Raw genomic sequence first — 57671 nt, forward strand, 5'->3', positions numbered from 1 at the left:
ATCGTTGCGTAATGAATCGATCATGTCATGATCACAATTAGAGCCCGGAAAGGTGACAACGCCAAATTTCATGTTTAATTTGTTGAATGTTACGGTCTAAAATATTATTCAAGCTTTTATCCGGCAGATAGCAGGCTGGTGACCATTTATCGAAATTACCGGAAAAGGCACAAAATTACTACGCCGTCCGCACATTTCCATAGCCGTTCGTCCGGTTTTAACAATTACCCGCGAAGTCGGTTAGTTTTTGCTGAAATACTGCATTATAATGACATAGGCTAATGTCAGGATGTGAATGATATTGGCTACCGTATTGTTGACAATAGACCAATAGGCATTGGCTACAAACAGGGAAAGCGGCAAAATAGCGAGTACCCAATAGGCTGGAGAGAAATGTACATTGAAAAAAGGCACTATCATGGCTACAAACACGTATACTACCAATACACTCCAGATCTTACGGCCCTGGATCAGCATCTTCTTGAGGGTACGCTGCAGTAATAACCAGCCCAGTATGAAGAAGAACAGGCTTATCGCCATAGCTCCCCATACCTTGTAATGCTGAATAAAAGGTATTTCAAGCCCCATTCTTGGGATTTTTGCAAACAAGGCCCACTGGTCTGTCAGGAAAAGGTAGGTTCCCAGCAGGTATATCGGACAGATCAGGCCCAGCAAAGCAATAATCCATTCCGCCAGACGGAAGGGACGCATGATGAGCAGGCTTAACCATAACAAAAGGCAGAATATAGTAGCCGGGAAGTAAAACAGGCCACATATACCCAGGGCAAAACCGATATTAAATACCACATCCCTGGCTGAGGTACGGGTATACAAGAGGGTAATATTGGAAAATACCCACAACATCACCAGGTTAACCAGTAAAGCCGGGGAAAATACGTTCCAGCCCTCATACAGCGAGGTAAAGAGCATATAGCTCATAGCGGGCAGGTAAGTAGCCTTGGCAAATAAGCGCTGGTGGTTCACGATCTTTGTTACCAGCAGGGCCTGCAATAACAGCAGTATGACCGCCAGCGAGGTAAACAGGAAAGGACTCTTTCCAAACGCCATTTCCATCCATTTCACAAACAGGCCGTATAACAAACCTTCGTTGCCGTCTACCAGGAAGGAAGACGGATGGATCAGGTAATAGAACTTTACCAGGAGTGTATATATCAACAGCAACAGTACCGTTAGCGGGTTGCCTGAGCGGAAAAACTTTACCACAATATGAATTCTCTTTTCAACTTTTGAAAGCGTTCCAAAGGTATTTTAAAGCGGGAGAAAATCAAAATATTATGAAAACCATGAATAATTAATGTGTTTTGGGGGTATTGGGTTTGGGGAACCGTTTCGTTTTCCCGGGGTTGCACCCCGCGCTACAAACACAAAGACCCCTACCGGGGTCTATTGCCGCGAATGATTTCGTTAGGTTTTCCGGGGGGTGAAACCCAATTTCGTCCACGGGGTTGAATCCTACCGTTTTCCCGGGGTTGCACCCCGCGCTACAAACACAAAGACCCCTACCGGGGTCTATTGCCGCGAATGATTTCGTTAGGTTTTCCGGGGGGTGAAACCCAATTTCGTCCACGGGGTTGAATCCTACCGTTTTCCCGGGGTTGCACCCCGCGCTACAAACACAAAGACCCCTACCGGGGTCTATTGCCGCAATTGATTTCGTTATGTTTTCCGGGGGTGGTGAAACCCAATTTCGTCCACGAGGTTGAATCCTACCGTTTCCCCGGGGGTTGCACCCCGCGCTACAAACACTAAGACCCCTACCGGGGTCTATTGCCGCGAATGATTTCGTTATGTTTCCCGGGGGTGGTGAAACCCAATTTCGTCCACGGGGTTGAATTCTACCGTTTCCCCGGGGTTGCACCCCGCGCTACAAACACTAAGACCCCTACCGGGGTCTATTGCCGCGAATGATTTCGTTAGGTTTCCAGAGGTGGTGAAACCCCCATTTCGTCCACGGGGTTGAATCCTACCGTTTCCCAGGGTTGCACCCGCGCTACAAACACTAAGCCCCCTACCGGGTCTATTGCCGCGATTGATTTCGTTATGTTTCCAAGGGTGGTGATACCCCCATTTCATCCACGGGGGTGAAACCCCATTTCGTCCCCGGGGTTGAAACGCATTTCGTTTTCCCGAGGTTGCACTCCGGGGTACCGTTATATAGTACGCGTTATACCCGACGCACACCCGACGTATACCAGACGCATACCCGACGCATAGTTGGACTTGAACTCCCGAACCCCTTTTATGTTCCCTCCTCCGTCTGCCCTTCCGGTGTTACCACGTCAATCTTATCTATCAGCAACCGGTCCCCCTGGATCACAAAATCGATCCGCAGGGTATAGACAATAGTTACATCTATAGATGCCCCATTCTCAGTTTCGGTATAATTTCCAAAGGTAGCCTGGCTGAAATTGGAGATGTCCTCCTCATATTCCTGGCTCAGCAGGATAAGATCGGCATCAAATCCGTAGGGCGTAGGCGTTCGTACACTGTCCTGGCTAATCCTGCCGGCACAAAGCTGGAAATAAGCGTTCTTATCGGCTATGTAATCCTGGGTAAATATGCCCGAATGGGATAAAATGCGGAGATAGGCGGCCGTGCTGTCAAAATTGACGGCATACCGGCCGGTGTCTTCCACTCCGGAGTTATCCACCAGCTGGATATCCACCAGAGAGTCTACCCGGGTGCTGTACCAGTCAAAGAAGTCACGCACCCTTTCTTCCAGTACCTGCTGGCTGATCTCAGGACTGACCGTGCCCTTGAAGTATGCCCTGGCTGAAGGGGTTTCCCGATCCTTATGAAAACCGAAAAGACCACATGCGCTGATGGTCATGGTAATCCCAAGCAGGAAGAGGTTTCGTTCTCTTTTCATTATCAGATATGGTATAAATAGCTGTTACTTACCCCAGGATCCGCTTCCGGATACAGCTTAATGAGAACAGCTGAATACCTTCGATGTTGTCATTTCGCTGCTTTCTTTATAGCATCCGCCAGGATAATCTGTGTTCGTATGAAAGTATTTTCTTCTGTAATCTTTATCCTGTTCTCCTTAAACCATTTCATAAAGTCGTTCCATTGCTGTTCATGTTCGCTCCTCCATTCTCCGAATACCTTTTCATCTCCCAGTCCCAGTATCCAGTAGTTATAGGCCTCCAGGTGTCCCGCCTCTTTCACTTTCCGCTGGAAATCGAAAAGCACAACGGGATAAGTTGTATCCCGCCCCTCCTGTGTATAGATGTCCAGAAATTTTGTCCTTATACGGTTCAAAGATGCCAGATTGATCATCTTCTCCCCTATTATTGATTTCACCAGGGTCATTTCGTAGGCTCCATTTGCAAAAGATTTTCCCATCGACGCCATCACCTGCTCGGCCAGGGCACTGGCCAGAGAACTAACCTGTGCTTTTTTACTCTGGCTGGCATCCAGCACGATCGTATTGTTCTGCTTCGCAAAACTTACGGACACGGTAGTATCAGACTCAAATTTAATCTCTCCTTTGTAAGTATAATATAAAAGTTTGCTGATCTCTTCTGTGCGTTTGGATCCACGTTCGATGTTCATAAAGATCTCTCCGTAGATCATTCCCCATATCTCCTGATCGGAATCAAGGAAAATCTTTGCGGCCCTGTAGTAGTTGGACGGATACATAGGCGCTGCCTTTATTCCTTTTTCAAAGAATCCGAGAGCAGCGTTGTACTCACTTCTCCTCAGTTCCATTACGCCACGCTCCAGGTACAGATTACCTTCTCCCGGGAATTTTTTAATGCCTTCATCATAAGCATCAATGGCTTTCTCCGGTTTTCCCATTTCATCAAGCGCATTGCCCATCATAGCATACACCCTGCCTGTTGCCTGTTTCTTCTTCACCAGTTCTTTTAACAGCTTCATGGCTTCGTCAAAGCTCTTTTGCTGATATTTGGCTAAGGCCATTTCATAAACTATTTCCGGTTCGGCCGGGTCAAGTTTACGGGCTTCTTCGAGTAAGGTAATGGACTCTGCCAGTTTACCGTTATCCATCAGTTCAATGGCTTCATTCTTTTTGGCGAGGGCCTTTTCTTTGTCAGTCGTCTGGGCTTGCGCTACAGATACAGCAAAACAACTGATCACCAGCAGGGTTCGTGGTATTCGCATAAATAGGTATTGAGATTGTCCCTTAAAATGTAATAAAGATAAATATTTATTATCTGAAGAGTTCTGGTCCGGCGAAATGATTAGGAATACTTTAACGAAGGTTATTTTTTGACTGGCTTTCCGCTTACATACTTATTGTTACGGATAATGAAGCGGTAAGGCAGCAAGGCATCTGCCCCTGCATAGTCCACCCCTATACGGGGAGTTGTAAGGATATCTTCTTTCGCGGGCACAAAGCCATCTGAGGCAAGATAAAATGCATCTTCCAGCAGTGATTCACCCGTATGCCCGACAGTGATCCCAAGTGCTTTTGATACATTTCCCGGTCCCCTGGTTAACGTGAAATCTGCCACTTTCTTTCCGGTACGTCGCAGCATAACGGGTACGCCTGTTATTGGTTCTGCCCCCCTGATGAGTATTGCATGTGGAACATCCACTTTATTGGTCACAATATTGAATAACTGATGGATACCATAACATAGATATACATACGCCCGGCCGGCTTCATGGTACATGACTTCCGTACGGGCAGTACGCCGGCCGCCATAAGCATGGGAAGCTTTGTCGGTAACCCCGGCATAGGCTTCCGTTTCTACTATACGCGCAGCCGTTAGCTCACCGTCGAATTTCGTGACGATGATCTTTCCCAGCAATTCACGGGCTATAGTTAAAACATCTGGACGGTTGTAAAAACCGGATGACAATTTCTGATAAGCGGTGGTCGGCAAAATATTAGTATAACGGCTTCCGTTAAACAATCTTTAAATGGGGCTCCAGCAATGCATAGATCTTATTCAGCACAGGCACAAGACTTTCAAAATCAAAGTCTTCTCTAAAGGAATCTGTATCTGATGACCACAGGAAAAGATCGGCACAGATCTCCATATATTCCTCTACAATGTCGCTGTTCAGAAGAGACAACAGTTCTGTCACGTTTTCCTGCAGCGCATAGTCCTTCACCACTCCCAGGGCACCGTAGATCTCGTACAATAGCGGATCATCGTCTGCCTCCAGGATTTCTGCCTTCAGGGAAGAAAAATCGAAGCCTGTATAAGCAGTATCGGTTTCATTGATCTCCTTACCCCATGCCTGTAAATTGGGGGTATCGAAAGTAATAATGCCTTCTTCAATGCCTTTCCTTAACGCAGGAAGGTCGGCATATAAACAGATCTTACCGTCCTTATCTGTCAGCAATCTGTCAGTATCATTATCTGACATATCGGTGCCAGAAACAGTATAATAAGTCTCGTCTTTGTAAATTACCTGCAATAAATACTTCTTGTATTTTTCGGAGGCTGCATCATAAAATTCTTCCATATTAACATTGGTTATTCTTCTAAGGTACTAAAATAAAAAAACCGCCGCATATAACATGAGGCGGTCTTTTTGATCGTATCGTTTATCACCTATTTAATTCCATATAAACCATTGAACAATAGCTTAAAAGTGCCGTGCGACTGTGCCCTGAAGGTTATTTCCGGACCGAAGGCATATAACCTGCCTTTGCCAACCGTAGCCTCGAATGCGGCCACTCCATCTTTAAGATAAGATTGTCCCCATGCCCAGCCGCTGCGTAAGGGCTTGTCTGTGGCAAACCAGGCAACCGGACGTACACCTTTCGCTTCAGCATCGCTGTCCAGTTTAAAGACAGGGCTGTTATCGAAATTAACATCCCCGTAGGAAGGCATTCCCCAGGCGGCCGTCCGGGTGCTGTCAAAGGCCACCTGCAGGATGCTGCCGGGCACAAAATATTTAGTACCGGGTAATGATTGCTCCTTGCCGTCTTTTCCCTTTTCCACCAGGGCATTGTGTACCGGGAGGCCCAGGTGATAAGCGAGGTTGGTACTCGTACCGATAGTGATAATGGTACCGCCCGCTTCCAGGAATTCCTTCAGTTTAGGAACGGAAGTATCTTTTGTGATCCTTCCCAATGTATGACGATACTGTTCAGGAATCTCGTCAGGGCTTGGTGGCGTCTGCCTGGAACCATACCGGTTAGGCTCTTCGCCAGAAACAGGAGGAATAGCCCTGGTCACGAACACGATCACATCGTATTGTTTCTTCAGGTCGCCGGCATCAATATCCTGCGGGTATACCAGTTTGAAAGGGAAGTGATATTGCTCCATCATCCAGCGGATCCAGCCGGAAGGCATAGAACCGCCATAATTATCCCACAGGGCAATACGCAACGGCGTTGTTTCCACCGCCCCTTTAGGACGCTTACCTACAGGTTTGCTTACTACACCTAATTGAGTGGCTGCCGCTTTTAAGATACTGTTGGCCTGTACTCCTGCAGGTATAAAAAAAGTACCTGGAGCTTCGCTTCCTACGCTTTCCGGCAACCGGTATACCTTTACTCCTGCTTTCATCAGGTCATTCACCGCAATGAACGCATTATTCACATAGGGGCTCAAGAGGTAACCGCCGCTCGCTGCAGGTGTAAATGGCCCGGCCATCGGGGACTGCAGTTCGCCGTAAGGGATTTGCTGAAAAGGCCCGCTGAAATCATCCAGTACGCGGTCAAACTTTACACCCATCTGGAAAGCCAGCGTCCATCCTGCCGCATCATAAGGACGGACAGGAGGACCACCGGGATATTGGAAGTCATTAGGATGATCCTGTGGTTCAAACATGTCCAGCACATGCGGACGGAAGGCTTGATTCGTGCGTACTATATAAGAGTTGGCCGGATACTGTTTTCCTCCTACTGTGAATGGCGCTGTTGCCTTCTGTACAGCAATACCTGCCTTGATCAGCGCGTTGATAAATTTTACTGCCGTAGCGAAATCCGGCTGGTTGGCCGGTAGGATATATCCACGAGGATCTCTTTCTGCGGGATTCTTATATATGGCGTCGTAATACGACATAGAGATGTTACTCCCCCTTTTCATCCATCCGTAAGGATCGCTGCCATCGTCTTTGGTAGTGTCATTCTTATCTTTCTTATAGGCTGCTGTAATGGCTTCTGCACGTTTTGGAGATAAGGTCCAGGAATCTGTATTGCCTTTGTCTATTGCATTCTTACCCATCTTATAAATGTTGTACAGGACCTCATCCCGCTGACGGGCAGCATAATCGAGTACGGCATAGTTCAATGATACTGAGTAATCAATAGATGTCCTGAAACGCCAGTCACCTGTTGGCTTTACAGGATTGGGCGTGGCCCCGTTCGGAATCAGGCGTTGCGGTACTACAGGTATCTTTTCAGGGGTAGGATTACCAATAATCTCTGTCAGCAATCCAATCATGTTATGATACTGGGTTGTTGTACGCAGGCCACCGTTGTACCAGGTAGAAAAACTGGAACCGTTCAGACGTGTATAACCGGGTTTATCTTCTGCATTCAGTCTATTGTACATTGCTGCACCCAGTGCATCAATACCGGTGATCATTAGTGGATCGAAGAAGTAATTGAATGGGTCGCGGTACGGAGGTCCCGCCAATACAGAACCTTCCGGACCACGTTGGTGATGATTGTACATGATCTGCGGCATCCATTCTAGGAACAACTGTTTTCCCATATTGACGCTTTCCTTCATGTTCATGATATAGAAGTCACGATTATTGTCGTGTCCTATATATTTCTGGTACAGCACCGGCAATTGTTCTGTTGAACGTTTCAGGGTGTCTGCATTGCGCATGTACCAGTTACTGGTGAGTTCCTGTCCATCGGGGTTAGCATGTGTCATCAATACGATCACGTTATCCAGTATCCGACTTGTTTCTGCGTCATTGCGACTGGTGAGCTGCCAGGCTGTTTCTATCAGCTGATGTGCCCCCACTACTTCGGTGGCATGCAATCCGCCGTCTATCCATACCACTGCTTTTCCTTTATCAGCCATATCGCGTGCCTGCTGTAGCGTAATGCCTTCGGCCCTTGCCAGCTGCCGGGAGATCTGCTTGTAATAATCCAGTTGTTTAAGGTTGGCAGGTGAGGAGATGATCAGCATATACTGATGACGCCCTTCTTCTGTCAGGCCGATATCTGTGAGTTTCACTCTATCGGAAGTGGCGGCCAGCTTTTCAAAATAGGCAGCTGTCTGTGTATAGGTTGCCAGCCTATAGTCGTCTCCGATATTAAATCCGAAGTGTTCTTTAGGTGATGGCACAGTCTGGGCCTGTAACTGTGATGTGCAGCAAATACCTGCCATCAGCAGCCAGCCCGATAAGGTGTGTTTCATAAGCATTTATTTTTTACGGTAGTCCAATGCCGGGGCGCGGTTGCCCAGCATCGCCTCATATTTGAAAGAGGGGCCCTGACGTTTTTTGAGTTCAGCTTTTGCGGTTTCTAAAGCAAGCGGATTATTAAACAGGTCATAGGCAGTGAATGCCATTGTTTTTGCAGCCACCATCATTCCTTTCGCGCCAATGCTGCTACCTGCAGCAGCCACATTCTGCCAGCTATGACCCGAAGAACCAGGTACAAAAGTAGCGGTGGTAATGCCGGCGGTAGGCGTTACCCAGCTTACATCTGCCACATCAGAAGAGCCGATGGCATCGTGTTTATCTGATATGAAAGGCTGTATGGTGGCAGTCGCTGTATCTAGGTTGGGCAGCTTCGATGTGTCGATCAGTGTGGACTGGATCTTTTTGGCGAACTCTCTTTCTGCAGATGTATAGGTAAATCCTCCTACCTGGCGCAGATTGCTATCCATTATCTTTGACAATGTTTCATTAGGCAACATATTGTACACACCCCCTATCACTTCATAATTCATTCTTGTACCTGTACCCAGGGCTGCGCCTTCTGCAGCTTTTACCAGTCTTGCCCATACATCTTTTACCACCTGCATATCCGGGTGACGCACGTAATAATACACTTCTGCAAAAGCAGGCACCACATTGGGTGCATCGCCTCCTTTTGTGATCACATAATGAATACGCGTTTCCTGCGGAATATGCTCACGCATCATGTTCACCATATAATCCATGGCTTCCACACCATCCAGTGCAGAACGTCCTTTGTCAGGCGAGCCTGCGGCATGTGCTGCCACACCATAAAAGCGGAACTTCGCATTCTTGTTGGACAACCAGGGATAGATCGTCGCAGCGTTATCATTACCCGGATGCCAGTGTAACACAGCGCTTACATCATCAAACATCCCTTCTCTTACCATATATACTTTGCCGGAGCCGCCTTCTTCTGCCGGACATCCGTACACGCGGATAGTACCTTTCCCGTTATGATCTTTCAACCAGTTCTTCACACTGATGGCTGCAGCAACTGAAGCTGTACCAAACAGGTTATGACCACAACCATGACCTGCGCCCCCTTCCTGTATTGCCTTTTGTTGCGGTTCTGCTACCTGCGACAACCCCGGTAATGCGTCATACTCCGCCAGGATACCGATAACAGGTTGCCCGCTGCCATAACTGGCAACGAAAGCTGTAGGAATACCAGCGATACCTGCTTTCACCGTAAATCCCTCCTGCTGCAATGTAGATTGTAACAGCGCGGAACTCTTTTCTTCCTGGTACCCCACTTCTGCATATCCCCAGATCTTCTTTGCAATGTTTGTATATGCAGGCGTCTGTTGATCTAAGTATGCTGCAATTGCTTTCTTGTCCTTATTCTGCGCCCCAGCTAATGCCGGCAGGAAACAAAGGAATGATATAATCAGTCTTCTCATTTGTACAATTGATTGAATAATAGTTTAAAAGTGCTGTGTGACTGACCACGGAATGTGATCTCTGGTCCGAAGGCATATAATTTACCCGCACCTACCGGTGCCACGAATGCTGCTACACCATCTTTCAGGTATTTCTGTCCCCAGGCCCAGCCACTATGTAATGGCGTTGCTGTAGAGAACCAGATCAGCTTCTTTAGACCGGCACTTTCTGCGCCTGCCGTAAATTTAAATACCGGGCTTCTATCGAAATATACGTCATTCTTCGCCGGCATTCCCCGGTTTTCCTCTGCTGTAGTATCCAGGTCAGCGGTCAGTAAACTACCGGGGATATAATATTTCGTACCTGGTATTGGTTTCCATTCACCTTTTGCATTCTTTTCTACCAACGCATTTTCCACCGGTAAATGCAGGTGGTATGCCAGGTTTGTACTTGTACCAATAGTAACAATTTTACCACCTGCTTCCAGGAACTTCCTCAGCTGCGGAACAGAAGTATCTTTAGTGATGCGTCCCAGCCAGGGCTTAAACTCGTCAGACAATTCTTCCGGCTTAGGCGGTTTATTATAACTGTTGTCATTCTTTTTAGGCTTACCTGTATCAGGGATAGCGCCTGATACAAAGATGAGCATATCGTATTTCTTACGCAGATCGCCTGCATCTACTTCCTGTGAATAGAGCATCTTATAATCATAATGATATTGTTCCATCAACCAGCTTATCCATCCGGCGGGAATAGAACCGCCGTAGGTGTTCCAGATGCCTATGCGTAAGGGTGCGACCGGCTTCAGCCCTGCGGGTGTAATATCTGCTGCGGTAACACGAATGCCCAGTTCCGCCGTTGCTTTCGTGAGTATGTTCTGTGCCTTTACTCCTATAGGAATATAGAATCCACCATTAACAGTACGGGATACTTTCACGCCCGCCTTCAGCAGATCATTCGCAGCGATGAACGCATTGTTGGAGGAAGCATCTATCAGGTAGCCTTTTTTAGCGGCGGGTAAAGTAGTGGCTAATGGTGCTTCGATCTGACCATAGGGCAACTGTGTGAAAGGTCCGTCAAATCCTTCCATGATACGGTCAAACTGTACGCCCATCTGGTAAGCCAGCGTCCATCCTGCCGCATCATAAGGACGGATAGGAGGCCCTCCGGCATATTGGAAATCATTTGGATGATCTTGTGGTTCAAACATGTCAATGACATGCGGACGAAAAGCCTGCGCTGTTTTTACAATATAGGAACCGGCCGGATATTGTTTACCTTCTACAGTAAAAGCGGCTGTTGCTTTATGAATGGTAACACCCGAACGGCTTAATGCATTGATGAATTTCACAGCTGTGGGGAAGTCTGCCTGGTCTGCAGGAATAATATAACCGCGTGCGTCCCGGTAGTCAGGGTTTTTCAGTATACCTGCATAATATTTTGCAGCAATAGTATCTTCCCTGCCAAAAGCAAACTCACCACCTGTTTCACCTTCAGTGGTGGTATCTCTTTTCCTTTCCACTTTATATGCAACACGGATGGAGTCTATATATCTCGGATAAAATGTCCAGTGATCGCCGTTGCCGCGGTCAATTGCATTTTTACCCATCCTGTAAATATTAAACAGCAACTCACTTCTGTAGCGGGCCGCATAATCCAATACTGCATAGTTCAGCGAAACAGAATAATCTATCGACTGACGGAAATGCCATTCCTGTGGTGCTACCGGATTGGGCGTAGCGCCATTGGGCACCAGCCTGTCTGGCACCAGTGGCACGGTTTCAGGCGTTGGGCCGCCGATGATCTCTGTAAGCAATCCTACCATATTATGGAAGTAAGGCGTAGTACGTAATCCGCCATTCCACCAGGTAGAAAATGTAGATCCATTACGCTGGGTATAACCGGGTTTGTTTTCAACATTCAGCCTGTTGTTCATAGCGGCGCCCACTGCATCAATGCTGGTCACAATTAGTGGATCATAAATATGATTGAAAGGATCACGGTAAGGAGGGCCAGCCAATACAGAGCCCGCGGGCCCGCGCTGATGGTGGTTGTACATGATCTGAGGGATCCACTCTACAAACAGCTGACGACTGATGTTCTGGCTTTCCTTCATATTCATCATATAAAAATCCCTGTTGTTATCATGGCCTACATACTTTTCATACAGACGGGGAATATTCAATGCACGTTTCTTCGGATCAGCCATACGCATGTACCAGTCAGACACCAGCTCCTGCCCGTCAGGATTGGCATGTGCCAGCAGGATGATATCATTCTGTAAGATGTTCATTGTTTCAGCGTCGGTACGCGTTACCAGCTGATACATTGTTTCGATCAGCTGATGCGCTCCTACTGTTTCAGTAGCGTGCAATCCGCCATCTATCCATACGACTGCTTTACCTTCTGCTGCCAGCTTACGGGCGCTTTCATCTGTCAGTCCTGCCGCATGCGCCAACTGCTGTGAGATTTCCTTGTAGCGGCTCAATGCCTTCAGGTTTTCCGGAGAAGATACGATGAGCATATACTGATGCCTTCCTTCTTCCGTTGTACCGATGTCTACCAGCTCTGCACGATCAGAAGCCGCCAGCTTTTTAAAGTAGGCTTCTGTCTGTGTGTAGGTGGCCAGCTGATAGTCATCGCCGATATTAAAACCAAAATGTTCTTTTGGAGAGGGAACTGTCTGTCCCCACGCCACCGCTGTGCATAGGAGCAGCGACAGCATACCGTAGAGTTTTCCTGCCATAAGTAAGGTTTTATTTTACCCTGCCGGCCTTCCGCCAGCAGTGGGCTACTGCTTTTTAAATCTCACGCCTACTCTGCAATCGCCGGGTTCACCGCGTGACTCATCACAAATATTGTTAAAGAATGTTATGATCCTGCGACCATCGCTAAGGTTCAGTATAAACTTGAAGAGAAAATAATCATTTACTGCTACAGATCCAAGCGATACATTATTCATGGCTGCCAATTGAGTAGCAGTGAACGAATATATTTTAGGAAAGGTCGTAACGGTTTCATACAATTTGTCGCGTGAGCCGATAATGCTGGGCAGTGGAAACTGGGCAATATTGGTGTACTGGTTTCCCGGAGAGGAGATCACCAGTGGATAAGCCGGCACACTGGATTCAGCTTTGTTGTAACTCGTATACACTTCTATGGAAGTGACGGTTACTTTATCAAAGCCCTCCCAGTCAAGGGTGAAGGCAAACTCCTGATCGGCCAGGTTGGGATCATTCAGATTAAAGAATGCGACTTTACCGGCCTGCCTCGTAGGCAGAGCTGTCTTTGTCGTATCGACGGTTACAATGGGCACAGCAGTGTATTGATACTGTTCCCATTCATAGTCTGCTTTTTTGCAGGCAGGGAGACCGGTGTAAATGATCAGTATTGCAATTATCAGATATCTCATGTGTTAATTTTTGTGTGATGATTATTTATCCCAGAATACAGGTGTGGTCTGCTGTGCTACCTGTAATGCACTGGCATTCTCGCCCAGGCTGGTGTTTGCAGATAGTTCTGTCTGGGAATAATAAAGCCTTAAAGGGAATGCGTTCAAGGGCGATAAAGGCGCACGTAATACCGGCAGAGCAGTTCTCCTGTAGTCGTTGTACGCCTCCATACCATTGCCATAACAGGCAATGTATTTCTGTGTCATCACCATATTCATCTTACCGGCAGCATCTGCAGCATCATAGGCTGTCAACAGTTTATTCACAAATCCACTGACAGCAGCGGGCGATAAAGCCACTCCACCATTTGCAGCACCATAGGTGCTCACACTATTCAGGTGTGCGGTAACACCATCAGCGAAATTCTGTCTCGCATCATCGCCGGTGTTCAATGCCAGTGCTGCCTCTGCGCGGATCAGCTTTACCATAGCGTTGGTGAGCAGCGGAATAACACCGGCACCGGTGCCATCGGAAGTAGCAACTACTTTCAGACTGGCAGTAGCGCCTGCATTGCTAAGATAGCTATAGGTGTCCGGAATGTTATTGATGGGCGCATTATCATACAAGCCTCCTGCCGGATATACTCCAAAGGTAGAACGCCTGTTCAGGTCAGCCGGTGCAGCAGTACCATCACCGGGATTACGGCCATAGTAACCATTACTGTTGGTGGAGTTATTCAGGCCTGCTGTTGCATTCTGACGATAGATGAAATACCGCAAACGGGGATCATCGTTGTTGAACAGCAGGTCTACAAATGACTGGCACATGTAGAAGTTCTTGCTGGATTGATATTCAGAACGATGCCACGGATGGCGGTTGTTAGGGTTCTGTGCTGAGCCGAACCTGAACGTATAGTCCGTTGTATTGGTATTGGTCGTTCCTCCTATCAGTGTGGCAGGATTGCTGATCAATGCCTGTATCGCTGCGGTGGACCGGGCCGGATCTACCAGCCGGATCTGGTTGTAGAGTTTTAACTTCAGTGAATTGGCCAATGCGATCCAGGAATTCTTTGAACCACCATAGATCATATCGGCGCTGGAAGGCATCAAGCCTGAGGCACTTACTTTACCTGCATCCTGCAGGGCGTCGTCAATCAGTGTCAGTACGCTTTCATAGATCTCCTGTCCTTTGTCCAGCCGAGGGCTTACGGTTTGCTGCCCTTTCTCCGATTGCGAATACGGTATGTCGCCCCACATGTCTACCATCAGGCTCACCAGGTAGGCCTTCTCAATTTTCGCAACAGCCACATAGCCCCATTCCTCCTGCGTGGTGCCGCTGTTGATGATGGATTCCAGGTCATTCAATGTCTGGCTGTAAAACCCGTCCCAGGGATCATCAAAACTGGTGCCCTGTTGCTGATACCGACTCAGATCACCAGACGATACCATGTGCTGCATAAAGGTGGAAGTACCACTATTCAGTTCATACATATTAGCGGCCATAGATACTTCCGTAGATGGCAGTAATAACGATAACTGCGCTGTGGTCGGATTATTGGGATCCGTATTGATATCGACAAACTTATTACAGGCACCGGCTAAGAAAGCCATACCGGTTACCAGGAGTGTGTATGTGCTATATTTCAATTTCATAATTCATGACAGGTTGAGTGATCAATATCCCATATCAGAAGGAACACCTTAAGTTGACACCAAATCTTTTAGTAGTAGGCACTGACAGGTTATCGTAACCCTGTGAGTTACCCACACCCAGTGAGCTTACTTCCGGATCGAAGTTGGTATACTTAGGGAAGTTCGGTGCGTTGTACCAGAGGTTCCTTCCAGACAATGAGATAGTGGCGGAGCCAAATGGTGAATTGCCCAGTAAGCTCTTTGGAAAGTCATATGCCAGCGAGATCTCACGCAGTCTGAACACAGTCGCATCGAAGATGGAGCCTTCATTCACACCGCCAGGCCCCATACCGCCATTGAAGAAATGATCTTCATAAGACATCGCCACATTGTTCGGTATCTTTTTTCCACGTTCGTCCAGCAATGCTTTCAGCGTATTGATATCGCCCATCACACCAGGAGAAACGATCTGGAATTCACGCTCTTCCGTATCTCTGGTTACACCGCGGGACATCATCTGCCCCACGGTATTGGAGTACATCTGTCCGCCCTGTTTCCAGTCGAAGAGTACATTTAGCGTCAGGCTCCTGTACCGGAAGGTATTGGTGATACCCAGTATGAAATCCGGATTCGGATTGCCGATTGCCTTCAGCGAGCCTGATACCAATGGTTTGCCGGAAGCAGGATCTATGAGGATATTACCTTCCTCATCACGTGCATAAGCGGTGCCCTGGATCAATCCGTAGGGCTGTCCGACAATATGCACGCTGCTGGTTCCGTTGGTACCGCCATAGCTGAAACTCTGATAGCCTCCGAGGTCTTTGATCATATTCCTGTTGCGGGTGAAGTTGGCATTGATATCCCAGTTGAAACCATTAGCGGTGCGGATAGGAGTAGCTGTAAAACCGATCTCTATTCCTTTATTGGTAGCCTCACCCAGGTTGAGGATCTGTGTGGTGTAACCGGATGAAGGTGCTGCTGTTACCTCAAAGATCTGTGAGGTACTGCGTTTATTATAGTAAGTCAGATCTAAACCAATACGATTATCCAGGAACTGCAATTCTCCACCTAATTCAAGTTCTGTGATGAACTCGGGTTTCAGGTTGGCATTTGTCAGCAGGTTGGATTGCGTAACGATATTGTATACGGCGCCGTTCTGTGGAGTGAATGGCAATCCCACATTCGAAGGAGTCGCGCCACCGAGAATAGCATTGATCTGATAAAAATTAGCGGTCTGATAAGGAGATGCTTCATTACCTACTCTTGTATACCCGGCTCTTACTTTACCGAAATTCAGTACTTCTTTTGGCAGATGGAAGGCTTCTGTAAATACAAGCGAGCCATTCACACCACCATAGAAATAACTGCGGTTATTGGCAGGCAGCGTAGACGATACATCATTACGGCCTACGAAGTTCAATGAAGCAAAGTTCTTATAGTCAAGGGTGATATCTGTAAAGAACGCATAGTAGCGCTGCTTCAGCAGATTCCTGTTATTAGTGAGCTGCACACCTGTTACAGAGCTGGTATTGTTCATATCATGCAGATCAGCCACGATGATGTTATCTCCGTAAAAAGCCTTCCTGTCTGTAAAACGCTGGTTCACGTTATTTCCTACAATGGCGCGAACGGAGACGTTTGGCGTGATAGCATGTGTTGCTGTCAACAGCAGGGTATTATCCAGTTCCTGCCGGTAGATATTATCGCTTGTGATACTACCATTAGCATAGGAAGATGATCCTTTCCCTCTTACACTCAATCGCCTGTCTGTGTATGCATTAAAGCCGATCGTATTCTGAACATTCAGCCATGAGAAAGGATCAAAACCTACAATGAGGTTACCATAGTAGCGGTCCACATCACTTTTGTTAGGACTATGTTTTACTGACCAATATGGATTGTCTACACCAGTATAGTCATATACATTACTACCATCTATTGGATTTTCGAAAGGGTAATGAGTGAGGTCATAACTGGTGGGCACATACATCAGCGTTGACATGATAGACCCTGTCAATCCGCCTACAGGAGGCGTTTTCTGACGGGTGGTCACATAGTTGATAGAGCCGCTGGCATAAAACTTATTTTCCAGCCGGATATTGCCACCGATATTCACAGAGGTGCGTTTAATCTCATTATCTGGTACCACTCCCCTGTTATCTGTATTGGAAAAGCCTGCATTGAAATTTCCCTTTTCACTGCCGGAAGAGATAGTAATCGCATTTTCGTATACACTCCCCGTTCTGAAAAAGTTCTTCGCATTCTCCCGTGCATAGGATTTGTAGGGAACCTGTATGGGTGTTACACCATCTGCTTCATAAAATTCGGGAAATACCGCGGAGCTGAACTGACGTGTCAACTGATGAGGGATAGTAGTACGGGTAGGCAGCATGCTGGGAACCCCCTGAAAAGGCTGGCCCCAGGAAGCATATACACCTTGCCTGTAGTCGTTGTTGGTACCTTGTCCGTAGCGTGTCTGGTATTCAGGGAGTCCGGCCACTTCTTCAATGGCGTAAGAAGTATTGTAGGTGATCTCGGTACCTTTGCGACTTTTCTTCTTACCTGCTTTGGTAGTGATGATGATAGCGCCGTTGGCGGCTCTTGATCCATACAGTGCAGCTGCTGCTGCACCTTTGAGTACTGTCATACTCTGTATGTTGTTAGGATCAAGGTCGAATGCGCGGTTGGTTACCCCGACACCGCCTACTGAAGAGGAGCCTACATTCGCAAAGCTGGAGTTGTCAAAAGGTACACCATCCACTACAAACAGCGGCTGGTTGTTGCCATTGAGAGAAGAGTTACCACGAATGGTGATGTTGGTACCACCGCCAGCTACACCACCGGCAGACTGTATATTCACACCGGCCACTTTACCTGTCAGTGCACGTACAGGATCGGGTTCAGACTTCTGGGCGAGTTTCTCAGAACCTATGGTGCTAACGGAATAACCCAGGCTATTCTTCTGACGTGCGATACCTGCTGCTGTTACAACAATATCGTGCAGTTGTTTCACCGCAGCCTGCAGCCTGATGGTACCTGCCTGTGCTGCACCAATCTCTGTTACATGATAACCGATAGCGGTGATCACCAGCGTAGCGCCTTGTTTTACCTTTAGTGTAAAAGAGCCATCACCTCCTGAAGTCACACCATTACCGGTGCCTTTTTCTACGATCGTTGCGCCGGGAAAGGGATCGCCACTTTCGCTGAGTACCTTACCCCTGATCACTGTATCTGCTGTAGGAGCAGACGGCTGGGGTTGAATATTATGTTGTTCACTTTTCTCTTTCAGGATAATAAAGCCATCATTGACAACGAAGTTTATATCCAGTTTCCCCAATACTTTGTCCAGCACTTTGCCGAGTTCTTCTTCATTTGCATTTGCGGTAACTTTTTTATCCATCGCAATACGATCGGAACTATACACAAATTTCACGTCTGCTTTTGACCTGATCTGGTTGAGCACCATTTTAAGGCTCATATCATCTGCCTGCAGTGATATCTTTCTGTTCAGGATATTCTGTGCATACAGGGCGCCGGGACTGGCTGAGAAGAACATCATTATGCCTAATGATGTGATAATGACGGATTTGGTAATAAAAACATTTGTCTTTACATTTATGGACATAGGCCTGTTTCTTTGTTAGATTTCTGGTTGAATAAGACAAAGGAATTCCCTTACTGCGCTGTCACGCAGTATTTCAGGGCTAAATCAATTTCAGCAGGGGGCTGTCACCTCCTGCTTTTATTTTTCCTGTTTACTTTCATCATAGGCGACTCTTTTAGTGTGATAGTGATACATCCTGATTTTGGTTGAATTACAGTTCATAGTTTATTTTTTTGCTCGTATTAATACCATCTTGTCATTGATCGTTACGTCCAGGTTGAGAGCCTGGCTGATCATCTCCATCGTATGTGCTAAAGATTGGTCTGTCATGTCTGCTGTGATGCGATGCTTTCGAATGGCGGTATCTTCCAGGTTGATCTTTACTTCGAATTTCTTTTCAATTTTCTGTATTACATCGTTCATGCCGGCATCATTGAAAGTCATGTCATATTCTGTTCCCCTGATGAATTCATGTATGTCTTTGCGCGACGGGTGCACGTTCACTACTGAAGCATGTACTTCTGAATAAACAATACTTTCATTTGTGCTGACGATCTGTTCTTTTGTTGATTCCGATCCTACTACTACAGATCCTGTCAATACTGATATGGCCACTTCTCCTTTTTCGTTCTTACGGATATTAAAGCTGGTGCCTAATACACCTGTGGTCAGTGAGCCACAGTATACCACGAAAGGACGTTTTGCATCTTTTGCTACTTCAAACAGGGCTTCTCCTTCCAGTGTTACAGGACGTTTATTCTTATCAAAAACGGCAGGGAAAGTCAGTTTACTTTTCCCTTTCAGCCATACAATACTACCATCGGACAGTATGTGTTTCCGGATATGCCCTTCGTCGCTATATGCGTAAGTTGTTCTATGCGGGGCCACAATATCCAGCACACTTTTCCTCCAGACATAGCCTGCTATGAAGACCACCGCGATTGTCGCTGCAACTGCTATCTTTTGCGCCGGGCGAAACATACGGACTGTTTTTGCCTGCTGCTGACTTATACGTTGTTGCAGACGGCTGAACATTTTCTCTTTTGCATTTGACAGTTCTTCCGGTGAAAGATTGTCAAATGCTGCTTTATCTTCCATAGTGTCAAGCCACTTTTCCAGGTGTTCCATTTCCTGTTTATTGAGGAGGCCCTTAGTATATCTATCCAGTAAATGTTTAAATTCCTTGTTGTCCATCAGTAGCTGAGACTTGTTTTAGTATATGGCGGCGCGTCTATATATTATGTAAACTGAGAAAGGGGATACACCTATCGGGAGGGAAAAAATTTATAAAAACCAGAAATATTCCCTGAAAGCGAGGCGTAAATGCTTCAGGGCCTTGGTAAGATGGTTTTCTACAGTCTTATGGGAGATATTCAGGGCATTGGCAATATCATGGATGGAACGGTGTTCATTCCGGCTCATTCGGAACACCTGCTGGCATTTTTCGGGTAGGCGGGATACTTCCTTCTCGAGGGCATTGGTCAGATCGGCAAAGGCCACATGCTCTTCACTTGAATTATCCTGCAAAGGCTCATTATAGCGGGCGAAAGAGCTGGCGTAGGTTTTCCGTACCTTGTCTGCCTTGATATAGTTGAAGATCTGGTATTTAACTGCCGTGTACAGGTAGGCTGAAAGGGTTTGCTGTAACCGTAGTTCGGCACGTCTGTTCCAAAGGGAAAAGAAAACCTCCTGGATCAGTTCTTCCGTCACTTCTTTCGATTTCAGACGGTTATAGACGTAAGCATATAAAAGAGGCCAGTATTTATTATAAATACATTCATAGGCTGCTCTATCTCCTGTTAGTAATAGAGCGACAAGATCTGCATCATCATATGTATGTAAATTTCCGATAATGTAGGCTTTTAGGCGTGCTGAACCTGGTTGATAGTATAAACTAACAAAAAAAAGTAAAGAAATCATAGCCGATTATCATAAAACTCATCATTTTCTTTCAAAAACTACTTCTTTTAAGTAGTCTGCAATTTTTTCGCAGTGTAATAGGATGCTTTTCTCAGGTCATTCCGGTTGGAGAGACAGATTGCTTTGCTTGTCCACGTAATAAAAAACCGCCTCATTGAACATGAGACGGCTTTTTCTTTGTGAATATGCTATATACAGGCAACAGGTCAATTACATGCTCTTTGCCCCTTTAAAAGTCAATTTTTGCGAAGCAGATATAGTTCCTATAGATGCAGGGCACCAGTACCGACCGGCCACTGATCTGTTTACCATAGCGGGGCATCCAGGTGAAACCCTTGTCGAGGTTTCGTAAGGTTGGCATGCGGCTGGCTTTACCATCAGGCTGTACACTGTTGTCTGTCAGGATATAACTGCGCCTGTCCAGGTCATTAAACAGGAAACGCAGTTCACTGCCGATATTGACCATCAGGTAGGACAGGTACAGGTCTGACCCATCGTCATACTGGCTCTTGTGTACAAAATTACTCCAGAGCAGGTTACCGTCATTATCCAAAGAAAGCACTGCTATATTGTCGTAGTGAAAACGGTCCTGGGAGTTGTAATTGTTGTACCAGGGATTGTAGTAAAACGGTGAATACGGCGAATAATAGTACGGTGTATACATACCATAAGGGCCGTACATATAGTTCCAGCGGTTCCAGGGTTGGGTGCGGGAAGTAGTGTAGTAAGATTCTGCAGTAACGATAAAACCACCATTGGCAGTGTTAATGATCTTACGGATGAAGTAGTCGTTGAAAGCTGCGTTGGTGGACGATTCTCCTTTAGCGTTATTTTTCAGCTCGGGAGTGAACGCGACTTCCTTTTCATATAGCAGCTGCTTCTGTACATAATCATATTTACTGACGTACAGGCCTTCTACGTTACCTCTCTTCTGCTTATAGTAAAAGGCCGTGACCAGCACTTTTTTATTGTTGTTATCCACTTTCATTTTCACCTCATCCAGCAACTGGGTCTTGAGCTGCATTGGTACATTCTCAAAGGAATCTACTACAGCCCGTTTGATGATAAGGCTGCCGCTGACGATATAATCCCTGTTGCTGGTGCGCTCCAGTTTATTGAAGAGCAGGTCGCCTTCATTGGTGAGATTAAAGTTGCTGAGGAAAGACTTTTTACTTTCCATCGGCAGAGATACCCGGCTGTTGTTGATCAGTTTAAAGGCGCTGTCATACAGGAATGTATAGAATACGTTGTCGTTCTCCTTATCCTGGTTGATCTTATACACCATGATCTTATTCCTGTCTTCCGAGTACTCTACAGAGTACACTTTGTTCTCTTTGGAGTAAAATCCGATCCTGGTAGAATCCACTAATACCGGGGCATCAGCAAAGCGGGCATTACCGTCCATAGTAGCACAGAAACTATAAACAGCATCTTTACGCTGGAACTGGTACAACATGAATACTTTATCAGCATAGGCCACAAAATCGACACTGATCAGCTTTTTAGGCAGAAAATCCAGTTTTACCCGGCTTTTCAGTCCCATGGCATTATCATAGATAGAAACGACATAATCACCTCTATCGCTCTTATATACCAGTATATTCCCTGATACCCTGCCTATAATTTCGAATTCCGTGCTTTTGTAATCGTCCCTTTCCGGCTCTGTATAGGAGATCTTCTGAGCCATTACAGCCCCACTCCATAAGACCAGTAAAGCATAGAGATATAGAATGCGCATTGCTTATATTTTAAAAGGTTGCAAGTTTAGGCTATAGATTTAACGGTAAATCACTATCATTCATTGTGAAACAGGGGCAGGAAAACGTGGAGCATCTCCCACCAGCCAACACTAAAATACGTAATTACGAATTACGACGAACGAATTAGGGGTATCTTCCTCTATCGGGCCTTTTTAGTCCTGTTATTCAGGGGAAACAGGGGCACTGCTGTTATTCATCACTTTCAATTCGTAATTTCTAATGCTGAATTATGTATTTTTACGATTATGGATACGGTGTTAATTACCGGCGGCACGGGTCTCGTGGGCCGGGCGCTTACAAAGTTGCTTACAGACATTGGTTATAAAGTCATTATCCTGAGCCGGCACATGAGCAATGGCTATACGGATAATGAACTGGTCAGCTATGCCCATTGGGATGTTGCCCGTCAGACAATTGATGAAGCAGCTATACAACAGGCAGATTACATCGTCCATCTTGCAGGGGCTAATGTCGGGGATAAACGCTGGACTGCTGCCCGTAAAAGAGAGATCGTGAACAGCCGTGTACAGAGTGCCGGTTTGTTGTTCGATGCGCTCAGCAAATACCCTAATAAGGTCAAAAAGGTGATCAGCGCCTCAGGTATCGGCTACTACGGTGAGAATAAAAGCGGAACTGCCTTTACGGAAACCGATCCGCCATTCGGCGATTTCCTGGGAAATACCTGTGTGGCCTGGGAAAACAGCGTGCTGAAAATGCGGGAATTACAGAAAAAGGTGGTCATCCTGCGCACCGGCATCGCACTTAGCCTGGCCGGCGGCGCACTGAAGGAATTCTATAAACCTTTACAATTTGGATTTGCCACTATCCTCGGTAACGGGGAACAATATGTCAGCTGGATCCATCTTCATGACCTGGCCCGTATTTACCTGAGCACTATTGTGAATCATGACCTGGAAGGCATCTACAATGCAGCAGCACCGCATCCTGTACAAAATAAAGAGTTGGTAATGACGATGGCCCAGGAGGCCAAAGGAAGAAGTTTCCTGCCTGTATATGTGCCCACATTTGCCTTGAAACTGGCGCTGGGTGAGATGAGTATTGAAGTATTGAAAAGCTGCCGGGCATCCTCTGTCAAGATACAGGAAACAGGATTTGTATTTTCATACCCGGATATCCGTAGTGCGATGGAAAACATCTTCCAGGAGAAGGATAAATAGTCTGTATTAACCTTCCAGAATATTTTTCATGGCTTCCGCCTTTAACAGGCATTCCTCCCATTCCTTTACAGGATCGGCATAATAAGTAATGGCAGACCCGGTCTGGAAAGAAAGGTATTTCCTGCCGGCATTATACAGTATGCTGCGTATAACAACGTTGAAGTCAAAATCGCCTTCGGGGGTAATATATCCAAGGGCGCCGGAAAACAGTCCTCTGCGGGATTGCTCATATTGTTCAATCAGTTGCATCACACTCAGTTTAGGCGCACCTGTCATGGAGCCCATCGGGAAGGCCTGACTAATCACGTCTGTAAAAGATACTCCCTCTTCAAGGGTAGCCGTCACCGTTGAGATCATGTGATGCACCTGTGCAAAAGAATAGATACCGAATAGCTCTGCCACCTGTACACTACCACGTGTGGCGGTATGGGAAAGGTCATTACGTACCAGGTCGACCACCATTACATTCTCTGCCCGCTCTTTGCTGTTCTGCCGTAATTCCCTTCGGCGTTCATCATCAGCAGCGGGCGTCTCTGCGCGCCTGATCGTGCCTTTTATAGGTTGTGATATCACAAAAGCACCTTTCTTCTGCATGAACCGTTCAGGGCTGGAGCAGGCAAGGTACAGGTCATTTGTGCGGTAGTATGCTGCAAAGGGAGAAGGAGAAACGCTGTTCAGTCGTTTAAAAAGAGAAAGGGGGTGTACGATAGCGTCTTCAATGAAATTCTCCCTGCAGAAATTCACTTCATAGCAGTCGCCCCGGTGTATATGTTCCTGTAAGCTGGTAACGGCGTTGAGGTATTGTTGTTTGTCGAGATAAGCCTGCACTTTACCGGCCGGCATCTGCTGCACCTTTTCTTCTTTTGCTGCAAGACAAGCTGTATACACGCTACGGGCGTCTGCTTCGTTCATCTTCCATCCTCCTATCTGCACCTCGTTATTACGCAATAGCATGACGATACGGGGCCGGAAAAAGAAAAGGTCAGGAAAACCTACTCCGTCTTTATTATCGGAATATAAGCCCGGAAACACTTCGTTTTTGAGATCGTATGCAAGATGGCCGAACAGCCAGTCACGGTGGGTATTATGATACTGCAGTAATGAGGGGAATGCGTTGCCGGCATTGCAGGAAAGAGTATCCAGCGCATCTGCGGCCAGTATAGCTTCGTTTTGGTGGTAGATGGAAGCGTAGTTGTTATTATCCAAAAAACAGCAAATGTTGAACTGATTACTCCAATTCAACATTTGCTGTTTAAATAACTTTGGATCATTAACCGGGAAACCGTAGAATATCCTGATAATGCGTGCTTTTAATGCTTAGAAATCGTCGTCATCATCATCAAAGCCACCCCTGTCGTTGAACAGGCCCATGTCTTTGAATTCGTCGTCGATGCCCAGATCATCATCGTCGTCCGCGCTCTTTTTACCAGGGCGGCCACGTTTGCTCTTAGGTTTAGGCATGTCAAACTCTTCGAAATCAGGATCATAATCCTCATCATCGCTCTTGCCCCAATTATCATCCTCATCATCCAGATCGATATCATCATCCTCATCATCCAGATCATCCTCATCATCATCTTTCTTCTTTGACTTTGAAGGCGACTTATCTGATTTTTTAGAAGCAGCAGACTTACGGGGAGTTTCCTCCTCGTCCAGATCATCTTCATCGTCCTCCTCTTCCTTCTTTGGCTTACTAGCAGCTTTAGGCGTGGCTTTCGTAGTCTTTGGAGAACTAGTCTTTTTGGTCTCTTTTTCGTTATCAGATTTTGATTTCATAATAGGTTCACTTAAGTCTTTAGCGTATTACTTTTGCGTAAAGTTTTAACAGTTTTTTGTATTAGCCAAATTTTTTTTGCCGATTTTTTTCCGTACTTTTTTAAGCATTTTCCTGCTCCAGGATCTGGTCCCTGCCTGGTCCATTTGACACAAATTTCACAGGTACATCCAGGTAACTTTCCACTGCTTTTACGAAAGATTTCATCTCGGCCGGCAGCTCATTAAAGTGCCTGCTTTTGGCAGCTGTTTCGTCACTCCATCCTTTATGCTTCTCCCATACTGGTTTTACTTCTGCATCATTCAGCTGGTAAGGCATTGCTTTTGTCTGCTGACCATTGATTTCGTATGCAGTACATGCGTACACTTCATCAAATGCATCAAGTACATCACTTTTAGTCATGACTAATTGCGTAACACCACTCAGCATACAGGTATAATTGAGCGCTACCAGGTCTATCCAGCCACAACGGCGTGGACGGCCGGTAGTAGCACCAAACTCATTACCTTCTGCACGCAGCTTTTCGCCGGTAGCATCATGTAGTTCTGTAGGGAATGGTCCGCTACCTACACGGGTACAATATGCTTTCGTTACACCGATCACTTCCTTTATCCATTTAGGCGCTACTCCCAGTCCGGAACATACGCCGGCAGAGATAGTACTGGAAGAAGTAACAAACGGATATGTACCAAAATCTACGTCCAGCATGCTGCCCTGTGCACCTTCTGCCAGGACTTTCTTACCTGCTTTCAGTTTATCGTTAATGAAATATTCTCCGTTCACAATATTCATCTGTTTCAGGTAGCTCACTGCATCAAAGAACTCAGCTTCCCAATCAGCAATATCCTTTGCAATTTCAGCTTTTACTTCAGCAGTAAAGTCATATCCTGCCAGCAGATGCTGGTGTTTCTCTTTCAGTTTGTTATAACGTTCATTAAAATCAGCACGCAACACATCTCCTACTCTCAGACCATTACGACCTGTTTTATCCATATAAGCCGGTCCAATACCTTTCAGAGTGGAACCGATCTTTTCACTGCCTTTGGCTAATTCTGACGCTTTATCAAGTGCACGATGAGAAGGTACGATAATATGCGTTCTTTCCGCAATAAAAAGATTCTTTTTCAGATCAACACCCAAAGAAGAGATCTTATCGCATTCTTTTTTAAAAGTCACAGGGTCCAGTACCACACCATTACCGATCAGGTTAATGGTATTTTTGTGAAATACGCCGGAAGGAATGGTATGCAATACTACCTTCTGGCCATCCACATATAAAGTATGCCCTGCGTTGGGCCCACCCTGAAAGCGGGCTATGACATCGTATTTACCTGCAAAGTAATCCACAATCTTTCCTTTGCCTTCATCGCCCCACTGTAGGCCCAGCAAAACATCTACCATAAGAGTTGATATTGATTTTTAAAAACGAAGTGGCAAAATTAAGGAAAAATAGCACGAATCCGAATTAGGAATTAAGATTCGCGTACCAATAGGTTTGTCCGCAAAAAAAGACGGGCTACAGGATAAACGCCCTGCAGCCCGTCTTATTATTAACTAATCTTAATTTCTGATAGCCTTATTCGTCCTCCAGACGGCTTACTGATTGAATACCATCCAGTTTCTTCAGCCTTTCAAACAGTTCATCCAGCTCCTCCTTATCGTGTACGAACACCTTGATCAGCCCTTCAAACAGCCCTTCGCTGGATTCAATGGTCAGACCGGCAATGTTCACCCGCAGCTCACCGGAGATTACGTTGGTGATCTTGTGGATAACCCCTACATCATCCATACCAACGATCCGCAGCCCTGTCAGGAAGGAGATCTCCCTGTTCTTCACCCACTTGGTCTTCACCACCCGGTGGCCGTAGTTAGCCAGTAACTGAGCAGCATTGGGACAGTTGGTCCGGTGGATCTTCAGGCCTTCACTGGCGGTAATGAAGCCGAATACGTCATCTCCCGGGATGGGGCGGCAGCAGTTGGCCAGTTTATAGGCTATTTTGTCTGAGCTTTCCCCGAAGATGATCAGTTCCGCGTCTTTCTTGGAAGGGATCTGGTGTTTCAGATGATCTTCCGAGATATGTTCCGGTTGTTTTACTGCCGGCGGTTTAGGCGCCTCCAGCTTATCACCCAGTACGTTGAACTGCTTCAGCTCCTTCAGGTCGATATTCTTGACAGCGATCTGGTAATACAGGTCCAGCGGCGATGGCTGCTTATAGAACTGTACCAGCTCATTGATATTATGCTGACTATTGGAGATCTTCAGATGGTCCAGCTTACGTTCCAGCACATCCTTCCCGTCCATGGCCACTTTCCTTTTCTCCTCCTTCAGGGCATCCTTGATCTTGGATTTGGCCTTGGCTGTTAACACGTAGTTAAGCCAGTCTTCAGATGGCTTCTGCTTATTGGAGGTAATGATCTCCACCTGATCGCCGCTGCGCAGCTTATGGCTGATAGGTACCAGCTTATAGTTCACTTTGGCGCCGATACACTTGTTTCCTACCGCACTGTGAATAGCATATGCAAAATCGAGGGCGGTAGAATTTACAGGCAATATTTTCAGATCGCCTTTCGGAGTATATACATAGATCTCTTCAGTGAAGAGGTTACTTTTAAAGTCTGCCAGGAAATCCAGTGTATTGGAATCCGGATTGTTGAGGATTTCCCTGATCTGGGTGAACCACTGATCAAATTTAGCCTCTGTACTGACGCTCTGGTTACTGCCCTCCTTATAACGCCAGTGGGCGGCCAGACCTTTCTCTGCGTAGTCGTTCATCCTCTTGGTACGGATCTGCACTTCCACCCATTTACCCTGTGGGCCCATTACGGTCACATGCAATGCCTCATATCCGTTAGATTTCGGATTACTGAGCCAGTCGCGGGTCCTTTCCGGGCTGGGGTGATAAAAGTCCGTTATGATAGAGTAAACCTTCCAGCAGTCTGACTTTTCCTTCTCCAGGGGAGAGTCCAGGATGATACGGATCGCGAAGAGGTCGTATACTTCTTCAAATGTGACGCCTTTCTTCTTGATCTTATTCCAGATGGAGTGTATGGATTTCGGCCGTCCGTAGATCTCGAACATGAAGCCTTCCTCCTGCAACACCTCCTTGATAGGCTTTATGAATTCATTGATATAACGGGTACGCTCACGTTTGGTTTCTTTCAAACGTTTGGCGATATCCCGGTAGGTCTGCTGCTCAGTGTACTTCATAGACAAGTCCTCCATTTCGGACTTGATATTGTACAGACCGAGGCGGTGGGCCAGCGGGGAATAAATAAATACGGTTTCCGAGGCTATTTTGAGCTGTTTTTCGCGGCTCATACTATCCAGGGTACGCATATTATGCAGCCTGTCTGCCAGCTTTATGAGTATCACCCTGGGGTCGTCTGCCAGTGTGAGCAGGATCTTTTTGAAGTTCTCCGCCTGGGCGGTGCTCGTGTTGGAGTCGATCACGGTGGAGATCTTGGTTAGCCCGTCCACGATGTGGCATATTTCGGTCCCAAAGGCTCTGTCCACATCTTCCAGGGTAACTTCGGTATCTTCCACGGTATCGTGAAGCAAGGCGCATATGGCGGAGCGTACGCCCAAGCCGATCTCGTCAACGCAGATCTGCGCTACAGCGAGAGGATGTAAGATATAAGGCTCACCGGACTTCCGGCGCATTTCCTTGTGTGCGTCTGCCGCCATTTCGAAGGCAGTACGTACCAATTCGCGGTCTCCTTTCTTCAAACGGGGTTTAAGCGACCTCAGTAAAGCGCGGTAATGACGAACGATCTCTTTCTTTTCCTGTTCCTCGTCGAGGTTATATTGTTTTACTGCCACTGTTTCCATCTGCTATAAAGTTACGATTTTATTGCATAGGAAGCGTGGCAGAAACGTGCTAGTTACACCCCTCCCAGCCTGCATTTATGCAACACCTCCCAGGACGTACCGTTGTGGCGGAGCAGGTAGAGGTTACGGACCAGGAAGGAGGCATCGAAAGGACGATGCCGGTATTCTTCCATGGCCAGCTCAAACTCGAGATCGGACAGGTCTCTGAATGCCAGTGAAATATGTGGATTAAACCCATGGCGGGCCAGCATATGGCTGAATCCGAATTCCCTCCGGAGAAATTCCATCATCTGCTGGTGCAGGTATACCATCCCTGCATTCTTTTCCACATTGATATATAATACCTTTCTTTTAGTGAAAGAAAAGCCGCCGAAACCGTTCAGCTTTATTTCAAACGGCTGCATGGAAGCTGCAAATTCCGTTAATCCCGGGATCAGCCCCTTTTCCAGTGAGGGACTGGCCGTAAAAGGCACCTGTATAGTAATATGCGGCAATACTCTCAACGCCCGCCGGGCATCGTATTTTTCTGCAAACTCCTGTTTCAGCCGGATGATTTCCTTGCCGATTTCAGCATTGGGAAGCAGGGCTATAAAATAGATCTTGCTTTCTTCCTTTGGTGGTTTTATACGAGGGGGAAAGCGCGATCCGTTTTTGGGGCGGGAATTGCGGAACTGGTTCCCATTGTGTCTTTGCGCGCGATGATTGCGCTCATCACTCTCCGTACGACTGCCATTGCCCTGTTGCCGGTAGCGTGGCTGGTCATTTCTGCCGTAAGTCATTGTTTTGGTGGTTATGGGGTTTGGATATTTGCTAGTCGTCACCCTGATTATCTGTATCTGTTGACGTGGACTCGTCTTTTTTATCTTTGCTGCTTTCCAGGATGTTTAGCCGGATACCTACATTATGTAAGGTTTCCAGGGCTATTCCCGGCTGCATTTTAAAGTGCTTGCGTAAGCGGGTGATAAATACATCCATGCTTCTGCTGGAAAAGAAACTACTGTTTCCCCAGACTTTCAGCAGGATCTCATCCCGTTTTACCAGTTTATTGCTGTTCTCGACAAGATACCGTAATACCTTAGCCTCTTTTTTGGTAAGCGTAGCGAAGGCCTCCCCCCCTGTCTTTCTCAGCTCCTTCTCTTCATAGTTAAACCTTACATCGTCACCTAACTTGTAGATGCCGTCTCCCGGTACATCCTTCGGCAGCGTTCTTCGGAGGAAGACCCTGATCCGCAAGATCAGCTCGCGCATGCTGAATGGCTTCACCAGAAAATCGTCTCCGCCTATGCGGAACCCGTGGAGCCGATCTTCATCGGCCGACTTTGCAGAAACAAAGAGAATCGGTATCATACCGTTCTTTTTACGGATATCCTGCGCCAGGGTAAAGCCGTCTTTCTTAGGCATCATCACATCAAGTATACAAAGATCGAAATCGTCTCTTTGAAACTTTTTCCAGGCCACTTCACCGTCAAAACAGTGCACAACCTGGTATCCTACGGCTTCCAGCTGCTTCTTAATGATATTGCCGTATTGATAATCATCTTCTGCAAGGAGAATTTGTACGTTACCTACCATGCGTTAAGTTTTATACCCGGTTCAATTGATGTTAACAGACAATGTTGTTGTCTTTCATGACTCTGCTACAATATTGCTGAATAAACTTCTCATTTTAGTTAATGATTAGTTATTGAAGAAAATTTTTCTTGATTTGCCATGCTAAGGATCAACTTGAAATTGAACGGATTGGGTTATTCATAGATTAATTTTCACACATTCAGTTAGACAACAAAAAAAAACGGCTGCCTGTTCAAAGGCAGCCATTTTTTTTGTTCACAGCTTATGCAGACTGTTATCATTTCATGTGTTGATCGCTCTTTATTGCTCTACGGCAGAGAGTTGTATAGCCACTGCATGTTGCCATCCTTTCTGCTGTACAGCGGCAGGAATAGTGATCTGGGTACCTGTAGCGGTAGCCTTCCAGGAGATCTTTTCCTTTGCTCCCAGTACAGTCACCTTTGCTCCTTTTGCCGGTTTCAGGCCTTCAAAGGCTATCTGTGCAGGCAATTTCTCCCCTTCATCTAGCATATAAATGGCATATACGTTACCATTCTTTTTGCGGGTAAAACATACCTTTCCGTCTTTATACGGAGCTATTGAGCGGGTGCCATAGATGGCGTCACCATTGATCTTCATCCATTCTCCGATGGCCGTCATGGTGGTATAAGCCTCGTCATGCAGCTGGCCATCCGGGCCAGGGCCTACATTCAGCAGGTAGTTACCGCCTTTCGCCACAATGTCTACCAGGTTGTGGATGATCTTATTCACTGGTTTATATTTATCATCCGGTACATATGACCAGGAATTAGCCATTGTCATACAGGTTTCCCATGGATAGGACAATGGTTTTTCAGGGATCTGCTGTTCCGGCGTGCGGTAATTTTCAAACGGTCCATGTACGGAACGGTCTACTACGATCAGGCCAGGCTGATGGCTGCGGGCCATTTTAGCGATTCCAGCCATATCGATATCCTCATTCTGCTTTGTTGGCCTGGTGTCGATTTCTGCAGCAGTGATGTCATTTTCTGCCTTAACACCCTGTTTGCGGGCACGAACCCATCCACCATCCAGCCAGAGGATTTCGATCTTACCCATAGTGGTCATCAGCTCCTCGATCTGTTTATAGGTATAATCCTTAAAGTTCTTCCAGCGGTCAGGATATCTTGTTACATCATAGTTCACGTGCCTGTCTTTCGGAGGGAAATAAGGCCACCAGTAAAATTCACTATGCCAGTCAGGCTTGGAGAAATAAGCCCCCGTATGGAGTCCTTCCTTCTGGAAAGCAGTAAATACTTCTTTCGCCACATTCTTTCTCGGATCATTACGGAAAGGGCTTTTTGAACCAGCTATGCCATAATCGGTCTGTTTGGTATCCCACATACAGAAACCATCATGGTGTTTAGTTGTGAAAACAACATATTCCATACCGGCGCCTTTAGCCGCTTTCGCCCATTTGGAAGGATCAAATTTGGTAGGGTTGAAAGTAGTGGCCAGGTCCTCATATTTCTTCACGTACTCATAATATGGAATACCATAAGGCTTGCGCTGCGTCCATCCTTCATCTTCCGGGCAGATACTCCAGGACTCTACAATACCCCACTGGGAATAAGCGCCCCAATGGATCAGCATACCAAATTTCCAATCCTGCCATTCATCGAGCTTTTTCAACACAGCCTGATCGGTTTCCGGGATATAGGGCTGTTCCAGACCGTGGTCCTGCGCACTGGCTGTGGAAAAGGCCAATAGTGCGCTACTAAATAATAGAAATAGTTTTCGCATGATTAATTTTTAAATGTATCTGAGAACTTTGAAACTTCCTGCTATTTCATCCGGTTGCAGTAACAACCATACGCCGTTTTCCGGCAAAATTTTTCATAATGCTGATCCTGGCAAAGTAATATACATTCCTGTTCAATAACTCATTGTCCTTTACCTCTTTCCTATAGAATATTACCTTCCGGCCTGCTGTGCTGTCAGCAAATGCACCATACAACCTTCTCTTCATGAGTCAGGCCCCTGGTGGAATCAGGTGTATAAAAACTATCTTTGTATTATTATGAAAAGCATCTGGCAACAAATACTACGCTACCTCTACATAGGTAAAAAAGATCCCTCTGCGCCTAAATCCCGCTATGTATATATGATGCACGGTATGAACCGGATCTCTATTATCGTATTCCTGATCGCATTGATCATAATGCTGGTAAAACTATTTAGCCGTCATCATTAAGCGGCTATAACCATCTTTTGTTTTTTATTACACCTGTTTAGTGGCTTCTGCATAGATCACTTCTGCTGTCCGGCGACTGGCGTCCTTTTCTCCCAGCTTTGCCCACAGCGCTGCATAGTCGGCCTTTATACGGTTACGCACTGTGGTATCTTTGAGTAATAAAGTCAGTTCCTTCAGCAGATTTTCTTCATTGAGATCATGCTGGATCAATTCCTTTACAACAGGTTTGTCCATCACTAAGTTGACCAGCGCGATATATTTTACCTTGATCAGTCTTTTGGCGAAGAAATAAGAGATGGCGCTGCCTTTATAACAAACTACCTCAGGTACGCCAAACAAGGCAGTTTCCAGTGTGGCGGTGCCCGATGTAACCAGCGCAGCTTCTGCCTGACGTAAGAGGTTATATGTTTGTCCTTTGACTGTGGAAACATTAGGATGCGCTCCTGTCAGTCCTGCTATAAAATCATCATCAAGGCTTGGCGCCTGGGCTACAATGAACTGATGATCGGGGAAATGTCTGGCCATCGTGAGCATGATCGGCAATTTGACACTCACTTCCTGCTTACGGCTTCCCGGCAGGATGGCAATAATGGGTTTATCTGACAATGGCTTATCAACAGGCGTCTCTTTCGCCTCTTTTATTACCTGGATAAGTGGATGACCTACATATTCTACTTCATACTCCCACTTATTATAAAAGTCTTTTTCAAAAGGCAGGATACAAAGCATCTTGTCAACGCTCTGTCTGATCTTCTTTACACGGTTCTCTTTCCAGGCCCACACTTGCGGAGAGATATAAAATACGACCTTATATCCCAGTGGTTTGGCCCATTCCGCTATACGCAGGTTAAAACCTGCATAGTCAATCAGTACCAATACATCCGGCTGATACTGTTGAATGTCCTGCTTACAGAAATCCATATTCCTCAGTACCGTACGAATGTTCATCACCACTTCAATGAAACCCATGAAGGCAAGGTCCTTATAATGCTTTACCAGCGTTCCTCCCGCCTGTTGCATCATATCGCCACCCCAGCAACGGATATCCGCTGCAGTGTCCAGTTGTTTCAATTGTTTGATCAGATTGCTGCCATGGAGATCACCGGAAGCTTCACCGGCGATGATGTAATACTTCATAGGACAAATATAGCTTAGGAATCAGGAATTCAACACCGGTAATTGAGCAGACCGTGTATTATTCCTGATCCTCAATTGGCTTATCCATGTAATATCTTCAGTAAGATGATAGTGATGGCATAGAGCATGGTTACCAGGAAAATTCCCTTTGCAGTAACGTCTTTGCGGCTGCTGGTATAAAAATAGAACACCAGTCCGTTCAGCAGCAAACAGATGCTGATCAGTTTAGGCAGCATCTGACGATTGCCCATGATAAGGGTAATGAATTCACTCAGGGATTTATCCCTGGGCATAAATACCAGCAAATAGTACAGGAAAAAGGCGATCACTGGCGTAAATATACCCAGTACAATGCCTAGTGGGAGATTATCTCGTTTTAACATAGTAGGTTTTGAGAATGTGCGTTTATACACATCAGAGATTCCAGTCGTTCTCTATCTTCTTCTTCAGCTTATAGTTCGTCAGGTCAAATTGTACCGGTACAAGCGAAGCGTAGTTGTTGGCCAATGCATACACGTCTGTATCCTCTCCATTGTCGCGGTTAGTGAATTCACCCGTAAGCCAGTAGTATTTCTTACCACGTGGATCGCGGCGCTCATCAAACGCTTCCACCCATTTTGCATCTGCCTGACGGCATATCTTGATTCCTTTGTAATCTTCTTTTTTTACTACCGGTATATTCACATTGAACAGTGTACCTTCCGGCAATTCAGATTCCAGCATCTTTTTCGCCACCGTGTGGGCCACCTCCTTACATAAGGAGAAATCAGCACCGAAACTGTAGTCCAGGTATGAGAACCCAACTGATGGTACTCCTTCTATCGCAGCTTCCATGGCAGCAGACATTGTACCGGAATAGATCACATTGATGGAATGATTGGCGCCATGGTTAATCCCACTTACACAGATATCCGGCAGCCGATGCAGGATCTTGTCGCGGGCCAGCTTCACACAATCCACCGGCGTACCGGAACATTGCCAGGCCTCAATGCCTTCAAAAATATCTACAGGGTCCAGCCGCAGGGGCACTCCAATGGTGATTGCATGCCCTTTACCCGATTGCGGACTGTCCGGCGCTACCACTACTACTTTGCCCAGCGGGCTTACTGCTTCAATCAGGGCCCTGATACCAGGGGCCGTTACGCCATCATCATTCGTAACAAGTATGATCTTTTCCTCTTTTCCCTTCACAAACGTTGCTGTTTACTTTTCGAAACAAATTTAATATTCTTAACCGATAGTCCATAACGCACGGTCATGTAATAATGCGTAACAAACTAATAACGTAAAAGATAGGAGAAACATTACGACGCTGCGCCCCTATCTTTTACAAATAACATATAATTAACATGCCATATTTACAGGTCTGAGCGCAGCATCTTCCTGAATACCAGCCATACTATCAGTACAATATAGATAACCAGTACCGCAAGGTACACCTCGTTCTCATAAGGTCCCTTATAATTAGCATCTGCTAATTTCTCTACCTTTTCCAGTACGGGAAATGGCAGTAACTCGTCTCCTGCCTGCAGAGGAAACAAGCCACCAATATTGCCGAAATAGCGTTTTACAATAAAAACCAGCAGCTGTTCGAGGAACATCATATAACCTACGAACAGTATGATGGCCAGTCCGGTACGTTTCACCAGCATTGCCAGCAACAGGGCCAGCAATAGCATCACAATTATCTGCAACAGGTAATAGAACAGGTATTGGCTGTTTTCAAAGCTAAAAGGGGTATTTCCGTAAATACCACCGAAGATAAGTACCGTTACCAGGGAGGTCAGGAATGCCACCAGGGCCAGGCTGACTACCCAGAACAGCTTTGAGAGTACAAAATCTCTTCGTTCCCAGCCGTCAATGATGTTCTGGCGGTGGGTTCTATAGGTAAATTCATTTGTCACCAGTGTGATCAGCAACAGGCCGAAAATACCGGAGGTATATGAGCCTATGCTGGCTACTGTCTGCCAGACCATTGGAAAATCGTATACGGATGCTCCCAGCAGTTTCTGGGCATCCTTGGGAATTCTTCTGACAAAGATGTCATGAACGATGAAGTTTGGCGCCAGCACCGACAGCAGGCTCAGAACGATGAACACCCAGAAAGTACGGTAGTTCTTTACCTTCAGCCATTCTATTTTGATGATTTGCAGCATATATACGGTACGGGAGGATTAGTTATTGGTTAATTCCAGGAATGCAGTTTCCAGGCTCTTCCTGCTGATTTGCAGATGACTGAGCCAGATGCCCTGCTGAGCGCACCAGTTATTGAGCGCCGCCGGATCTACTGAGTCTTTGAAGGTCACCTGCAGCAGACCGTCTCCTGCAGGTAACAGCTGTACGAAAGCGGGGTGCTGCTGTATCAACTGCGCCAGCGCACGGCTATCGGCGCTGCCTATCTCGATAAAGTTATCCCTTGCCACGACTGCATTTACCGGTCCGGAGCCCAGCAATTGCCCTTTTCGCAGGATGGCCACATGCGTGCACACCTTTTCCACTTCATCCAGCAGGTGGCTGGCCATGATAATGGTCTTACCTGACTGTGCCAGCTGGCGGATCAGGTTCCTGACCTCAGCAATCCCTACTGGGTCCAGTCCATTGGCCGGTTCATCCAGTATCAGCACCTGCGGGTCTCCCAGCAGGGCTGCCGCTATGGCCAAACGCTGCTTCATACCCAGGGAATAGGTCTTAAAGGCCGAATGCTGTCGGGCCGTCAATCCGGCCAGTTCCAGGACCCGGGGAATATCCGCTTCGCTTTGTTGTTTGATATTGGCCACTATCTGCAGGTTCCGGTAGCCGGAGAGATAATGGTAAAAGTTGGGCGTCTCCAGCAGGGTACCGATCTTCCGCCGCTGCAGGGCAGAAGGCGATTCATCCATCAGGGTAAAGGAACCGGTATCTGCTTTCAGCACATCGGTAACAATACCCAGCAGGGTAGTTTTCCCACTCCCGTTCGGGCCCAGGATACCGAATACACAATTGGTGGGAATATCAAATGATACCCCTGACAATGCCTGTACAGCACCGTATTTTTTTGAAATGTTCTGTAGGGAGAGAATAGTTGACATTAAGACGGATTAGTTTCTAATTGGTTTCCCTGTTTTGATCACACTCTGCAGCCTTTCCAGTGTTTTACGTTCTCCTGCCAGGCTGAGGAAGGCTTCCCTTTCCAGGTCCAGCAGGTATTGTTCGCTTACCAGAGATGCTTCTGACAGATCGCCTCCGCTCATCACATAGGCCAGCTTGCCGGCAATCTTTGCATCATGATCGGAAATATAGTTGGAGAACCGCATGCTGTGGATGCCTGTGAGCATCATTCCAAGGGCGGTGCGTCCCAGTACTTTTATGTCTTTCCTTTCCACGGGACGGGTATATCCCTCGTCTGCCATCTGTAGTATACTGCGTTTAGCATCAGCAATCAGGCGACTCTGGTTCATAGTGATCTCATCATGTCCTTTCCGCAGGATGCCCAGGTCGAATGCCTCATGAGCAGAGGTACTTACTTTCGCCATGGCGATGGTCATGAACCTGTCTTTCAGTGGCTCCTCTTCAATGCGGCCTTCTTTGAATTCGTCGGCGGCCCGTAATGCCATTTCCTTGGTACCGCCACCACCGGGTATCAGGCCCACGCCCAGTTCCACCAGCCCGATATAAGATTCTGCCGCAGCCTGTACTTTATCTGCATGCAGACACATCTCACATCCGCCTCCCAGCGTCAGTGCATGGGGGGCTACTATTACCGGAATGGAAGAATAACGAAGACGCATAGTGGTCTTCTGGAACATACGTACTGCCATGTCCAGTTCATCATACTCCTGCTCTGCTGCAAACATGAAGATCATTCCCACATTGGCGCCTGCAGAGAAGTTGGCGCCTTCATTGGCAAGGATCAATCCGCGGAAATCTTTTTCTGCCCTGTCAATGGCTTTATTCACACCTTCCAGTACCTCGCCGCCGATAGTATTCATCTTTGTTTTCCAGTCGAGCGCCACTACACCATCGCCTATGTCATACAGGTTGCAGGCGCTGTTCTTCCAGACAACATTGCCGGAAAGATTTTCCAGGATGACAAAGGTATCTGCGCCAGGCAGCAGTTTATACACATGTGTCTTAACGTCATAGTAGTACTTCTTCCCGTTCTCAACTTTGTAGAAGCTTTTAACGCCCTTCTCCAGCATTTCTTTCACCCATGGCGCCACGGTCAGGCCTTTGGCCTCTATCGCCTTAATACCTTTTTCAACACCGACGAGATCCCACGATTCGAAGGCGCCTATTTCCCAACCAAAACCTGCCTTCATAGCATCGTCCACCTTGTAGATGTCGTCTGCTATTTCCGGAATGCGATGAGAGATGTAGGAGAACAGATGTGCATGGAACTGCTGATAGAATTCTCCTGCTTTATCAGTAGCATTATATAATGCCACCAGGCGCTGCTTCAGGTCTTCTACCTGTTTGGCCGCTTCCAGGCTGGCAAATTTGGATTTCTGTCGCGGGCCGTATTCCATGGTTTCCAGGTTCAGCGTCAGTATTTCTTTACCGCCCTCTCCTTTTGTCTTTTTATAGAAACCCTGGCCTGTTTTATCGCCCAGCCATTTATTCTCCACCACTTTCTGGAGGAATGGAGGAATCACAAATATATCTTTGGCTTCGTCCTGCGGACAATTATCTGCCACTCCTTTTGCCACTTTTACCAGCGTGTCAATTCCCACGACATCGGCTGTACGGAAAGTAGCTGATTTGGGTCTTCCGATCACCGGTCCTGTCAGCGTATCTATCTCATCGATATTCAGCTTCATTTCCTGCATGATATGGAAGATGGCCATGATGGAATACACTCCTACCCTGTTGGCAATAAATGCCGGTGTATCCTTACAGAGCACTGTTGTTTTACCCAGATAGAGATCTCCGTAGTTCATCAGGAAATCTATGATCTCAGGGTCAGTATATGGTGTAGGAATGATTTCCAGTAAGCGCAGATAACGGGGTGGGTTAAAGAAGTGCGTACCACAGAAATGTTTCTTAAAGTCATCACTACGGCCTTCTGCCATCAGATGAATAGGAATACCTGAAGTATTGGAAGTGATCAGTGTACCGGCCTTGCGGTATTTTTCCACCTCGGTGAATATCGACCTTTTGATATCCAGGTTCTCCACTACTACTTCAATGATCCAGTCGTAGTTGGCAATTTCCTTCATATCATCAGTAAAGTTGCCTGTACGGATCAGCTTTACCACATCCTTGGTATACACGGGAGATGGGTTTGCCTTCAGTGCAGACTGCAATGCGTCGTTTACGATGCGGTTTTTTACCGCTTTACTGTCCAGCGACAGTCCTTTAGCTTTTTCTGCATCAGTTAACTCTTTAGGGGCAATATCCAGTAACAACACCTGAACTCCGACTCCTGCAAAATGAGCTGCTATACGTGAACCCATTACTCCTGAACCTAAAACGGCCACCTTATTGATGTGTCTTTTCATAGAACGCGTTTTGTAAGCTACAAGCGCTGAGGCATTGTAGTGAGTCTTTATGTTAATTGAGTCTTTACGTTAATATCGATAAATGAATATATGATTTTTTGGGAGACTTGTGGCAAAAGGAAGAAAAAAACGAACAGGCCGTCTCCGGTAGCGGAACGGCCTGTGAAACATATTATGGTTGTACTTACTTAAACTGCCTGAAATGCCTTCGCTGTCTGTTGCTTTTTACCAACGCCCTTTTTCCCTTTCTTTTTACGTCCCAGCCACACCAGGAAACCGGTGACAGGCAAACTTGCACCGATCAGGGCGCCAAAGAAAGCCAGGATCTTGCCTGGCAGGCCTAATATTGAACCTACGTGAATGTCATAGTTCATTTTACGCAGTTTGCCTCCAAAGCCAGCTTCCTGGAAACTGATTTCGAATACTTTATCTCCTTTCAGTTGTTGTGCGGTATGCTGATCGAAGGCATAACTCCTGTTATTATAAAACTTGCCGACAGTAGGATATATCGTGATATTAATAGCTGCTTTCGGTTTTGAGGTATCCGCAAAAGTGTAGAAGAATCCTTCTGCTTCCGGATGTTTACTGAGTACTTTCTCCCATACAAGATCCATTGCCTGTTCCGGTGTGTACAATTTACCGGCCTGCAATGAGTCGGACTGTGGTCGCTTGAAATCAGGCAGGGTTTGTCCGCCGGAGGTGACCCAATACAATCCCTTGCTATACCATTTGATGCCATATACCATTCCTGTCAGCGCCATGGCCAGCACTATCAGCAATGAATAAAAGCCCAGTACATTGTGCAGGTCATAATTCACTCTTTTGAAAGAGGCTTTCCATTTGATCTTAAAGCTTTGGTCGCGGTTAGCTTTCGTCCATTTCTGCGGCCACCACAATACCATTCCGGTAATAAGGATGAACACAAAAGTGAGGGTGCTGTAGTTTACAACAGGACGACCTATTTCAGCAGGCATCCACAGGAAACGATGACCATTCAGAATGAAACGGAAGAAATCAGTCTCTCCGGGTTTGTTTTCTTTTATACTGATCACTTCACCGGTGTAAGGGTTCAGCCGCATCACGGTATTTCCTTTTCTCCCTTCACCCAGGCTCAGGTAAATAGCTGTTCCCTGCTGATAGGTAACATATCCTGGTTTTTTACCCGGATATTTCGCTGCGGCTATTTCCTTCACCTGTGATGGCGTAATCACCGGTTTATCCTGGCGGGCAATTACTGTTTCCGGTTCCGTTAACCTGGTGATCTCATCATGAAATACCCATATACAGGCAGTGACGCATACGATTAGCATCACGATACCCGTGATCAGTCCCAGCCATAGGTGTAGCCAGGCGGATATGCGGTAAAAGAGACTGCGCTTCTTTTTCACGGATGGTTTCCTGGAGAAGAAATTCATGTTTACGGTATTGAATAATCGGTCAAATGGATGAACCGGCGTGTTTGTTGTTGATAGAATGAGGCAAAAATACCTTGTTGTTGTACAAAAGGTTTACGCAATCGGGAAATAATAAGGGAGGAAAAAAGATCGGATTTGAGTGGGGAAATGAAAAAGGCACTATCTTATAATACACAAAAGACACAACGATGCTTAAACTGGTATTACTCCGTCACGGACAAAGCGAATGGAACCTGGAGAACCGTTTTACAGGCTGGACAGATGTCGGCCTTTCAGAAGAAGGCATAGCACAGGCCAGGCATGCAGGTCGGATACTAAAAGAGAATGGCTATTCATTTGATATCGCATTTACTTCTGTGTTAACACGAGCCATTAAAACGCTCGATCTTGTACTGGAAGAGATGGATTTGTTGTGGATACCCGTGCATAAATCCTGGCGACTGAACGAACGCTTTTATGGTGCTTTACAGGGATTAAACAAAGCAGAAATAGCAGCTCAGTATGGAGAAGCACAGGTACATAAATGGCGCAGGGATCCGCATGAGCATCCACCGGCAGTAGACAGATCTGATCCCCGGTATCCGGGGAATGACCCAAGGTATAAAGAACTGACAGAAAGAGAATTGCCGATAACCGAAAATCTCAGTGAGACGATGGACAGAGTGCTTCCTTACTGGTCAGAAACTATCATGAGTGCAGTAAAAAAACATCAGAAGGTGATCATCGCCGCACATGGTAATAGTTTGCGTGCATTGATACAATATGTCGATCATCTGACAGATGAGGAAGTAACACAACTGGATATTCCTACTGGTATGCCCTGGGTATATGAGCTGGATGAGGATTTTAACAGGGTGAGGCATTATTATCTGGAATAACAAGCACGAAAATACTTTTGTTGCAGGTGATGAAATGAAGAATGATGCTTGTTCATTTTTTGAATACAATTAGACGTTGTTCAGTATGTTCATTTAGGCTGTAATTTTTATTAGTAAATCAATTACTAATAATTTCACCTAAAACATATTTTATGAATACGTTATTGGAAAATGAAAAACGAATAATTCTAAAATTCTTTGAAGATTCTGCTAACGATTATTGGAAAACTATACGTGAAATATCTGCTGCCACAGGCATCAGGTTTGACGATGTATTGGAAATCATTTTTACTTCGAAAGATTTTGCAGAATCTAATTCCAGGAGAAAAAATGGAGAACTACTGTACACAAGCCGTAAGGTGTATAATAAGAGAGCTCCCTTTTGGGAAAAATTCCTGGCTGCTTGCGCAAACAGAGCTGCTTTTTAAACCATTCTTTAAACCATATGACCTTTTAACAATCTCCAATCTATTGTTGTATGTTGGGGGCTATTGCGGTTCAATTACTTGAGATTGTAGAAACCTCAAAGATAGACTATCCTAAAAAGCCAACCTATAAGTCAATTGAGTTCTATATACTTACAGTTGCATCCATTCTCATGGATACAATTGTTGGATATATTTACTTTGATAACCAGCATACCTACAACCGCATCGTGTATTTTCATACCGGAGCTTCAGCACCGTTGATAGTCAGAATGATATCGAACAAATTACCAGCTGCGGTAAATGCCAAATTAAAAGAGTCAGAGTCTAACAGTATAACCTAATGCCTAAATAAAAGGCCCTTCAGCACGTGCTGAAGGGCCTTCCCATATCTCTAAAAACTAACTATCTCACTTCACTACCTGCATCTACAGCTGCATCCGGATTCACGAACACCAGCTTTCCTGCAGCATTCTCCGCCATCAGGATCATTCCCTGGCTTTCAATACCACGCATCTTCCTCGGCGCCAGGTTAGCTACCAGTGTCACCTGTTTGCCTACTACTTCTTCCGGTGCAAAATGCGCTGCAATACCTGATACAACAGTACGTTTCTCAGTACCAATATCCACCAGCAGTTTCAGTAGTTTATCCGCCTTCGGTACTTTTTCTGCTTCCAGAATGGTACCTACACGCAGATCCAGTTTAGCGAAATCTTCAAACTGGATTTCTTCCTTCACTTCTTTCGGCTCAGGCGCTGCGGTTTCAGCCGGCGTTGCAGGTTTTACCAGACCAGCATGCAGTTTATCGATCTGCTCCTGTATTTTGGCGTCTTCAATCTGGACAAACAGCTTTTCTGCTGGACGCAGAGAATAACCTACTCTCACCAGATTCAGGCTGCCCGCATTTTCCCAATCGAGCATGCGATCTACCACTTTCAGCATGTGACAGATTTTCTTAGCCGTAAACGGCAGGAATGGATTTGCCAGGATGGCCAGATTAGCTGTCAACTGCAAACAAAGATGCAAACAGTTATCGATCAGCTTCTGATTTTTTTCGGCCAGTTCCGGATTCTTTTCCATCTCTTTAGCCAATATCCACGGTTCTTTGTCCTGCAGATATTTATTACCCTTACGAGCTATATCAATCACTTCAGCCAGCGCTTCACGGAGGCGGAAATTCTCAATAGAATCTTCTATTTTCTGCTTTGAAGCCAATAGGTTAGGCAGTACTGCATCATCTTTTTCATCCTTTATTTCAGGATGGAAAGGAGGCACTTTCCCACCACACAGTTTATGCATCAATACCATGGTACGGTGCACAAAACCACTGAAGATATCTGCCAGCTCACTATTGTTACGCTGCTGGAAATCCTTCCAGGTAAAGTCGTTATCCTTGGTTTCAGGAGCGGTGCTGGTTAATACATAACGCAGTACATCCTGCTGATCAGGGAAATCCTTTACGTAATCGTGTACCCAAACCGCCCAGTTGCGGGAAGTAGACACCTTATCTCCTTCAATGTTCAGGAACTCATTGGCCGGTACGTTGTCTGGCAATATGAAGTTACCATGTGCCTTGAGCATCGCCGGGAAGATGATACAGTGGAACACGATATTATCTTTACCGATAAAGTGTACCAGCTTGGTATCTTCTTTACACCAGTAATCCGCCCAGTTTTCGGTCAGTTCCTTAGTAGCAGAAATGTACCCGATAGGCGCATCGAACCATACGTACAATACTTTTCCTTCCGCATCAGGCAGCGGTACCTTGATACCCCAGTTGCTGTCGCGGGTCATCGCACGACTTTGCAGACCGCTATCCAGCCAGCTTTTACACTGACCGTACACGTTATTTTTCCACTCTTTATGCCCTTCCAGGATCCACTCTTTCAGGAATGGTTCATAGTTCTGTAAAGGCATATACCAGTGCTTCGTCTGTTTTTTGACAGGTACGGCATTACTGAGGGTGGAACGCGGGTTGATCAGCTCATCCGGGCTGAGGGAAGATCCGCATTTCTCACACTGGTCGCCATATGCATTCGGATTGCCACATTTAGGGCAGGTACCGGTAATATAGCGGTCAGCCAGGAACACACCGGCAGTTTCATCAAAATACTGCTCCGTTACTTTCTCTTCAAACAGTCCTTTATCGTACATGGTTTTGAAGAAAGCGGCTGAGGTTTCATGATGTACCTGTTTCGTGGTACGGGAGAAAATATCGAAAGAGATACCCATGTCTGTAAAGCTGTCATAGATGATCTTATGATATTTATCCACAATATCCTGAGGAGTTACCCCTTCCTTCATCGCTTTGATGGTGATAGGCACTCCATGTTCGTCTGTTCCTCCTACGAACTTTACATCCGCCTTTTTAGCACGCAGGTAGCGCACGTAAATGTCGGCGGGAATATAACAGCCTGCCAGGTGGCCGATGTGGACCGGTCCATTAGCATAAGGCAATGCCGCTGTTATTAGATATCTGTTAAATTTTCCCATGTTCGCTTAAAGAATGCTTAAATAATCGAAATTCTGTTTTTGGTTTTGGAAGAGCGAAAAGTATTTATCAATTTAGCCCTGTCAGGGTTGGGATATTCGCCCCCAAATAGTCTGCAAAGGTAATTAAAGCATAGAACAATGAGAATTCCGCCGTACCTCAAAAAAGGTGATCTTATAGGCATCACCTGTAGTAGTAGCAAAATGGACCAGCAGGCAGCAGAATATGCCGCTGGAGTGATCAGTTCCTGGGGTTACCAGGTACATCTGGGCATTACGGTAGGCACCAGTTTCCATAATTTTTCCGCTCCGGATGAGCTGCGGCTGGAAGAGCTGCAGGACATGCTGGACGATCCGGATATTAAGGCCATTATCTTTGGCCGTGGTGGTTATGGCCTGGTGTGCATACTGGACGACCTGGATTTCAAGAAGTTCCGTAAGCATCCGAAATGGATATGCGGTTATAGCGACATTACCGTACTCCATACGCATATTCATCACCAATATGGTATACCCACCATCCACTCTATGATGTGCAGCGGCATCAGGCCGGATACTGCAGAAAATGAGTATGTGGACAGCCTCCGCCTGGCACTGAAGGGTACCCCCTACCGCTATACCTCCGCACCTCATGACCTGAACCGCACTGGCAAGGCTACGGGTCAGCTGATCGGCGGGAACCTCTCTTTATTAGCCAACTTATCAGGTACAGATTCGCAACCCAATACCAAAGGAAAGATCCTTTTCCTGGAAGATATCAGCGAGTACCGTTATAACATTGACCGGATGATGTACAACCTGAAAAGAGCAGGATGGCTGGAAGACCTGGCCGGACTGGTAGTAGGATCTTTTACAGATAGTAAAGAGACGGAAACACCTTTTGGCCAGACCGAATATGAAATTATCAGGAATATTGTGCAGGATTACGATTATCCCGTTTGTTTCGGTTTCCCTGTGGGACATACAAATGAAAACTATGCCCTGAAAATAGGGTTAACGCACGAACTGCACGTTACTGCCAGACAGGGTAGATTACTGCAACGCGAGATCTAAAGCTTTCCGGTATTCCGGATAGTTCTCCAGGTTACGATGATCAGCGCCCGGAATAGATATGAACCGGTCTCCCGGTTTCAACAGCTTTTCCAGTTTTTTAGCAGATGCCAATGGAATAGTGTGATCGTCCGTTCCGTGCATGATCACAACCGGCGCTGTTACTTTCGGCAGATATTCATCTGTAGGGAACTTGTAGTCCAGCATATACTGGTATGGATAGATGGGCGCCATCCGAGATGCCAGATCAACTATATTATAGTAAGGCGCTTCCAGCACCAGCCGTTTACAATCTCTCACAGTTGCCAGTTGAGCTGCCACACCGGTACCCAGGGATCTTCCAAAGATGATGATACTATCAGGCGGAAAGAACGTCCTGGCCACTTTATACATTTGTAATGCATTGGCGTAGATAGTTTCTTCCGTTAAAGGACCAGTAGATTTACCATAGGTCGGATAATCCATCATCAACACGCTGTAACCACGATTGATGCATTGCTGTGCCTTGCTGGCATATTTGGAGATGTTCCGCGCATTACCATGAAAATAGATCACTATGCCTTTGGGTGCAGGCGCTTTAAACAATACGGCACTCAAGGTTTCTTTATCATTGATACGGATACGCATTTCCTCGAAGGGTATATCGTATTTAAACGCATAATCTGCCGTCAGTGGTTCGGGATGGAAGATTATTTTCTTCTGCAGGAAATACAATACTACACCAACCAGCAGATAGATGGCCAGTATCCATGAAAGTATAGGACGTAGCTTTAATTTACGGAACATGAACGATGTTTAATCTTCAATATCAGGAACGATTTCCAGATCATAGTCCTCCGCAGTCAGCACACCTTTAGCCCTTGTATCCGCCAGTATAGTGGCATTGGGCGCAAGTGTACTTACTTCATAGGTATTATGCAGGAAGTTCATACTATAGAACTTGTTTGCCAGACCATCTGGCACACCGGCAATGAATTTCAGCACTTCATTCACCATCATCATACCGGTAGCGCCGTGCGTTACACCGATAGCGCCGGCATCGAAATTACGATGATCATCTATCAGCTCCAGCGCGCAACGATAGGATGCTGCCGCATCTCCGCTGACAGGTGCGATATTAAAACCTGCCCACCAGGATACCCAGTTATGCACCTCACCGATCACAAAAGGTTTACCTTCCGATATACATGCATCATTGATCACAAGATGTGTGGCTACATGCTGGGAACAATCAATCACAAGGTCCATACCCTGCAATAGTTGTTTTATATTGTCTGGTTTTACCTGTAACAGTAACGGATAATGCTTGGTAAAAGGATTGCTTGCCCACAGGCGACTGGCAGCCATCTTCGCTTTATGTTTACGTATATCCTGCATCTGATAAAGTGGCTGCCTGTGCATGTCTTCATCATTGATCACCCCGTAATCAGCAATACCGATCACACCAACACCACTGGCACTTAAATACTGAATCACTGATGATCCCAGTCCGCCAGCCCCAACTACCAGTATACGTGTTTCCTTCAACTTTTCCTGCACTGCTACTCCCATACCGGGAACAGCAATAGGATGCTTGAAATGCGCTAATTCTTTTTCAAGTAATGCCATAGCTACATCAGTTATTTTAATCCTGTGGAAATTCCATTGTAAACTTGCTACCCTTGCCTATTGCACTCTCTACTTTGATCTTACCTTTATGGGCATCTACGATAGCTTTCACATAACTTAATCCCAATCCGAATCCTTTTACATTATGCACATTACCTGTATGTGCACGATAGAACTTTTCAAAGATACGGGAAATCGTATCACGACTCATACCAATACCATTATCAGCAATGGTAATAACGAGACTTTTACGTGTGTTATAAGTGGAGATCACCACTTCCAGGTGTTCTTTGGAATACTTGATAGCGTTATCGAGCAGGTTGAATATAACGTTGGAGAAATGTACATCATCCGCTTTGATGATAGGATTGATAGCATCGAGGCGAAGCTCTACCTGTCCCTGTTTGGAAGCCAACTGCAGTTGCAGGTTCTCCACTGTATGAGAGATCACTTCATGTACATCCATCACCTGCAATTTCAACGCAATCTCATTTTTCTCCAGCAAGGCAGATTGCAGAATGCTTTCTACCTGCTTATTCATACGCTTATTCTCTTCCTTGATGATACCGGAGAAGTAGCGGATCTTCTCTTTATTGTCCATGACCTTTTCATTGCCGATGGCATCGATAGCGAGCGAGATAGTTGCCAGTGGCGTCTTCAGCTCATGTGTCATGTTATTGATGAAGTCAGATTTGATCTCAGAGATCTTCTTCTGGTTCAGCATGGTGCGGATAGTGAGGATAAACGCTGTAATGATCACCGCGGTGAACAAAAGACCACCAGCCATCATTCTGCCAAGAGATAACAACAGTAGCAGGTCATTCTTTGGTTGTACAACTAACAGTGTTTCTGTTTCACCGGTGGCATATTCAAAACTATTCAGCAGGGGAATGTACTGGAACAGGTAATCCATGCTATCTCTTCCGGCGCGCTCCACCATTTGTGTAAAGCCGGTAGACTGCATTTTTACACCGTTACTGTTACCGAAGTGACCTTTACCAAGAATAGCAAATTCAAAGGTCGTATCCAGGTGCTCATTGCGAAGTCCGGTAGATATCAGCTTCTGCACTTCATCGACTGTAAAGCGGTCACTGACGTGCACATTCAGGTCTATGGTAGTGGTAATTTCGTACTTATCAATAGCCAGGCCTTTATCAGCAGGCCTGATATTCGCCCCATCCACTTTAAAGCGCATAGGGGGTGCTTTACGTGCAAGCATCTGTTCGCGCACATTGTTCATTACGCCCACAGCTTTCTGTTCCATCTGCTCCCGGCGCACAATAGATGCGTTATATATCCAATTCACCTGTATCCAGATGATTCCCAATAATGACAGGGTAATTAACACCACAATAATGGGAAATACTTTCTTCAATGGTACCATGCTACTTCAATAGTAAGGCGCACAAGATACTCACAAACAGCGAGGGTACCAGCACCGTATTTGTTAAAAATGATTAATTGCTATAGCAACGTTAATACAAAATTAATCCGTCTAAACCTTTATCAGTATTCACTTTAGCAATAAAACATCACTTTAACGTAATTTTAACTGGGAAATAATACTTGTTATTCCCTAATCTTCTGTACATTTGCCTTATCAAACTGGTACTAAATTTGATGTATCAGTTATACAAACTAGCAATTTTAAATTTCTACATACATCGACATGGATTCGTTTCCATAAGCGATTTAGATTTTGGTTGATAAAATGGTAAGGAGGCTTTCTAGCCTCCTTTTATGTTTTACATGGGTTGCACCCATTTATTCCCGTTTTATTCCCGGGGTTGCACCCCGGGCTACAAACAAGGACGCTCCTAACGGAGCTTACCTGCGCGACTTTTATGCAGGAATTCAAGTTTTTCCCTGTCCCTGAAATAATACATGATTCTGGCAAGTAAATCTGGAATAAATACTATTATACTTGCTTTCAATTAGTTAAATTTGGTTAGTGATAAAATTGTTTGTGTTATGGTTTCTTTATCGCCTGGAATACTGCTGATAGCTGACCCTTTCCTAAAAGATCAGAACTTCGCCCGTACCGTAGTGTTGCTGTGTGAACACCAGGAAGACAAAGGCAGTTTTGGCTTCGTGATCAACAAAGTGTTTGACCAACATTTAAATGACCTTGTACCTGAAGTACTCATAAATGACATCAAGATCTACTACGGAGGTCCGGTACAGATAGATACCATCCATTTCATACATCAACAGCCGGAACTGATCAGAGGCGGCTTTGAGATCAGTCAGGGTGTATACTGGGGCGGAGAGTTTGATCAGGTAGTATCACTGATTAACAGTGGTCGCCTGGATCTCAACAAAATCAAATTCTTTATTGGTTACTCCGGTTGGAGTGGCGGACAGCTTGAAAATGAACTCAATGACAAATCATGGATCCTGTCAGAGAGCAATGTGCCACTTGTATTTGAGGAAAAAGAACAGAATATATGGCCGCAGGCTTTGAAGAACCTGGGCAGCAACTTTGCCATCATGGCCAACTTCCCTATAGATCCCCTGCTAAATTAATGACGTATATGCCCTTCCGTGTATGGGCAGACCGGCTCTATTACCGTTTGTGGAAAAAAATTTAGAAAAATTATTATATGCCTACACTTTGAAGCCCAATGACTAACGTCGTTGGGAACATTACCATTGTGCCCAACCCCTGTTTCACACGAGGATATTTAAAAAAAATCAAATATCTTGCTAGGGCAAAAAAGTAATGTAGTCAGAGCATTCTGTTGTTTGTAAACCTGCTATAGGACATCGAAGGGAAGGAAAATACTATATACCGAAACGAATATAATACCTATGAAGGACAAACCAGATTACGTTTACACCTTCCTGGATATATAATAAAAAACTGAACAATTTGACATAAGTAATTGAAACCCTTTTTTTAATGGGTTACAAACTTTGTTTTAAAACGGTTTAAGCAATAAAATCATTCAAGAGACATAAGACATTCATGTTCATAGGAACAGGCCCTAGTGCCGCTGCAGGACTTGTTTTCTGCGCAGCCTGGACCTGATTTGTGCAACGCCCTGGCCAGTAGTCTTACTGCGCTCTTTTAACAGGGTTATTTATTAATTAGATTGGAATAGTTAGGACAAAAAGAAAGGCCGGGTAATCCTACCCGGCCTATTTCTTTCTGATCAGTGACCAGGAATTATCATCAAATATGATTTGTGTTAATCCCTGATCATTTTTGTCTGACCGTCTAAAATTTATTTCACTTCTGCACCTTCCACAAGCACAGTCGCTTTATTTCTGTATACTTCCACGAAACCTCCTTCTATGTTATAGAATTCGCTCTGTGTCTTATCTTTCAGCACCTTCATCCTGCCTTTACCCAGGGCAGCGATCAACGGAGCGTGCTTATCCAGCACTTCAAAGAGACCGTCAATGCCTGGCAGCTGTACACCATACACTTCGCCGGAATACAGTTTTCTTTCAGGTGTTAATACTTCTAATAACATATTAAAAGTTAAGGGTGAAAAATATTAGTTCTTAGCTGCTTCCAGCAGTTTCTTACCTTTCTCGATAGCTGCGTCGATGTTACCTACCAGGTTGAATGCTGCTTCAGGATACTCATCTACTTCACCGTCCATGATCATGTTAAAACCACGGATTGTTTCTTCGATTGGTACCAGTACACCTTTCAGACCAGTGAACTGTTCTGCTACGTGGAAAGGCTGAGACAGGAAACGCTGTACACGACGTGCACGGGATACTGTCAGTTTATCTTCATCACTCAATTCATCCATACCGAGGATCGCGATGATGTCCTGCAGTTCTTTATAACGCTGAAGGATCATTTTCACTCTCTGTGCACAGTTGTAGTGTGCTTCACCTACGATAGCCGGAGAAAGGATACGTGATGTTGAATCCAGCGGGCTCACAGCAGGATAGATACCTAAGTCGGAGATCTTACGATCCAGTACGGTGGTAGCATCCAGGTGGGCGAATGTAGTAGCCGGAGCAGGGTCAGTCAAGTCATCCGCAGGTACATAAACAGCCTGTACGGAAGTGATGGAACCATTCTTGGTAGAAGTGATACGCTCCTGCATCAGACCCATCTCAGTTGCCAGTGTAGGCTGGTAACCCACCGCAGAAGGCATACGACCTAACAGCGCGGATACTTCAGAACCTGCCTGGGTGAAACGGAAGATGTTGTCTACGAAGAACAGGATATCCTTACCACCACCCGCAGTACCATCTCCATCACGGAAATATTCTGCCATTGTCAGACCAGATAATGCCACACGAGCACGAGCTCCTGGTGGTTCGTTCATCTGACCGAAGATGAAGGTAGCCTGAGATTTCTTCAGTTCTTCCTTATCTACTGCGCTGAGATCCCATCCGCCATGTTCCATGGACTCCAGGAATTTCCCGCCATATTTAACGATACCTGCTTCAATCATTTCACGCATCAGGTCATTACCTTCACGTGTACGCTCACCCACACCTGCGAATACGGACAAACCTTCGTAACCTTTCGCGATGTTGTTGATCAGTTCCTGGATCAGTACGGTTTTACCCACACCAGCACCACCAAACAGACCAATCTTACCACCTTTTGCATAAGGCTCGATCAGGTCGATCACTTTAATACCGGTGAACAGTACTTCAGTATCTGTAGCCAGATCTTCGAATTTAGGCGGCTTACGGTGAATAGGATAACCATTGCTGCTGTCAACATCACCCAAGCCATCAATAGCCTCACCTACCACGTTGAACAAGCGACCTTTGATGCCATCGCCCACTGGCATTTTGATTGGAGTACCCTTGTCGGTAACAGCCATTCCCCTCACAAAACCGTCTGTAGAGTCCATTGCTACGCAACGAACGCTATCTTCACCAAGATGCTGCTGTACTTCCAGCACTACCTTCTGACCATTTTCGCGGGTAATTTCCAGTGCGTTGTAGATTTCGGGCAACTTTCCATCAAAGTGGACGTCAACCACGGGACCGATAATTTGCTTGATCTTACCTGTGTTAGGCATATTTTTAAGAGGTTTATAAATGCTTAAAATGAGCGGTTTATTAAATTTGGCGCAAAGGTAATTGTTAATAGGGGAAATTCAAAAAATAGTAAAGCATCCCATGGACGATTGCCCATCGACCTTAGTTAGCAATTGTAAGTCAATTAGTTCTTAAAGTTTAGGCGAAGAATGTGGTCTGCAAGATAGCGTTTTTAACTTATCCAAATTAGTCCCTTCCCAATAGATAATCTTTTTTTATTATAAGCAATTCCTGATATTAGAAATACTCGTCAACCGTTAGCAGTCCTGCCTTTCAGACCATCCTTCCACTAACACTTTTTTAACAATTTTTGTGAAGATTTTGCTAAAAACACATCCTACCAAACTGAGCAAAGCTGCTCTGGCAAAGGATTTAATGATTCTGGCACTGATATTGTTTTATTATAGTCAAGCTACTAATCTGACACCGTTCCATCAACTTAAAGAGATGCTCCAGGCCAGCTTTCAGCCTTAACAATTGATCAACTGTTAGTATACCACGCATTCGTTCACAATTAAAATTTAAGAGTCTTCGTGCAGAACTAAATCGCTAACAATTTTTGTTTTGGGACAAATTATAAGTTGCCACACCCTTTTTAAAACAATCAGATATGAAAAACATAAAACAATATATAACTCTTTCTGTAATTGCTGTTTCGATGGCTGTGACAGGCGTTTCCTGCGCTACCACCATGCCTCCTCAGCAGGCACAGGTTTCTATATCAGGTTTCTATGATGCGTTGAGTCCTTATGGCCGCTGGACTACCTACGGTAGTTACGGACAGGTGTGGATCCCTAACGCAGGGCCTGACTTTCAACCCTACTCCACTGCCGGTCACTGGGTATATACTGACTATGGCTGGACCTGGATGTCTGACTATGACTGGGGATGGGCTCCCTTCCACTACGGACGCTGGGCCTTTGATGATGCATATGGATGGATGTGGGTACCAGGTACTGAATGGGGACCAGCATGGGTAAGCTGGAGAAACAGCCCTGATTATTATGGATGGGCACCTTTAGGTCCTGGTATGACAATAGGCGTAAACTTTAATATTCCAGTGGGATACTGGTCTTTCGTACCATGTCAGTATATCACCAGTCCCTATGTGAACAGGTATTATGTGGATAGAGGCAGACGTGTAAATATTTACAACAATACGACGATCATCAACAATACGACGATCATCAATAACCGGACTTACTACCGTGGCCCTGCCACCCGTGATGTTGAACGTTATACCCGCAGCGAGATCCGTCCGGTACGTGTGGTGAACGACAACCGTCCCGGCCGTGCTACTGTTGATCGTGGTGAGGTAAGGATGTACCGTCCGCAGCCGTCTGCATTACGTCCTGCCCGTTCAGGTGCAATTACCAATAACGGCCGTGACAATAGCGACAGGAACAATTTCGACAGACCCAATACACCAGGTAGAACAGTGCGTGTAGACAGAAACAATGATGGTCGTCCGGATAACATTCCAGACCGGAATAATGATGGCCGTCCCGACTACAATCAGCCTGGCAGAACGATAGACAGGAACAATATTAACCGTCCGGATGTACCGAATAACAACGCTCCCGGCAGGACAATTGAAAATCGTCCGATGAGACCAGAGTTCGACAGGCACAATGACAACCGTCCATCTGCACCTGTAGCCAGGCCAATGCCTGCTGCTCCATCTGCGAATCCGGTTAATAACAATAACAATCCAAGACCTGACCGTTTCAACAGACCAGAGTCCCGTCCTATGACGCCGACTCCGGCTCCTGCACCTGCAAGACCGGCACAACCACAGATGCCACGTCCTCAGGAACAACCACGTCAGGCGATGCCTCAGCCTCGTCAGCAGATGCAACCTCAGGCCCGTCCTCAGATGCAGCCGCAGCCAAGGCCTCAGATGCAGGCAGCTCCCCAGCGTTCAGCAGCGCCTTCAGCACCTCGTGGTGGTGAGCGTGCCAACAGGGGCGGCGACAGATAAATCACTGGCAGCCATAAACCTCAAGATAGATTTCACTATTGATTTTTGTAAAGGTATGTTCCTCCGGGGGCATACCTTTCTGCATTAAGAGCATTGATAGAGGCGCCCCTCCCACCTGATATGGCGGCTGCAGATAAGGGAATGGATACGCTTTAAACCCCAGTCCCTCATAAAACCGGATACGCCTGATCGCATCCTCAGTATGCGGAGGCTCCACTTCCAGCACCATACGCGGGTGCTCCTGTTCTATCAGGCGCATTACACTGCTGCCAATCCCACTCCCCCGCAACGCTGGTGAGATGGCGAAATGTTCTATAAACACAAAATCTGTCAGCTCCCAATAGAATACAAAACCTGCATAAATACCTTCATTCTCCAGCAATGCCAATCGTAAAGCACCATTGTTCAGTAACAACTGCTGTGCAGTGAGATTGCGCCTTTCTTCAGGCGGAAACGCCTGCTCATACAACTCCGCAACATTAGCAGGAATGTTTATGGGTGATATCAAATTCCGAATTGTCAACATCAGGGCAAAGGTAGGTCAAGTAATCCGGTACCGGGCTGACGCTAATCAGGGTTCAAGGCTGTTTGATGTCAGCCGGTCTGAATACTCGCAAAAAGACGCCCCGAAGCTGTTAATCGCCTTTCTGAACTCGCATTCGAAGGTGTATGCGCATTGGATACCACCGCTGGAAGATCGCCGACCAGATAATGAGTAAGTATGTAAGAGTATCCAGCCATTTGTACAGCCTGCAAAAAGGGTCTTATCCTATTCTGTTCTTTATAGTAATTCATAGATAACCCATCCTCAAACCATATATGACCCATATATAACCCATATCTTTTAAATATGGGTTATATATGGGTCATATATGGCTTATATATGGGTTATATATGGGTTATCTCACCGAATACACTATGGTAAAGACCTTACAAGGATTATATAAAATACTTGTTTTGTATAAGACTGATAATGAGCCTCATGAATTTTAGGCAAGATTTGTATAAGAAGCTTTTGGAAGAAAAAAGTCAAGATTTTAGGTAGGAAAGCTCAGGCTGCATGAGGTCGCTCAAGCGGGAAAACAATAAAGGAAATTGTCAATTAATGCTACCAGCCGTCCTGAACCAGCTGCGAGCCAGATGGAGACTGCGGGCCTTAGCCCTTGACGAGCCTCTATACGATTGACAGGAGTTAAGTAGAAATCCGAAGCCCATACGCTTGATAATGCCCAATACTTAGTGCTCGCAAGGGGTACAGCCCGTAGTTCCATACTGGCATCGCAGCAGGTATCCCCCAGGCAATAAGAAGGGAACGTAAAAATTAAGCAGAAGCCTTCTTGAAAAGGCAAATATGGATCAACAAACAGCAATCACAACATGACAGAGAGTCCAAAAAATCAGGCTACCGCTTGTTCTCTGCTAGTTCTCTGCTAGTTCTCTGCTTATTCTCTCAGTACATAGTCAATGCCATAATTACAGTTTATCACTGTGGCGTACACAAATAAGGATCAGGATTGCCGGGGGGCGCCGGCTTATTCACAGCCCAACAGAAGTTCATCGGCTGACTGGTAATACTGAGCAACCGCAAAGCTACCTTCTGGCCTTTCCGGCTGGAAGACGCCTGTACAGATTTCGTGCCCTTGGCCGGCACATCATTGATGGTATATTCCTCTGTTTTGAATACTTCGTCATTTCCCCTCATGTACTGTACGGACACAACAACATTATCCAGCGGATACTCCGACTGATTCCGCACAATGATCTGCAGATCCTTAATACCTCCCAGGAAGCCGGTACGATAATCACTCGTAGTAACAGCAATAAATTGCTTCCAGTTACGGCGGTAATAAGTACGCCGTTCAACAAACTGCCCTTCGGAACGCACGCGTACCTCACTCCTATCCGCAATCTGCCGAGCAGTCTGACTATTCACATCCAACGAATGCTTCAGATCACGGTTTTCATTGATGAGCCGTTCATTTTCTGACAACACCTTCTTCACACGGCTCTGCTGCCTGGAATAACTCAGGACCAGGAAAATCAACAGGAAAATAATTACAACGGTATAACCTGCATGTCGCTTCATGTCAAGCGAGTAGAAAAAATAATGCCAAGTCCGGACTCATCTTTCTGCGAACTCGTACTTTATCTTCTGTGACCGCTCAAAGTCATACAGCGTGAGTAGCCTCACTGTGTAATAAGACGTCCAGAAAGAACGCAGCGCATTTATGTAGTTCTGATTCGCCATGTCCTTCTCCTGTTGGGCGAGGTTCAGGTCGGTAATGGATATTTTACCTATGAAGTACCGCTGCTTGGTAATTTCATAACGCTGCCTTGCAATGGTATCTGCTTTAGCGGCACTCTCCAGCAATTTCTGCTGAATATTGAATTGTTGTGTTTGCAGATAGATCTCCTGCTCGAAACTGCGTTCCTGCTGCTGGATGTCTATCTCTATCAGTTCCTGGTTCGCTTTGGCCTGTCTGACCCTATTCCGGGCCTTTCCCCAGTCGATAATCGGTATGGCGATACCTACACTCAATAATTGGTTCTGCTGCAAATTACCGCCTCCATATGCGTTTTTTATGCTGGCGCCCTGTCTTGCCTGTCCGAAGTTGGCGGAAAGGTTCAGCTGATACCCGTTATTTCCTCTCGCCTCTGCCACTTCCTGCTCTGCCTGCAGGCGCTGCCTGCGGAAGGCCAATACTGCCTGCCGGTTATCCTGTGCTTCACGCTGAGCGATGTCGAGGGGAATCTGTAGGGAGGGTACTGTATCCGGCAGGGCTACCTGTATGGTGCTGCCCTTAGGCAATGAGAGGAATTGTGTTAGCTGCCGGTAGGCAATCTCTTTGCTCAGTGTAGCCTGTTCCAGATTATTGCGGGCGTTCAGTAAGTTCAGTTCTATCTGCAATAGTTCATTTTCCGCAATCTTTCCCAGTTCAAAACGTCCTTTGGAGATCCTGTACAGGGTATCTGTATTAGCCACATTCTGCTGCAGGATCATCTCCTGTTGTTGTGCCATCAGAGCATCAAAGAAATATCCGGAGGCCTCCAGTCCTGTTTTTTCCAGCGCTTCTACATACTGCTTTTTCGATTCCTCATACAATAAGGGCTGTATGCGGGCATCCCAGCGATAAGGATTGTACAGCAACATAGGCTGTGAATAGTTGATGGAGAAAGGCGTGGACAGATAGCTGATACCTGAGGAAGGATCAAATACATCATTGCGCTGCAGGTTGGTGGCAACAGACAACTGACCACCGGTGAAGGGCACTATCTGCTGAGCGGAGAGACTCATTAAAGTAAATGAGTAAGAGCTGCGGCTGAAGGCATAGGTACCATCCGGCTGACGGATACTCTCAATATTCCCCAGAAAGCTGCTGTTGTTGCTGGCCTGTAAACCAAGCTGCGGGCGACGGCCAGCTATATAATATCTGAAAGCATACAGGCTGTTCAATGCACTACTGCGCGCTTTATAGTAAGAAGGAGATTGTTGCTGCGCTTGTTGTACAACGCCCTGTAAGGACAATGTTTGTTGGGCACAGGTAACAGTACAG

At 46.0% G+C, this 57671-nt stretch carries 46 protein-coding genes (2 of these 46 only partly in view); 7 read left to right on the plus strand and 39 right to left on the minus strand.

Features of this window, described 5'->3' with window-relative positions; translation table 11 throughout:
• The 15 genes from purQ to BLR32_RS00800 form a co-directional block, all read right to left on the minus strand.
• On the minus strand, positions 1-72 hold the start of the coding sequence (gene purQ / locus BLR32_RS00730; RefSeq protein ID WP_089828328.1) for a phosphoribosylformylglycinamidine synthase subunit PurQ. Its footprint begins 621 nt before the window's first position; the window shows 72 of its 693 coding nt (coding positions 1-72); it begins with the start codon at positions 70-72; the stop codon falls past the left edge of the window.
• A gap of 168 nt (positions 73-240) precedes the next feature.
• Positions 241-1224 carry a hypothetical protein gene (locus BLR32_RS00735; protein WP_143011311.1) on the minus strand — a complete coding sequence of 328 codons (984 nt, stop codon included), beginning with the start codon at positions 1222-1224 and terminating at the stop codon, positions 241-243.
• Positions 1225-2260: 1036 nt separating this feature from the next.
• Positions 2261-2890 carry a hypothetical protein gene (locus BLR32_RS00740; RefSeq protein WP_089828330.1) on the minus strand — a complete coding sequence of 210 codons (630 nt, stop codon included), beginning with the start codon at positions 2888-2890 and terminating at the stop codon, positions 2261-2263.
• An 89-nt stretch (positions 2891-2979) separates the two neighbouring features.
• A complete protein-coding gene (locus tag BLR32_RS00745) occupies positions 2980-4149 on the minus strand; it encodes a tetratricopeptide repeat protein (RefSeq protein ID WP_089828331.1) in 1170 nt (389 codons plus the stop codon).
• Positions 4150-4250: 101 nt separating this feature from the next.
• Positions 4251-4877, minus strand: a complete 627-nt coding sequence (locus BLR32_RS00750; RefSeq protein ID WP_089829853.1) for a DNA-3-methyladenine glycosylase — start codon at positions 4875-4877, stop codon at positions 4251-4253.
• A gap of 22 nt (positions 4878-4899) precedes the next feature.
• The gene (locus BLR32_RS00755; protein ID WP_089828332.1) at positions 4900-5466 is read right to left on the minus strand and encodes a hypothetical protein; all 567 of its coding nucleotides are present in this window, start codon (positions 5464-5466) and stop codon (positions 4900-4902) included.
• Between the two features lie 89 nt (positions 5467-5555).
• Positions 5556-8330 (minus strand): M14 family metallopeptidase, encoded by a 2775-nt coding sequence (locus tag BLR32_RS00760; protein WP_089829854.1) that lies wholly within the window; start codon positions 8328-8330, stop codon positions 5556-5558.
• A 6-nt stretch (positions 8331-8336) separates the two neighbouring features.
• Positions 8337-9779, minus strand: coding sequence for an amidohydrolase (locus BLR32_RS00765; protein WP_089828333.1), 1443 nt, complete (start codon positions 9777-9779; stop codon positions 8337-8339).
• Entirely contained in the window at positions 9776-12505 is a 2730-nt protein-coding gene (locus BLR32_RS00770) for a M14 family metallopeptidase (RefSeq protein ID WP_089828334.1), read from the minus strand. The genes BLR32_RS00765 and BLR32_RS00770 overlap by 4 nt, the downstream gene beginning before the upstream one ends.
• A gap of 45 nt (positions 12506-12550) precedes the next feature.
• The gene (locus BLR32_RS00775) at positions 12551-13171 is read right to left on the minus strand and encodes a hypothetical protein (RefSeq protein WP_089828335.1); all 621 of its coding nucleotides are present in this window, start codon (positions 13169-13171) and stop codon (positions 12551-12553) included.
• A 21-nt stretch (positions 13172-13192) separates the two neighbouring features.
• On the minus strand, positions 13193-14803 hold the full coding sequence (locus tag BLR32_RS00780) for a SusD/RagB family nutrient-binding outer membrane lipoprotein (protein WP_089828336.1): 1611 nt from the start codon (positions 14801-14803) through the stop codon (positions 13193-13195).
• 34 nt (positions 14804-14837) lie between these two features.
• Entirely contained in the window at positions 14838-18407 is a 3570-nt protein-coding gene (locus BLR32_RS00785) for a SusC/RagA family TonB-linked outer membrane protein (RefSeq protein ID WP_089828337.1), read from the minus strand.
• A gap of 204 nt (positions 18408-18611) precedes the next feature.
• On the minus strand, positions 18612-19580 hold the full coding sequence (locus tag BLR32_RS00790) for a FecR family protein (RefSeq protein WP_089828338.1): 969 nt from the start codon (positions 19578-19580) through the stop codon (positions 18612-18614).
• Between the two features lie 90 nt (positions 19581-19670).
• Positions 19671-20306 (minus strand): RNA polymerase sigma-70 factor, encoded by a 636-nt coding sequence (locus tag BLR32_RS00795; RefSeq protein ID WP_089828339.1) that lies wholly within the window; start codon positions 20304-20306, stop codon positions 19671-19673.
• 229 nt (positions 20307-20535) lie between these two features.
• Positions 20536-22044, minus strand: coding sequence for a hypothetical protein (locus tag BLR32_RS00800; protein WP_143011312.1), 1509 nt, complete (start codon positions 22042-22044; stop codon positions 20536-20538).
• Between the two features lie 267 nt (positions 22045-22311).
• Here BLR32_RS00800 and BLR32_RS00805 point away from each other — a divergent pair, with 267 nt between their 5' ends.
• Positions 22312-23244 carry a TIGR01777 family oxidoreductase gene (locus BLR32_RS00805; protein ID WP_089828341.1) on the plus strand — a complete coding sequence of 311 codons (933 nt, stop codon included), beginning with the start codon at positions 22312-22314 and terminating at the stop codon, positions 23242-23244.
• Positions 23245-23250: 6 nt separating this feature from the next.
• Here BLR32_RS00805 and BLR32_RS00810 read toward each other — a convergent pair whose 3' ends face one another.
• From BLR32_RS00810 to BLR32_RS00845, 8 genes are all read right to left on the minus strand, one after another.
• Positions 23251-24450, minus strand: coding sequence for an anthranilate synthase component I family protein (locus BLR32_RS00810; protein ID WP_245705326.1), 1200 nt, complete (start codon positions 24448-24450; stop codon positions 23251-23253).
• A 111-nt stretch (positions 24451-24561) separates the two neighbouring features.
• A complete protein-coding gene (locus BLR32_RS00815) occupies positions 24562-25020 on the minus strand; it encodes a hypothetical protein (protein WP_089828343.1) in 459 nt (152 codons plus the stop codon).
• A 100-nt stretch (positions 25021-25120) separates the two neighbouring features.
• Positions 25121-26419: an adenylosuccinate synthase gene (locus BLR32_RS00820; protein ID WP_089828344.1), complete on the minus strand. Its 1299-nt coding sequence runs from the start codon at positions 26417-26419 to the stop codon at positions 25121-25123.
• 175 nt (positions 26420-26594) lie between these two features.
• On the minus strand, positions 26595-28847 hold the full coding sequence (locus tag BLR32_RS00825; protein ID WP_089828345.1) for a RelA/SpoT family protein: 2253 nt from the start codon (positions 28845-28847) through the stop codon (positions 26595-26597).
• Positions 28848-28900: 53 nt separating this feature from the next.
• Positions 28901-29626 (minus strand): 2'-5' RNA ligase family protein, encoded by a 726-nt coding sequence (locus tag BLR32_RS00830; RefSeq protein WP_089828346.1) that lies wholly within the window; start codon positions 29624-29626, stop codon positions 28901-28903.
• 31 nt (positions 29627-29657) lie between these two features.
• Positions 29658-30419, minus strand: coding sequence for a response regulator transcription factor (locus BLR32_RS00835; RefSeq protein WP_089828347.1), 762 nt, complete (start codon positions 30417-30419; stop codon positions 29658-29660).
• A gap of 300 nt (positions 30420-30719) precedes the next feature.
• Entirely contained in the window at positions 30720-32180 is a 1461-nt protein-coding gene (locus BLR32_RS00840; RefSeq protein WP_089828348.1) for an alpha-L-fucosidase, read from the minus strand.
• A gap of 46 nt (positions 32181-32226) precedes the next feature.
• On the minus strand, positions 32227-32406 hold the full coding sequence (locus BLR32_RS00845; protein WP_089828349.1) for a hypothetical protein: 180 nt from the start codon (positions 32404-32406) through the stop codon (positions 32227-32229).
• Between the two features lie 51 nt (positions 32407-32457).
• Here BLR32_RS00845 and BLR32_RS33900 point away from each other — a divergent pair, with 51 nt between their 5' ends.
• On the plus strand, positions 32458-32631 hold the full coding sequence (locus tag BLR32_RS33900) for a DUF6728 family protein (RefSeq protein ID WP_176842115.1): 174 nt from the start codon (positions 32458-32460) through the stop codon (positions 32629-32631).
• Positions 32632-32658: 27 nt separating this feature from the next.
• On the opposite strand, the gene lpxB is transcribed toward BLR32_RS33900, so the two are convergent.
• The 7 genes from lpxB to BLR32_RS00880 form a co-directional block, all read right to left on the minus strand.
• Positions 32659-33768, minus strand: a complete 1110-nt coding sequence (gene lpxB / locus BLR32_RS00850) for a lipid-A-disaccharide synthase (protein ID WP_089828350.1) — start codon at positions 33766-33768, stop codon at positions 32659-32661.
• A gap of 80 nt (positions 33769-33848) precedes the next feature.
• On the minus strand, positions 33849-34151 hold the full coding sequence (locus BLR32_RS00855) for a hypothetical protein (protein WP_143011313.1): 303 nt from the start codon (positions 34149-34151) through the stop codon (positions 33849-33851).
• A gap of 31 nt (positions 34152-34182) precedes the next feature.
• Complete coding sequence (gene surE, locus BLR32_RS00860; protein ID WP_089828352.1) at positions 34183-34959, minus strand: 5'/3'-nucleotidase SurE; 777 nt, start codon at positions 34957-34959, stop codon at positions 34183-34185.
• Positions 34960-35126: 167 nt separating this feature from the next.
• Positions 35127-35924: an ABC transporter permease gene (locus tag BLR32_RS00865; protein WP_089828353.1), complete on the minus strand. Its 798-nt coding sequence runs from the start codon at positions 35922-35924 to the stop codon at positions 35127-35129.
• A gap of 18 nt (positions 35925-35942) precedes the next feature.
• A complete protein-coding gene (locus BLR32_RS00870) occupies positions 35943-36836 on the minus strand; it encodes an ABC transporter ATP-binding protein (protein WP_089828354.1) in 894 nt (297 codons plus the stop codon).
• Positions 36837-36845: 9 nt separating this feature from the next.
• On the minus strand, positions 36846-39245 hold the full coding sequence (locus BLR32_RS00875; RefSeq protein ID WP_089828355.1) for a 3-hydroxyacyl-CoA dehydrogenase/enoyl-CoA hydratase family protein: 2400 nt from the start codon (positions 39243-39245) through the stop codon (positions 36846-36848).
• 188 nt (positions 39246-39433) lie between these two features.
• On the minus strand, positions 39434-40660 hold the full coding sequence (locus tag BLR32_RS00880; RefSeq protein WP_089828356.1) for a PepSY-associated TM helix domain-containing protein: 1227 nt from the start codon (positions 40658-40660) through the stop codon (positions 39434-39436).
• 188 nt (positions 40661-40848) lie between these two features.
• Between BLR32_RS00880 and gpmA the strand changes: the two genes are divergently transcribed.
• The gene (gpmA, locus tag BLR32_RS00885; RefSeq protein ID WP_089828357.1) at positions 40849-41538 is read left to right on the plus strand and encodes a 2,3-diphosphoglycerate-dependent phosphoglycerate mutase; all 690 of its coding nucleotides are present in this window, start codon (positions 40849-40851) and stop codon (positions 41536-41538) included.
• Positions 41539-41690: 152 nt separating this feature from the next.
• A complete protein-coding gene (locus BLR32_RS00890) occupies positions 41691-41966 on the plus strand; it encodes a hypothetical protein (protein WP_089828358.1) in 276 nt (91 codons plus the stop codon).
• 402 nt (positions 41967-42368) lie between these two features.
• Here the strand turns inward: BLR32_RS00890 and metG are convergent, their stop codons facing one another.
• Positions 42369-44456 (minus strand): methionine--tRNA ligase, encoded by a 2088-nt coding sequence (gene metG / locus BLR32_RS00900; RefSeq protein WP_089828360.1) that lies wholly within the window; start codon positions 44454-44456, stop codon positions 42369-42371.
• 138 nt (positions 44457-44594) lie between these two features.
• On the opposite strand from metG, the gene BLR32_RS00905 reads away from it, so the two are divergent.
• Positions 44595-45506 carry a S66 peptidase family protein gene (locus BLR32_RS00905; protein WP_089828361.1) on the plus strand — a complete coding sequence of 304 codons (912 nt, stop codon included), beginning with the start codon at positions 44595-44597 and terminating at the stop codon, positions 45504-45506.
• Here BLR32_RS00905 and BLR32_RS00910 read toward each other — a convergent pair.
• Genes BLR32_RS00910 through BLR32_RS00920 form a run of 3 tightly spaced genes read right to left on the minus strand, consistent with a single transcriptional unit; the run spans position 45486 to position 48495 of the window.
• A complete protein-coding gene (locus BLR32_RS00910) occupies positions 45486-46289 on the minus strand; it encodes an alpha/beta hydrolase (protein ID WP_089828362.1) in 804 nt (267 codons plus the stop codon). The genes BLR32_RS00905 and BLR32_RS00910 overlap by 21 nt on opposite strands.
• 9 nt (positions 46290-46298) lie before the next feature.
• Positions 46299-47111: a HesA/MoeB/ThiF family protein gene (locus tag BLR32_RS00915; RefSeq protein WP_089828363.1), complete on the minus strand. Its 813-nt coding sequence runs from the start codon at positions 47109-47111 to the stop codon at positions 46299-46301.
• Positions 47112-47127: 16 nt separating this feature from the next.
• On the minus strand, positions 47128-48495 hold the full coding sequence (locus tag BLR32_RS00920; RefSeq protein WP_089828364.1) for a sensor histidine kinase: 1368 nt from the start codon (positions 48493-48495) through the stop codon (positions 47128-47130).
• A gap of 587 nt (positions 48496-49082) precedes the next feature.
• Between BLR32_RS00920 and BLR32_RS00925 the strand changes: the two genes are divergently transcribed.
• Entirely contained in the window at positions 49083-49637 is a 555-nt protein-coding gene (locus BLR32_RS00925; protein WP_089828365.1) for a YqgE/AlgH family protein, read from the plus strand.
• 701 nt (positions 49638-50338) lie between these two features.
• Here the strand turns inward: BLR32_RS00925 and atpC are convergent.
• Entirely contained in the window at positions 50339-50590 is a 252-nt protein-coding gene (atpC, locus tag BLR32_RS00930; protein WP_089828366.1) for an ATP synthase F1 subunit epsilon, read from the minus strand.
• A 24-nt stretch (positions 50591-50614) separates the two neighbouring features.
• Complete coding sequence (gene atpD / locus BLR32_RS00935; protein WP_089828367.1) at positions 50615-52117, minus strand: F0F1 ATP synthase subunit beta; 1503 nt, start codon at positions 52115-52117, stop codon at positions 50615-50617.
• 629 nt (positions 52118-52746) lie between these two features.
• On the opposite strand from atpD, the gene BLR32_RS00940 reads away from it, so the two are divergent.
• The gene (locus BLR32_RS00940; RefSeq protein WP_143011314.1) at positions 52747-54117 is read left to right on the plus strand and encodes a DUF6600 domain-containing protein; all 1371 of its coding nucleotides are present in this window, start codon (positions 52747-52749) and stop codon (positions 54115-54117) included.
• A gap of 1 nt (position 54118) precedes the next feature.
• Here BLR32_RS00940 and BLR32_RS00945 read toward each other — a convergent pair whose 3' ends face one another.
• From BLR32_RS00945 to BLR32_RS00955, 3 genes are all read right to left on the minus strand, one after another.
• A complete protein-coding gene (locus BLR32_RS00945) occupies positions 54119-54625 on the minus strand; it encodes a GNAT family N-acetyltransferase (RefSeq protein WP_176842116.1) in 507 nt (168 codons plus the stop codon).
• Between the two features lie 975 nt (positions 54626-55600).
• Positions 55601-56203, minus strand: a complete 603-nt coding sequence (locus BLR32_RS00950; RefSeq protein WP_089828370.1) for a hypothetical protein — start codon at positions 56201-56203, stop codon at positions 55601-55603.
• Positions 56204-56239: 36 nt separating this feature from the next.
• On the minus strand, positions 56240-57671 hold the 3' portion of the coding sequence (locus BLR32_RS00955) for a TolC family protein (RefSeq protein WP_089828371.1). It continues 44 nt past the right edge of the window; the window shows 1432 of its 1476 coding nt (coding positions 45-1476); the start codon falls outside the window, past its right edge; the stop codon is at positions 56240-56242.

The organism is Chitinophaga filiformis (assembly GCF_900102545.1).
Lineage (GTDB): Bacteria > Bacteroidota > Bacteroidia > Chitinophagales > Chitinophagaceae > Chitinophaga > Chitinophaga filiformis.

Excerpts from the sequence above, each read along its gene's own strand:
- BLR32_RS00740 (WP_089828330.1), bottom strand. The coding sequence starts at position 2,890 with ATGAAAAGAGAACGAAACCTCTTCCTGCTTGGGATTACCATGACCATC.
- BLR32_RS00745 (WP_089828331.1), bottom strand. The coding sequence starts at position 4,149 with ATGCGAATACCACGAACCCTGCTGGTGATCAGTTGTTTTGCTGTATCT.
- BLR32_RS00755 (WP_089828332.1), bottom strand. The coding sequence starts at position 5,466 with ATGGAAGAATTTTATGATGCAGCCTCCGAAAAATACAAGAAGTATTTA.
- BLR32_RS00760 (WP_089829854.1), bottom strand. The coding sequence starts at position 8,330 with ATGAAACACACCTTATCGGGCTGGCTGCTGATGGCAGGTATTTGCTGC.
- BLR32_RS00765 (WP_089828333.1), bottom strand. The coding sequence starts at position 9,779 with ATGAGAAGACTGATTATATCATTCCTTTGTTTCCTGCCGGCATTAGCT.
- BLR32_RS00770 (WP_089828334.1), bottom strand. The coding sequence starts at position 12,505 with ATGGCAGGAAAACTCTACGGTATGCTGTCGCTGCTCCTATGCACAGCG.
- BLR32_RS00775 (WP_089828335.1), bottom strand. The coding sequence starts at position 13,171 with ATGAGATATCTGATAATTGCAATACTGATCATTTACACCGGTCTCCCT.
- BLR32_RS00780 (WP_089828336.1), bottom strand. The coding sequence starts at position 14,803 with ATGAAATTGAAATATAGCACATACACACTCCTGGTAACCGGTATGGCT.
- BLR32_RS00785 (WP_089828337.1), bottom strand. The coding sequence starts at position 18,407 with ATGTCCATAAATGTAAAGACAAATGTTTTTATTACCAAATCCGTCATT.
- BLR32_RS00790 (WP_089828338.1), bottom strand. The coding sequence starts at position 19,580 with ATGGACAACAAGGAATTTAAACATTTACTGGATAGATATACTAAGGGC.
- BLR32_RS00795 (WP_089828339.1), bottom strand. The coding sequence starts at position 20,306 with ATGATTTCTTTACTTTTTTTTGTTAGTTTATACTATCAACCAGGTTCA.
- BLR32_RS00800 (WP_143011312.1), bottom strand. The coding sequence starts at position 22,044 with ATGCGCATTCTATATCTCTATGCTTTACTGGTCTTATGGAGTGGGGCT.
- BLR32_RS00805 (WP_089828341.1), top strand. The coding sequence starts at position 22,312 with ATGGATACGGTGTTAATTACCGGCGGCACGGGTCTCGTGGGCCGGGCG.
- BLR32_RS00815 (WP_089828343.1), bottom strand. The coding sequence starts at position 25,020 with ATGAAATCAAAATCTGATAACGAAAAAGAGACCAAAAAGACTAGTTCT.
- BLR32_RS00820 (WP_089828344.1), bottom strand. The coding sequence starts at position 26,419 with ATGGTAGATGTTTTGCTGGGCCTACAGTGGGGCGATGAAGGCAAAGGA.
- BLR32_RS00825 (WP_089828345.1), bottom strand. The coding sequence starts at position 28,847 with ATGGAAACAGTGGCAGTAAAACAATATAACCTCGACGAGGAACAGGAA.
- BLR32_RS00830 (WP_089828346.1), bottom strand. The coding sequence starts at position 29,626 with ATGACTTACGGCAGAAATGACCAGCCACGCTACCGGCAACAGGGCAAT.
- BLR32_RS00835 (WP_089828347.1), bottom strand. The coding sequence starts at position 30,419 with ATGGTAGGTAACGTACAAATTCTCCTTGCAGAAGATGATTATCAATAC.
- BLR32_RS00840 (WP_089828348.1), bottom strand. The coding sequence starts at position 32,180 with ATGCGAAAACTATTTCTATTATTTAGTAGCGCACTATTGGCCTTTTCC.
- BLR32_RS00845 (WP_089828349.1), bottom strand. The coding sequence starts at position 32,406 with ATGAAGAGAAGGTTGTATGGTGCATTTGCTGACAGCACAGCAGGCCGG.
- BLR32_RS33900 (WP_176842115.1), top strand. The coding sequence starts at position 32,458 with ATGAAAAGCATCTGGCAACAAATACTACGCTACCTCTACATAGGTAAA.
- lpxB (WP_089828350.1), bottom strand. The coding sequence starts at position 33,768 with ATGAAGTATTACATCATCGCCGGTGAAGCTTCCGGTGATCTCCATGGC.
- BLR32_RS00855 (WP_143011313.1), bottom strand. The coding sequence starts at position 34,151 with ATGTTAAAACGAGATAATCTCCCACTAGGCATTGTACTGGGTATATTT.
- BLR32_RS00865 (WP_089828353.1), bottom strand. The coding sequence starts at position 35,924 with ATGCTGCAAATCATCAAAATAGAATGGCTGAAGGTAAAGAACTACCGT.
- BLR32_RS00870 (WP_089828354.1), bottom strand. The coding sequence starts at position 36,836 with ATGTCAACTATTCTCTCCCTACAGAACATTTCAAAAAAATACGGTGCT.
- BLR32_RS00875 (WP_089828355.1), bottom strand. The coding sequence starts at position 39,245 with ATGAAAAGACACATCAATAAGGTGGCCGTTTTAGGTTCAGGAGTAATG.
- BLR32_RS00880 (WP_089828356.1), bottom strand. The coding sequence starts at position 40,660 with ATGAATTTCTTCTCCAGGAAACCATCCGTGAAAAAGAAGCGCAGTCTC.
- gpmA (WP_089828357.1), top strand. The coding sequence starts at position 40,849 with ATGCTTAAACTGGTATTACTCCGTCACGGACAAAGCGAATGGAACCTG.
- BLR32_RS00890 (WP_089828358.1), top strand. The coding sequence starts at position 41,691 with ATGAATACGTTATTGGAAAATGAAAAACGAATAATTCTAAAATTCTTT.
- metG (WP_089828360.1), bottom strand. The coding sequence starts at position 44,456 with ATGGGAAAATTTAACAGATATCTAATAACAGCGGCATTGCCTTATGCT.
- BLR32_RS00905 (WP_089828361.1), top strand. The coding sequence starts at position 44,595 with ATGAGAATTCCGCCGTACCTCAAAAAAGGTGATCTTATAGGCATCACC.
- BLR32_RS00910 (WP_089828362.1), bottom strand. The coding sequence starts at position 46,289 with ATGTTCCGTAAATTAAAGCTACGTCCTATACTTTCATGGATACTGGCC.
- BLR32_RS00915 (WP_089828363.1), bottom strand. The coding sequence starts at position 47,111 with ATGGCATTACTTGAAAAAGAATTAGCGCATTTCAAGCATCCTATTGCT.
- BLR32_RS00920 (WP_089828364.1), bottom strand. The coding sequence starts at position 48,495 with ATGGTACCATTGAAGAAAGTATTTCCCATTATTGTGGTGTTAATTACC.
- BLR32_RS00925 (WP_089828365.1), top strand. The coding sequence starts at position 49,083 with ATGGTTTCTTTATCGCCTGGAATACTGCTGATAGCTGACCCTTTCCTA.
- atpC (WP_089828366.1), bottom strand. The coding sequence starts at position 50,590 with ATGTTATTAGAAGTATTAACACCTGAAAGAAAACTGTATTCCGGCGAA.
- atpD (WP_089828367.1), bottom strand. The coding sequence starts at position 52,117 with ATGCCTAACACAGGTAAGATCAAGCAAATTATCGGTCCCGTGGTTGAC.
- BLR32_RS00940 (WP_143011314.1), top strand. The coding sequence starts at position 52,747 with ATGAAAAACATAAAACAATATATAACTCTTTCTGTAATTGCTGTTTCG.
- BLR32_RS00950 (WP_089828370.1), bottom strand. The coding sequence starts at position 56,203 with ATGAAGCGACATGCAGGTTATACCGTTGTAATTATTTTCCTGTTGATT.